Raw genomic sequence first — 56,266 nt, 5'->3', positions numbered from 1 at the left:
GGCGCCTGCACTGGTGGCGGCCCTGGCCGATGACTACTGGCAAGTGCGCCTGCGCGCGGCCCGTGCCCTGGGCCGGTTGAAGGTACCCGACGCGCAGGCGGCGTTGATCGAACTGCTGGGCCATAGCATCAGCAACCTACGCAAGGAGGCAGCGCTGGCACTGGGCGAATTGGGTGACCACGCCGCGGTGCAAGCCCTGCGCGACGCCGCCGAGGACCCAGACCCGGAAGTGCGCAAAGCGATCCGCATTGCCCTGCTGCAACTGCAACCATGAGTGGCCCACGGTCCATTGATAACCGCCGCGCGGCGCGACTGGTGGAAATCGACTGGCCGGGGCGGGGTATACAGCGGTTGAACTACCTGCAACTGCGTGCGGCCTGCCCATGCTCCACTTGCCGCGCCTCCCGCCTGCGCGGGGTCGAAGAAGTGACCCCTGTCGGGGTGGCTGTTGTGCAGGTAAACCTGCAAGGCTATGGGGTGCAATTGGTGTTCAGTGATGGGCATGACCGTGGGATTTACCCGTGGGCGTATTTGAAGGGCCTTGGCTGATCAACTGTGCCCGGCCCGTCCGCTTACCCGATTCGATTGGTCTCATTACGCCGGGTATAAATCAATAGCCCAAAAAATAACGCTAGGCTCTGTACGGAATGCACCTACGCATCGATGATGCTGCGGTGAAACAGGCATGGATGTAATAGTGGGGCTGCTCATTTACAATCAGTAAATTCGAATGCGGGCCCAGTGCCTCGCCTGCTTTCGTCTTCACTCGAAAAGATTTCGTACATAGCCTAATTAAGCCCCATCAAGCCTCAACCTCCCCCGGCGCCTCGCCAAAGACCGCCGCGTCAACCACCGAGCGTGGCAACCCTACGGACAGTGCACGAAGGAAATCATAGATGCGTGCATTGGTGATTTTTTGGCGTTTGAGCACGGCATATAAATTCGGACTGGAAAATAAATGGCTAGCATTAATAGCAATGAGGCCCTGATCTTCCGCCGGGCTATAGACGAAGTCTGGGATAACGGAAATTCCTATTCCCCGTTTCACGTAGGATTTGACCACATCGGTATTCGTACAATGGATAACTTGAGGAGAATCTTTGGATATACGTTCCAGGGTACCCACGACTTGAGAATTGGATGTAGCAGGCTCGTAGATGACCATTGGATAAAGTGTAAGTTGGTCAAGGGACGGGTGATCGTATTGCTCGATCTCATGGCCGACCGGTGCAATGATCAACCGGTCACACTTCCCATAGGGTATGAATACCAGGTCCACATGCTTGGTCACCAGGAAATTAAAAAGCCCAATATCGGCCTGCCCGGAAATAAGACTGTCGACTATTTCGTCGTTTCTTCCCTGAAGAATAGTAATTCTAACATTGGGAAATTCTTTAATGAAACGTTCAATAACGTCCGGGAGTAAATAGCGCGCCTGGCTGTGCGTGGTAATGACGCGTAGCACTTCGGATTTACTTTTGCTTTTTTCGGAAATATCGATGATTCGATCGACCTCAGCGACGATTGTTCGTGCGCTGGTAGCGATAAGCTCACCATGTTCGGTAAAACCTATAATCCGCCGATGCTTACGCTTTAGAACACGTATACCCAGCTCTTGTTCAAGCGACGCCAAATTCATGCTGACATTGGGCTGAGACGTACAGAGCGCCTTCGCGACGTGGGAAACATTGAAGTCATTTCGAGTGAGCTCTACCAGAAACTTCAATTGTTGAATATTCATGCTTTGTCCAGGTCAGCGAGCGCATCATTATATACCTTATGATGCAACGGCCGTCAAACCATCGGCAACTATAAAAACCATCAACAATGCTTATAGAATATCATCAATACGGATAGCAAAGTCCCCTTATCATAGATAATCACATCTTATATAACACCATACTGGTGCAAAAAAGTGCCAGCCGCACTTGAGCAGCGCACGGCGTGCGTTGTTTCCAAATATAAAGCGGGAAAATACATAACAGCGGTGGCACAGGGCTTGCTCTGTCGGCATTACTCTCAACAGCCGATGGCGTTCCAATGACCAGTCACATGCTATCCGACCGCGTTCAGCGCATTAAACCTTCGCCCAGCACCATTGCTGGCGACCGAGCAAAGGCCCTGAAACGGGAAGGAAAATCGATTGCCAACCTGGTGGTCGGCGAGCCCGATTTCGATACACCCGCCCATATTCGTGAAGCCGCCCATCGCGCCATCGACAATGGCGAAACCCGCTACACCGCCGGCCCTGGCACGCCCGAGTTGCGATCGGCCATTTCGGACAAGTTGCTGCGCGAGAACCACCTCGAATACCCCATCGACCAAATCACCGTCACCAACGGGGCAAAAAGCGCGGTGTTCCTGGCGTTCGGCGCAATTCTCAACCCCGAGGATGAAGTCATCATCCCTGCTCCGCACTGGGTGTCCTACCCCGACATGGCCCAGACTTTCGAAGGTGTGCCGGTGGTGGTGCCCTGCACAGAGGACTCGGGCTTCAAAATCACCGCGTCCCAGTTGGAAAAGGCGATCACCTCGCGTACGAAGTGTTTGGTCATCAATTCACCCTGCAACCCTTGTGGCGCAACCTACACCACGGACGATTATCGGGAATTGGCCAAAGTACTGCTGGGCCACCCTCGCGTGTTCATTCTGATGGACGATATCTATGAACACATCCGCTACGACGATGGCGATATAGCCCACCTGGCAGCCGTCGAACCGGCGTTGAAGGAGCGCGTGATCCTTATCAACGGCGTCTCCAAAACCTACGCCATGACGGGCTGGCGAATCGGGTATCTCGCGGGCTCAACAGCGCTGGTCAAGGCTGTCAACACGCTCAAATCGCAATCGGCTGGCACCAGTTGCTCCATTAGCCAAGCCGCCGCGCTGGCCGCGTATACCGGACCGCAAGGCTTCATTGCAGAAACACGCGCGATTTACAAAGCTCGCCGCGACGAAGTGGTCACGCTGATCAACGCGATACCGGGGCTGAACTGCAAGCCACCCGCCGGCGCGTTCTATGTCTATATCCGCTGCAGCGGCCTGATCGGTAAGCGCCGCCCAGACAATGGGCGCCTGATCGAAGACGACAACGACGTGGTCATGTACTTCCTCGAACAGGCCGGCGTCGCGCTCATGGCAGGCGTCGCCTATGGCTTGTCGCCGTACTTCCGCATGTCGATCGCCACCTCTATCGAAGTGTTGCGCGATGGCTGTGCACGCATTGCCAAAGCAGTCGAGCAACTGGCGGGCTGATCGAAGTGATAAATGACGTGAAACCTGCAACCTTCAGAGCCACCCTGTTGGCGATGCTGGGCATCACATTAGCACTGATGTTGTCCGCCCTGGACCAAACGGTGATCGGTAACGTGTTGCCTAGCGTCGTGGGCGACCTTGACGGTTTCTCGCTGTATTCATGGGCGGCGACCGGCTACATGCTGACGTCCATGGTGACCATCCCACTGTTCGGCAGGCTGGGCGATCTCTATGGGCGCAAGTACTTCGTACTCGTGGCCATCGTGATCTTCATCGCCTCATCCGTAGGTTGCGGGCTGGCCCAGGACATGCTGACGTTCGTCCTGGCACGGGCAGTGCAAGGCATCGGTGGTGGCATGCTGATCGGTAGCGGCTTGGCCTGCATTCCTGAGCTGTTCAGCGACACTGAGCAGCGACTGAAGTGGCAAGTGCTGCTGAACCTGGTGTTCACAGTGTCCAATGCGGTTGGGCCGGTGGCCGGCGGCTGGGTAGCAGAGCATTACGGTTGGCGCTATGTGTTCCACGTCAATGGGCCTCTAGGCGCGCTGGCCGCGCTCATGGTTTGGCGTTACCTGCCCTATTACAGCCCGCGCGACCGCCACGCATCTCACTCGCTAGACTGGATGGGTGCGTTACTCATGACCGTAGCCCTGGTGATGTTGCAGTTTACTGTGGAACAACTGGGCAAAGATCCGCTATGGGGCCTGTTGCTTAGCAGCGGGTGCGCGCTACTGTTCGTGTTGTTCGTCCGCACCGAGAACAAGGCACCGCAGCCATTCCTTGCGCCGGCCCTGTTTCGCGAACGTAACCTGCGGCTGTTGTTCATCCTCGCCACCCTGGCCGGTGCGGTGATGTTCGCCGTGCTGTTCTACCTGCCGCTGCTGTTCCAAGGAGGATACGGCTATACGCCGGCGTTCGCCGGGATGTTGATGCTCCCGTTCGCCGTCTCCAGCTCCCTCGGTTCGATCGCCAGCAGCCGGCTGCTGGTCAGAATGAAAGAACCCCAGATGCTACCAAGGGCGGGCTTTGTACTGCTGGCCACCAGCATTCCCCTGTTCGCCATCACAGACTCCAGAACGCCTGCGTGGGTGCTCATGGGGTTGGTGACTGCGTCTGGCGTGGGCATGGGTTTCATCCTGCTCAACTTGACCATCTTCACCCAAGCCGAGGCCCACAGAGAGCATTTGGGAATGGCAACCGCATTGCAGAAGTCGCTGCGGTTGGTCGGGGGGCTATTGGGAACTGCCGTTATCAGCAGCCTGGTTAACCCGCTCTATGTTCACTACCTGGCGCAGATCTTCGCCAACGCGGGAATGGCGGCCTACGCACCACAATATCGGGACCCGACCGTGCTTGTTTCGGGCCTGGCCGGGCCCGGTGCAGCGGCCGATCCCGTGTATTTGATGGGGCTCGCGCGACAGGCGCTGGAGCGCTCCATTGCCGCCGCCTTCATGCTCGTGTTCCTGATCAGCGCACTGTGCTGCTGGCTGGTATTCCAGTTATCACCGATCGACATCCGGAAAAGAACGGACGATGCGGCGGATGAAAAACAGCACGCAAGCGCCGAAAAAAAACTCAATACCTCGGAGGTTTAGAATGAAACCGCACCGGCAACCCCTGGTTTACCTGCTGATGACACTGCCAGGGGTTCTATTCCTGCTGGTCGCATTCATCGCCCCGGTGGTGGTGATGCTGTCGTCCAGTTTCTTGACGCAAACCTCGCAAGGCATCGATCTTCCAATCACGTTCAGCAACTATTGGCGGGTCATCGATACGCCTCTGTACGGCCACGTCATCTGGATCACACTGAGAATCTCGCTCTATACCACCTTGCTCGCGTTGTTCGTCGGCTTCCCCATAGCCATGGTGATCGCCCGCGGCGGACCTTTCTATTCGCGCCTGGCCATCATCATCGTCGTAGCGCCGCTGGTGGTCAGCGTGGTGATCCGGACCTACGGCTGGTCTTTGCTTCTGGCCAACAACAAAAGCGGCGTGCTTAATTGGACATTGGCCCACCTAGGGTTCGGGCCCATCGCCACACACCTCATGTATACCGAAACGGCAGTGGTGCTCGGCTCATTGCACGTCTTCTTGCCGATGATGGTGTTGCCGCTTTCGTCCGCCATTGCCCGGGTCAACCCCGCCGTTGAGGAAGCAGCCGGCACGCTCGGTGCCAATGGCTGGCGATTACTCTGGTACATCATGCTGCCGCTGTGCAAGCCCGGGATCCTCGCCGGTGCGAGCGTGGTGTTCTCCCTGACCGCAGCCTCCTTCGTGACCCCGGCCATCCTTGGCGGCAGTTACGCGCTGATGCTCGGCAATCTCGTCGAACAGCAAATCCTGGCGGTGTACGACTGGCCGTTCGGCTCGGCGCTAGCGGTGGTCATGGTGCTGCTGATCTACGGCGTGAACGGCTTGGCGGGCTGGGCTTTCGACAGCAAGCACCTGCCTCGGGCCAGCCGTGGCCTGGCACTGCGGCGCGCGCCTCGCCTCAGAGGGAGCTTATCGTGAACGAACGCATCTACGGGCCGATCAAGCAGATCCTCAACGGCATGGCGCTGTTGGCCATGCTGTTCGTCCTCGCACCGCTATTGATTTCATTGGCCATCTCGCTGTCGCCTGGACCGTTCGCAACATTTCCACCCACGGGCATCACCCTGGCCTGGTACGCAAAAATCCTGCACAGCCGCGACTTCCTGGCGTCCTTGGGCCTGAGCTTCGGTTTGGCGATGGTTTCTACCTTCATCGCATTGTTAGTCGGCGTACCCGCATCGCTCGCCATCGTCAGGGGCAGGGGATTGCCAGGAATGGCGCTGGTCGAGGCGCTGTTGCTCTCACCACTGTTGCTACCGGTGCTCATTACCGGACTGTCCCTGCTGCAATTCACTGCCTGGACCGGTATCAGCAACACCCTTGTGAACATGTCGATCGGATATGTCGTGGTCATCATCCCTTACATCATTCGCACGGTGGTGACCAGCCTGAAGTTGGTCAATTACAGCCTGGAAGAGGCCGCTAGAACACTCGGTGCCAGCGCACTGGTGGCGTTCATGAAAGTGACCCTTATCCAGATCGCCCCCGGCATCATGGCCGGCGCGCTGTTCGCCTTCATGATCTCGCTCGACAACCTGACAATATCAATATGGTTTACCAACGCTGAAATAAACCCCCTGCCTATATACATGATGAAAAGAATGGACAGTGTATTCGACCCCTCCATCGCAGCCATGTCCGGCGTGATGCTGTTGGTTGGAACATGCGTTGTTCTGCTGCTTGAAAGGCTAGTAGGCCTTCGCCGTTCAATGGGTATTTGAGGAGTCAGCCATGCGAGATCGAAACAGCAAGGGCTTCAGCCGCAGAAGCGTCCTGAAAGGGTTGGGCGTCGCCGGCTTGGCCGCTGCCGCGCCGACTGTATATGTCAAGAACGCTTGGGCGGAGGGCAAGTCCATCAGTGTCGGCACCTACAAGGGCACACAAGCGGAATATATTCGCCAACAGGTAATTCCTAAGTTCGAATCGGACTTCAAGTGCAAGGTGTCACAAGCGGAAGGATCCACGCTGAATCAGATTGCCCAGTTGCGCATCCAGAAAAGCAACCCGGTGTTCTCCGTCATGTTCCTCGACGACGTGGGCATTCCCATCGCCCGTGACGAGGGCCTGATCGCGCGTCTGGACCTGAGCAAGATCGGTAATAGCCAACGGGTCGCTAAACGCTTCGTAATGAAGGACAACTACGCCATCGCTTTCTGTGTCTCAAGCGCTGCGCCGTATTACAACACCGAAAGCGCCCAGCCGCTGACCAGTTATGCGCAGCTTTGGTCGGAAGATTTCCGCGGCGCCTTCATGATGTCTACCCCCAAGCAAACCCAGGGTGTGTTCCTGCCCGTGGTGGCCGCGGCATTGGTGACGGGGCTGCCGCTTACTGAGGCGCAGTACCAGATCAGCAAGGCCTGGGACAAGATGGCCGAACTCAAGCCCAACGTCCAAACCATCTACGAATCCAACGTTACCGCGGTGCTGCAGGTTTCACAGGGGCAGGCCAAGGTGGGCGGCCTGGAACTTTCGAAGGTGGTGCTCCCGTACACCACCCAGGGCGCGCCGGTGGATCTGTGCTACCCAAAGGAAGGAATTTTCGGCGTACCGGGTTGCATGACGCTGGTCAACAATTGCCCCAACCCGGACCTGGCGCTGGCGTTCATGGACCGCATGCTGGACCCGGAGATACAGAAGGGGCTGGCAGAGTCCGCCTACGCGGCACCGACCGTCAGCGGTATCGAACTCGATCCGGCGGTGGCCAAGTTATTGCCGTACCCGGAAGGTCGACTGGATGAAATGAAGCTCGTGCTCCTGGACTGGAACGTCATCAACAGCCAACGCTCGGACATCATCGAACGCACGAATCAGATTTTTGGAGTACGGGGGTGAAGTCAATCACAGCCAATCTGCAACTGCGCAACCTGACTAAAAATTACGGTGCCTCGCTGGCCCCGGCAGTCGACAGCGTCTCGCTGTCGATCGCCTCGGGCGAGTTGGTCTCTCTGCTCGGACCCAGCGGTTGTGGCAAGACCACTACGCTGCGAATGATCGCAGGTCTGGTACTGCAGGACAGCGGAGACATTACGATCAATGGCGAGTCGATCGCCAACAGGCCGGTACATGAACGGAATATCGGCATGGTTTTTCAAAACTATGCCCTGTTCCCGCACATGACCATCCATGACAACGTTGCCTTCGGCTTGCGCATGCGCAGCTTCAAGGCTGCCGAGCGTGATCGACGCGTCAGCGAAGCGCTGGAGATCGTGCAGTTGGGGAGCTTCGCCCAACGTACACCGGCGGAATTGTCCGGTGGGCAGCAGCAACGCGTAGCGCTGGCCCGCGCGCTGGTCATCGAGCCTTCGGTACTGTTGCTAGACGAACCGCTCGGTGCCCTGGATAAAAACCTGCGCGAAGACATGCAAGTGGAGTTGCGCCGGATACAGAAATCGTTGGGCATCACCACGGTAATCGTGACCCACGATCAGGAGGAAGCGCTCACCCTCTCTGACCGCGTCGTGGTCATGAAGGGAGGCAAATTGGAACAGGTCGGCACGCCACGGGACGTTTACTGCCGGCCCGAGTCGCGGTTCGTTGCGGAATTCATCGGTAGCTCAAACTTCCTTGAAGGAACGGTGCAAGCCCACGACAACAAGCACGCCGTGGTAGAGGCGGGTGCATTTGGCCTGTTGAAAGTCGATCGGCCATTGGCAGAGGGTGCACGTATATCGGTGGCATTGCGCCCAGAGGACATCGAACTGTTACCACTGGAAACAGCCTCTTCCTCAGAACCCTACAACTGCGTACGTTGCAGTATTTCTGAAGTGCTCTACAAAGGCTTTGTTTCCCACATTTATGCAAAGACTGCGGAAGGCCAACTTATCAAGGTCAGTGTACAAAATAAAGTGGGCCACTCCGAGATGACCAAGTATTCCCCGGGGCAAACGTATTTGGCGCATTGGCCTATAGAAAGCAATATCGTGCTGAAGTAACGCTATTCCATTAACTTATTCGCCTTAACGGCGAAGGACCTATTCGTCCTGAAATAAAGGTGATGACACATGAACGCCATAGCTGACGAAGCTATTTATTCGTTTGGAATCGACATCGGCGGAACCTTCACCGATGTGATTCTGCACCGCGGGAGCGACGGCCAAAGCATTTCCACCAAAGTGCTGACGACCCACCTGGACCCTCGTGAGGGGGCGATCATTGGCGTTCGGCAACTGCTGGAGCAGTGGCCGATCCCGCCCCGTCAAGTCGGCCGCGTGGTCCACGCCACCACGTTATTCACCAATGCCCTGATCGAACGCAAGGGTGTCCCCACCGCTCTGGTGACTACCGCCGGCTTCGCCGACTCACTGGAGATCGGAACGGAACGCAAGTTCGACCTGTACGACATCAACATCGAGAAGCCAGCGCCGCTGGTGCCGCGCGAGTTGCGCTTCGAGGTCGAAGAGCGCCTGAACGCCCGCGGCGAAGTGGTAACGGCGCTGTCGCAGGAAACACTGGCCGCTGTGGTGGCCAGGCTCGTTGAACAACGGATCGAATCGGTCGCCGTCGTCTTCCTGCATTCCTATCTCAACCCTGTCCACGAACGGCTCGCGGCGGAGTACATCCGCAAGCACGCGCCAGGCGTCCACGTCACCACGTCCTATGATGTAGCGCCGGAAATCCGCGAATATGAGCGTACCTCCACCACCACCGCCTGTGCCTTCGTCAAGCCGCTCGCGGAAGGCTATCTGCGGGGCCTGCAGAACAACTTGCGGGAGCTGAACATCGGCGCACCGATGTTCCTGATGCTGTCCAACGGTGGGCTGACCCACCTTGAAGAGGTGCTGAAGAACCCGATCCAGATGCTCGAATCCGGCCCGGCCGCGGGCGCTTTGTCCAGTGCCTTCTTCGGCAAGCTGGATGGCTACCCCGACTTGCTCGGTTTCGATATGGGCGGTACTACGGCCAAACTCTGCCTGGTCGAACAGGGCGCTCCGATGCTCGCCTACGCATTCGAGGCGGGCCGGACCAAGCGCTTCATGGAAGGCAGTGGCCTGCCTATCAAAATTTCTACGGTGGAGTTGATCGAGATCGGCGCCGGGGGCGGCAGCATTGCCCGCGCCAACTCCCTCGGCCTGCTCAACGTCGGCCCGGACAGCGCCGGTTCGGAACCCGGCCCGGTGTGCTACGGCCGCGGCGGTGACCAGCCCACGGTGACCGACGCAAACCTTCAGCTCGGTTACCTGAACCCCGACTTTTTCGCCGGTGGCTCGATGCAAATCGACGCGCCCCTGGCCGGCCATGCCATTGGCCGGCTCGCCGATCAGTTGGGCCTGAGCTTGGTGAAAGCCGCATCCGGAATCCATATTCTGGTGAGTGAAGCCATGGCCAGCGCTGCCCGGGTGCACATTGCCGAACACGGCCGTGACCCCCGGCATTACTCCCTGTTGCTCACCGGCGGCGGCGGCCCCGTGCACGGCTACTGCGTCGGCCGTAAGCTGGGCGTCAAGCGCCTGATCTGCCCGCCTTCTCCAGGCGTCGCCTCAGCCTGGGGCCTGCTGGTCGCCCCGGTGAAAATCGATCGAGTGCGTACCCTCCAAACCACGGTCCAAGATGGCGACCTTCAAGCCGTCGAGCAAAGCTTCTTGGAGCTGGAACAGGAGGCGCGTGGAGTGGTGCAGGAATCTGCAGTCCAGCACCAGAAAACCTTTGTTAAACGACTCGCTGAAGGCCGCTACAAGGGCCAAGGCTTTTCGCTGATCGTTCCGGTGCCCGATGCCGCCCTCGGCAACGAACAAGGACGCCAGGCGCTGATCGAGGCGTTCGAGAACGAATACCGGCGCAAATTCTCCCGTGCCCCTTCCAACCTGAAAATCGAACTGGTGGCGATTCGCCTGTCAGTGCACACCGAAGACCTGATCGAAGAAGGCCTGCAATTCCCCTCCCGGTCAGGTGCCCTGGCGGCTGTCAAACAGGTCCGCAAGGCCTGGTTCGAGGAAACGGGCGGTTACGTCGATACCACCGTCTACAACCGCGACCTGCTCGGCAGTGGCGACACCTTCAACGGCCCGGCCTTGGTCGAAGATGCCGGCTCGACATTAGTCGTCGGCCCTAACGCCACCTGCTCGGTCACTGCCCACGGCAGCATCATCATCGAACTCCACTGAGGTCCAGATCATGGCTCAAGCCGCTCTTACCGCCGAGAAGGCGTCGCAAGGTAATAATGTCCTCGACCCCGTGACCATCGAAATCATGTGGACGCGCGTGGTCTCCATCGTCGACGAAGCGGCGCGGGTGATCGCCCGCACCGCCTTCTCGACACTGTCCAACGATGCCAACGACTTCGCTTGCGTACTCACCGATGTACGCGGGCAGTCACTGGCGCAGAACACCTCCGGCATCCCGTCGTTCATCGCCACGCTGCCGGCAACCGTGCGCCATATGCTCGCCGAATTTCCCATCGGCGAGATGCAGCCGGGTGACGTATTCATTACCAATGACCCTTGGATGGGCACTGGGCACCTGCCCGATGTCTGCCTGGTCAAGCCGATCTTCCACAAGGGTGGGGTCGTAGCCTTCGCTGCAACCACCTCACACGTGCCGGACATCGGCGGCGTGGTTCGCTCCATCGCCCCGCGGGAAATCTACGAGGAAGGCCTGCGCATCCCGCCGACCCTGTTCGTGCGCAACGGCGAAGGTGATCCCATGCTGACCAAGCTGATCCGTGCCAACGTGCGCACCCCGGACCAAACGCTGGGTGATATCTGGGCGCAGGTGGCTGCGTTGGAAGTGATGGACAACCGCATGCTGACCCTGGTCCGCGACTATGATGTGGACAGCCTGGACGGTTTCGCCGACGAGATTTTCACCCGCTCCGAAAAGGCCATGCGCGATGCCATCCGGCGGGTGCCCAAGGGCGAGTTCACCTACCTCATGCACACCGATGGCCTGGAAGAGCATTTCGAGCTTCATGTAAAGCTGACCATCCGCGACGATGAGATTCTCGTCGACTACGCCGGAACCTCACCGCAGCAGCCCTGCGCAATCAACTGCCCGCTGACCTACACCTACGCGATGACGGCCTACGCCATCCGCTCGGCGTTGTTGCCAGAACTTCCGAATAACGAGGGGATGTTCCGCCCGATCAAGATTTCGGTTCCGGAAAAGTCGTTGCTGAACCCCATCTTCCCGGTTGCGGTCGGTGCCCGTGCGGCCACCGGCCACTATGTGCCGGCGCTGGTCTTCGGCGCTTTGTTCCAGGCCCTGCCGGAACGCGTGATCGCGGCGCCTGGTTCCCCGCAATGGTGCGTGACACTCACCGGCCACCAACATGGCGAGCGCTACGCGTGTGTGCTGTTCTTTGCCGGCGGCCTTGGCGCGCGGGCCTCCCTGGACGGCGTGAGCTGCCTGTCGTGGCCGAGCAATATCTCCATGATCCCCGTGGAAGTGGCCGAACGCGTCGCGCCGGTGCTGTTCAAGCACAAGCGTCTGCTGCCGGGCTCCGGTGGCAAGGGCCGGTACCGTGGAGGCCTCGGCCAGGAGGCGCTGATCGAGCTCTATGCAGAGGGCGGCGCCTCGGTATTTTTCATGACCGAACGCACCAAGATCCCCGCGCCAGGCTTGGCGGGCGGCGAGCCAGGGGCCCTTGGCGAACTGTTGATCAACGGGCAACCGGTCGATTCGCGGGCACCGCATTACGTGAAGCAAGGCACACAGCTGCTGATAAGAACGCCTGGCGGCGGCGGTTATGGCGAAGCGCAAGCGCGCAGCCATGAGGCGATCGAGAAGGATCGACGGGCCGGCTACATCTGATCACCGTATCCGTCAATGCCGCTCGAATGCAGGAGGGCCTTTAGTGGGCTAGCCCCTTCTGCCCTGTGAAGCGGTCTCGGCTTTACAACCCCGGGCGCCAGTGACGCCCCCATTCGACCCGTGCCAATTCGCCGTGGAAGGCCACGGTGCGGCGTCGTTTGGCCAGCAAAACCTTGGAGCAAACCAAATGAGAGTGAACCACCTGGCATTGGCCGTTGCGGCCAGCACCCTTGGCCTGTCAGTCAGCCAGCAGGCTTCAGCCGACTTTCTCAAGGACAGCAAGCTGACACTGGGATTGCGCAATTTCTATTTTCAGAACGACAACCACGAAGGTGGTTCAGACGAAAAAGACTGGGCGCAAGCGTTCCGGGTTGATTATCTGTCGGGTTTCACCGAAGGCACCCTTGGCTTCGGCCTCGACGTCACTGGCAACTTGGCGGTGAAGCTGGACGGGGGCCGCGGTAACCATCCGGACGGCAGCTCCGTTCTACCGAGTGATACCGACCACTCCGGTCAAGACAACTGGAGTACTGTGGGGGCTACTGCGAAGTTCGCGTTGGCCAAGACCGAACTTCGCATGGGGAACAGCCTTCAGCCCCGCCTGCCGGTCATCCTCACCAACGATGGCCGCTTGCTGACCCAGATGTATGAAGGCGGCATGGTCACCTCCAAGGATATCGACGGCCTGACGCTCACTGCCGGCCAGATCGAGCACACCATTACTCGCGCCTCCAGCAACTGGACCCCGTTGTCGGTCAATGGCGGTACTGAGGGCAGCAACCAATTCCGCTTCGCTGGCGGCGACTGGCAAGTCAACAAGGCGCTGAAGCTTCAGTACTATTACGCAAACCTAGAAGACTACTACAAACAGCAGTTCGCCGGCCTCGTACATGTGTTGTCGTTCGGCGGTAACCAGTCATTCAAAACCGACCTGCGCTACTTCAAGTCGGATTCGGACGGCAAGAACGGCGATCCCGGTTATCAATTCAACAACAACAACGGCTACGCCAAGCATGCCGGCGAAGTGGACAATGACACCTGGATTGCCATGTTCACCTACAGCCTGGGTAGCCACTCGCTGATGGCTGGCTACCAGCACGTGTCCGACGACGGCGCGCTGGTCTGGTTGAACCAGGGCAGCGTGACCAAAAATGGAGGCTCCACCGCGGCGGGAGATCGAGCCGAAGGCGAAGGCGGCGCCGACTTCTACTCGTTCACCAACGCCATGGTCGGCAACTTCGCCCGCGCCGGTGAAAAATCAAGCTTTGCCCAGTACAGCTACGACTTCACCAGCCTTGGCGTACCGGGCCTCAAGACCGCCATCTATTACATCCACGGCAGCGACATCAAGGACAACCCGAACTCTGCAAACGATGGTGTCGGCGGCGACCATGCCGAATGGGAACGTAGCGAACGCGTCGATTACACCGTCCAGAGCGGCGCGGCCAAGGGCCTGACCCTGACGCTGCGCCATGCCCGCTACAAAGGTGAGGGCAGCAGCTTCGCGGACCAAGATCAGTACCGCTTTATCGTCGCCTACCCTCTGTCAATTCTGTAGGGTTCTTCTTGCGGGGTCCAACCCAAACGTTGGCATCACCAACTGACGGAAGCATGAAATGCCCCCCTTACATGCTACGAGGGTTACGCTTTAGCAGGGTGTGTTATTTGGGGGGTTATTATCACGCGATGATGTCTACTCAGTGACGGCCCGGAAAGCCGTGTGACTAAATCAGCCGCACGCGACCTATGGGGAAAATAACCACACTGACCCGACCACGGCATATGTTTATATTTCGTGCCTGTGGAGAAATCGTAAATCAGTTTTTTAAAATTGCAAAAGAAACCCTTCTGGCCTTACAGCGAGAAGGGTTTCTTTTTAGTTTAAAGCGATCTGCCTGTAAGCATTTAACCGCCTAATGGCTGGGATCAGCTTTACACCTAGAGCTAATGTATCCTAGAACGGAATATCGTCATCAAAGCTGTCGAAGTCCGCCGCCGGCTGCGGGGCCGGTTGTTGTGGCTGCTGGCGTGGGGCGGCCTGCTGCGGGCGCTGCGCCTGTTGGCGGGGGGCCGGCGGGTTGCTGCCGTTGTCTTGGTTGTAGTTGTTGCCACCTGGCTGGCCACCTTGGGCTTGCTGGCCCTGCTGGCGGCTGCCCAGCAATTGCATGGTGCCTTGCATGTCTACGATGATTTCAGTGGTGTAGCGCTTGATGCCGTCTTTTTCCCACTCGCGGGTTTGCAGCTTGCCTTCCACGTAGATCTGCGAGCCTTTGCGCACATATTCGCCGGCGATTTCAGCCACGCGGCCGAATAGGGAGACGCGGTGCCATTCGGTGCGCTCTACCTTTTGCCCGCTTTGCTTGTCGGTCCATTGCTCGCTGGTGGCCAAGCTCAGGTTGGTGACCGCGTTGCCGTTGGGCAGGTAGCGCACTTCAGGATCCTGGCCGACCGTGCCGACCAATATGACTTTGTTAACCCCGCGGGCCATAGTGTTCTCCTAGGCGTCGCCCGAGTTCGAAGGCGGATTGACCAGCGCTTCGATCGCCGCGCGATCCACTGTTTGTGTATCGAATTTGATGTAGATGGCGGCTTCTTCGGCCACCACCACGGCGTCCGTCACCCCTGGCACGGCCAGTAGCCGGTCACCCAGGCCCGCGTCGCGCAGCGCGTGCTCAGGCAGCGGCATGCGCAGGCTGGTGACATAGGGTGGTTCGCGCATAGTACCAGCAATCGCCACCCAGAGGGCCAGCAAAACGGCACAACCTATGAACGTGCCACCCAGGCCCCCGTGCTGGTACATCCAGCCGCCGAGGATACCGCCCAGCGCCGCCCCCAGGAACTGGCTGGTGGAGTAAACGCCCATGGCGGTACCCTTACCGCCGGCCGGCGACACCTTGCTGACCAACGAGGGCAACGAAGCTTCCAGCAGGTTGAAGGCGGTAAAAAACACCACTGTGCCCACTACCAGTTCCACCAGCCCATAGCCAAACGCCCAAAAAAACAGCTCGGTAAGCATCAAAACCAGCACGGCGCCGACCAGCACGCGTTTCATCTGGCGCTTTTTCTCGCCGTAGATAATGAACGGCACCATGGCAAAAAATGAAACGAACAGCGCGGTGAGGTACACCCACCAGTGTTGTTCCTTGGGCAGCCCCGCGCGGTCTACCAGCGCCAGCGGCAGCGCCACGAAGCTCGACATCAAAATGGCGTGGAGGATGAAAATGCCGGCGTTCAACCGTAGCAACTCGCGATTGCGCAACGTCGGCGCCAGCGCCTGGCGGGCCACGCCCGACTCACGATGCACTAATAGCCCGCTCGAGCGCGGCACCACGAAGGCCACCAGGGCCAGGCCAACCAGCGCCAGCCCCGCGGTGGCTAGGAATAACCCGGGTAACCCAAACGCGCGCGTCAGCAACGGGCCGACCACCATCGCCACGGCGAAGGACAGGCCAATGCTCATGCCAATCATGGCCATGGCCTTGGTACGGTTCTGCTCCCGGGTGAGGTCTGACAGCAGCGCCATCACCGCGGCAGAGATCGCGCCGGCACCCTGCAAAACACGCCCGGCGATCACGCCCCAGATGGAATCTGCCTGGGCCGCCAGCAGGCTGCCCAGGGCGAATATCACCAGGCCTACGTAAATCACTGGGCGCCGGCCAATGCGGTCGGACAACATACCGAACGGGATCTGCAGCACCGCCTGGGTCAGGCCGTAAGCGCCGATGGCCAAGCCGATCAGCGCGGGGGTGGCGCCAGCCAGCTCCATACCGTAGGTGGCCAGCACCGGCAGCACCATGAACATGCCCAGCATGCGAAAGGCAAACACCAGCGCCAGGCTGCCGGCCGCGCGGGTTTCGCCGGCGCTCATGCGTTCGCGGTGAAGATCGTGCATGAAATAACCTCGTATGAACCGGCGGCGATTCTACCAGTCCCACCGAGAGTCGGCACAGGCGGCGACGCTTTGCCACATTAAGGGATTTTCACCTCAGCTAGGCCAACCCTATCCATATTCACCTGGCAGCTGTGGATTCAGCCGTGCAGAGCGCCGCCCCGGCCCTTTATACTGCTGGGTTTCCGCCCGCCGAGCGAGGCCGTTTTGGACAAGATCCTGATTCGTGGGGCCCGTACCCACAACCTGAAGAACATCGACCTGACCCTGCCGCGCGACAAGCTGATCGTTATTACCGGGCTTTCTGGCTCCGGTAAGTCGTCGCTGGCGTTCGATACGTTGTATGCCGAAGGCCAGCGCCGCTACGTAGAGTCGCTGTCGGCGTACGCCCGGCAGTTTTTGTCGATCATGGAAAAACCCGACGTAGACACCATCGAGGGCTTGTCACCGGCCATTTCCATCGAGCAAAAATCCACCTCGCATAACCCACGCTCCACCGTGGGTACCATTACCGAGATCTACGACTACCTGCGGCTTTTATATGCACGGGTGGGCACCCCGCGCTGCCCCGATCACGACATCCCCCTCGAAGCGCAAACCGTAAGCCAGATGGTCGACCTGGTGCTGGCGCAACCGGAAGGGCGCAAGCTGATGTTGCTGGCGCCGGTGATCCGCGAGCGCAAGGGCGAGCACCTGGCCGTATTCGAAGAGCTGCGCGCCCAGGGCTTCGTACGTGCTCGCATCGACGGGCGCCTGCACGAACTCGATGAGCTGCCCAAGCTCGACAAGCAAAAGAAACACAGCATCGACGTGGTGGTAGACCGTTTCAAGGTCCGCGCAGACCTACAACAGCGCTTGGCCGAGTCGTTCGAGACAGCGTTGAACCTTGCCGACGGCCTCGCCCTGGCAGCCCCGATGGACGATGAGCCCGGCGAAGAGATGATCTTCTCGGCGCGCTTCGCGTGCCCGATCTGCGGGCACTCGATCAGCGAGTTGGAGCCGAAGGTGTTTTCGTTCAACAACCCGGCCGGCGCTTGCCCCACCTGCGATGGGCTGGGCGTTAAGCAGTTCTTCGATGCCAAGCGACTGGTCAATGGCGAACTGACGCTGGCCGAAGGCGCCATCCGTGGCTGGGACCGGCGCAACGTGTATTACTTCCAGATGCTCGGCTCGCTGGCGTCGCATTTTGGTTTCGGCCTCGAGCTGCCGTTCAACGAGTTGGGCACCGAAGAGCAAAAGCTGTTGCTGTATGGCAGCGGTAAGCAGAACGTCGACTTCAAGTACCTCAATGACCGCGGCGACATCGTCAAGCGCTCGCACCCGTTCGAGGGGATTATTCCCAACCTGGAGCGGCGTTATCGGGAGACCGAGTCCGCCACGGTGCGCGAAGAGTTGGCAAAGTTCTTGAGCACCCAACCGTGCCCGGATTGCCGAGGCACGCGCTTGCGCCGTGAGTCGCGGCACGTGTGGGTGGGCGACAAGAACTTGCCCGCGGTGACCGGGCTGCCGATCGGCGAGGCCTGGGCATATTTTGGCGGGTTGAGCCTGACCGGCCGTAAGGGCGAGATTGCCGACAAGATCCTTAAAGAGATTCGCGAACGCCTGCAGTTTTTGGTCAACGTGGGCTTGGATTACCTTACCCTGGACCGCAGCGCCGACACCCTCTCCGGTGGTGAAGCACAGCGCATTCGTTTGGCCAGCCAGATAGGCGCCGGCTTGGTTGGGGTGATGTATATCCTCGACGAGCCGTCTATCGGCCTGCACCAACGTGATAACGATCGCCTGCTCGCCACCCTCAACCACCTGCGCGATATCGGTAACACGGTGATCGTGGTGGAGCACGACGAAGACGCGATCCGCATGGCCGACTACGTGGTGGACATCGGCCCTGGCGCCGGTGTTCATGGTGGCGCCATCGTGGCGCAGGGCACGCCTGCCGAGGTCATGGCCCACCCGGATTCGGAAACCGGCAAGTATCTCTCCGGCCGCAAAAAAATTGCAGTGCCGGGCAAACGTACCCCGCGTAATAAAAAACTCACGGTGAACATCAAGGGCGCTCGCGGTAACAACCTGCAAAAGGTCGACCTGGAGATCCCAGTAGGTTTGTTAACGTGCGTTACCGGTGTGTCGGGCTCGGGCAAATCGACCCTGATCAACAACACCCTGTTCCCATTGAGCTCTACCGCGCTCAATGGCGCCACCACCCTGGAAGCAGCCCCGTACGACAGCATCAGTGGCTTGCAGCATTTAGACAAAGTGGTGGACATCGATCAAAGCCCCATCGGCCGCACACCGCGTTCGAACCCGGCAACCTATACCGGGTTGTTCACCCCCATCCGCGAACTGTTCGCCGGCGTGCCGGAGTCCCGGGCCCGGGGGTACGGCCCCGGCCGGTTCTCGTTCAACGTGAAGGGCGGGCGTTGCGAGGCGTGCCAGGGCGACGGCCTGATCAAGGTTGAAATGCACTTCTTGCCCGACATCTACGTGCCATGCGACGTGTGCAAGAGCAAACGCTACAACCGCGAAACCCTGGAAGTGCGCTACAAGGGCAAAAGCATCGATGAGGTGCTGGAAATGACCATCGAAGAAGCACGCGGCTTTTTCGATGCAGTACCCGCCCTGGCGCGTAAGCTGCAAACCCTGATGGACGTGGGTTTGTCGTATATCAAACTGGGCCAATCGGCCACCACGCTCTCGGGCGGCGAGGCACAGCGGGTGAAGCTTTCCCGTGAGCTGTCCAAGCGCGACACTGGCAAAACCCTGTACATTCTGGATGAGCCGACCACGGGCCTGCACTTCGCGGATATCCAGCAGTTGCTCGATGTGTTGCACCGCCTACGCGACCACGGCAATACCGTGGTAGTGATCGAGCATAACCTGGACGTGATCAAAACCGCGGACTGGTTGGTCGACCTTGGCCCGGAAGGGGGCTCCAAGGGCGGGCAGATCATTGCCTGCGGCACACCCGAGCAAGTGGCCGATATGCCGCAATCCTATACCGGCAAATACCTGAAGCCGCTGCTGGAACGCGACAAGGCCTGAATGAAAAGCCGCCCCTGGGGGCGGCTTTAGCTTAGCTTCGTGCTTGCGACTGCAAGTAGTTTTCAAGGCCGATGGACTTGATCAGCCCCAACTGTTTCTCCAGCCAGTAGGTGTGATCTTCCTCGGTGTCGTTAAGCTGCACGCGCAGAATTTCACGGCTCACGTAATCGTTATGTAGCTCGCACAGGGCGATGCCTTTGCGCAGGGCGTCGCGCACCTTGTACTCCAGCCGCAGGTCGTTTTCGAGCATGGTCGGCACGCTATGGCCCACATCGAGGTCGTCCGGGCGCATACGCGGCGTACCTTCCAACAACAAGATGCGACGCATCAGGGCATCGGCGTGTTGCGCTTCTTCTTGCATCTCATGGTTGATGCGTTCGTAAAGCTGCGTGAAACCCCAGTCTTCATACATGCGCGAGTGAACAAAGTACTGGTCGCGCGCGGCCAGTTCGCCGGTCAGCAGCGTGTTGAGGTAATCAATGACGTCTGGATGACCTTGCATGGCGGCCAACACTCCCTGGAATTTGAAAGCGCTATTGTGAACCATCGCTTGGCCACGGTCACGGCCCCGCCATTCAAAAATGGCTGAAATTCGCCGAAACGCACGGCTAAATAGGCGAAAAACCGCCCAATTGCGGGCGGTTCTTCTTAGCGTTACGACTTAACCAAGCATTACACCCAAGGCAGCGGCGACGCCTTCGCCATAGGCCGGGTCTGCCTTGTAGAAGTGCTGCAATTGGCGCTGCACCACTTCACTGCTCACACCGGCCATGGCACCAGCGATGTTGTTAATCAGCAGCGCCTTCTGTGCATCGCTCATTAAGCGGAACAGCGCACCGGCATGGCTGTAGTAGTCGGTATCTTCGCGCTGGTTCCACCGGGCCGCGGCGCCGCTGAGTGGCAACGCCGGTTCTGCGTAGCGCGGCGCCTGCTTAGGCGTGTTGCTGTAGCTATTGGGCTCATAATTAGGCGCTGAACCGCCGTTACTGCCCAACGCCATCGCACCATCACGCTGGTACGTATGCACCGGGCTGCGCGGCGCATTCACCGGAAGTTGCTGGTGGTTGGTACCAATTCGGTAGCGATGCGCGTCGGCATAGGCGAACACACGGCCCTGAAGCATTTTATCGGGTGACAGGCCCACACCCGGTACCACATTGCTCGGGGCGAAGGCGGCCTGCTCCACCTCTGCAAAGTAATTGAGCGGATTACGGCTGAGTTCGAGCACACCCACTTCAACCAACGGGTACTCCTTTTGCGACCAGGTCTTGGTCACATCGAAGGGGTTCTCGTGGTGCGCCTGTGCCTGCGCCTCGCTCATGATCTGCACGCAGGCGCGCCATTTAGGGTATTCGCCCCGTTCGATTGCCGCGAACAGGTCGCGTTGGGCGTAATCCGGGTCCGTGCCGGCCAAACGTACGGCCTCTGCCGGCGCCAAGTTCCTGATGCCCTGCAGGCTCTTGAAGTGCCACTTAACCCAATGGCGCTCGCCGTCGGCGCTGATCAAGCTGAACGTATGGCTGCCGAAACCATGCATGAAGCGGTAGCCGTCTGGGATGCCGCGGTCGGAAAACAACACCGTGACCTGGTGAGTCGCCTCCGGCGAATGCGACCAGAAATCCCACATCATTTGCGCGCTTTTGAGGTTGCTGTGCGGGTGGCGTTTTTGCGTGTGGATGAAGTCTGGGAACTTCAATGGGTCGCGAATAAAGAACACAGGGGTGTTGTTGCCCACGATGTCCCAGTTGCCTTCTTCGGTGTAGAACTTTATCGCGAAGCCGCGAGGGTCCCGCTCAGTGTCTGCCGAGCCACGCTCCCCACCCACTGTAGAAAAGCGCAGCAATACCTGCGTCTGCTTGCCCACGTCACTGAAGAGTTTGGCGCAGCTGTACTGGGTGATGTCCCGGGTTACCGTGAATGTGCCATAAGCCGCGGAGCCCTTAGCGTGTACCCGCCGTTCGGGAATGTTCTCGCGGTTGAAATGCGCCAGCTTTTCAAGCAGGTGGAAATCGTCCAGCAGCAGCGGGCCGCGCGGGCCTGCGGAACGGGAGTTTTGGTTGTCCGCAACCGGGGCGCCACTGGCGCCGGTCAAAACGGTTTCTTCGCTCATGCACAGCTTCCTCTAACGGGTGAATTCAATCGGCTATGGGGCCAGTATATTCACCGCCTCGCTGAGGGCTAATGCATTAATTCAGTACAGCTAATAGAGAAAAGCTAATGTGATAGACAATAAAAAACCGGGCAGAAGCCCGGTTTTTTATTGAATGGCCGAGGCCTTATTCAGCGGTTACGACTTCGCCGCCGACCGGGCGGTCAACCAGCTCGACGTAAGCCATCGGAGCATTGTCGCCTGCACGGAAACCGCACTTGAGGATACGCAGGTAGCCGCCGTTACGGGTGGCGTAGCGCTTGCCCAAGTCTTTGAACAGCTTGCCGACCGCTTCTTTCGAACGGGTACGGTCGAAAGCCAGGCGGCGGTTGGCCACGGTGTCTTCCTTGGCCAGGGTGATCAGCGGCTCGGCAACCCGACGCAGTTCCTTGGCTTTCGGCAGGGTAGTTTTGATCAACTCGTGCTCGAACAGCGACACCGCCATGTTTTGAAACATGGCCTTGCGGTGCGCGCTGGTGCGGCTCAGGTGACGACCACTTTTACGATGACGCATGGTTAATTCCTTACCAAACTTCTACGTTCGGTGATTACGACGATCAGGCAGTGGCCTTATCGTCCTTCTTAAGACTTGCAGGCGGCCAGTTGTCGAGGCGCATGCCGAGGGAAAGACCGCGGGAGGCCAGAACGTCCTTGATTTCAGTCAGGGACTTCTTGCCCAAGTTCGGAGTCTTCAACAGTTCTACTTCGGTACGCTGAATCAGGTCGCCAATGTAGTAAATGTTTTCCGCCTTAAGGCAGTTCGCCGAACGAACAGTCAGTTCCAGATCGTCAACCGGGCGCAGAAGGATCGGATCGATCTCGTCTTCCTGCTCCACAACGACAGGTTCGCTGTCACCCTTGAGGTCGACGAATGCGGCCAGCTGCTGTTGCAGAATGGTCGCAGCACGGCGGATCGCCTCTTCCGGGTCCAGGGTACCGTTGGTTTCCAGGTCGATAACCAGCTTGTCCAGGTTGGTGCGCTGTTCGACACGGGCGTTTTCCACCACGTATGCGATGCGGCGAACCGGGCTGAACGAAGCATCCAGCTGCAAACGACCAATGCTACGGCTTTCGTCGTCGTCGCTCTGACGGGAGTCAGCCGGCTCGTAACCACGGCCCCGGGCAACGACGAGCTTCATATTCAAAGCGCCGTTGGTAGCCAGGTTCGCGATCACGTGCTCGGGATTGACGATCTCGACATCATGATCCAGCTGAATATCGGCAGCGGTAACCACCCCCGAACCTTTTTTCGACAAGGTCAGCGTAACTTCGTCACGACCGTGCAGCTTGATAGCCAGCCCTTTGACGTTCAACAGGATGTCAATGACATCTTCCTGAACACCTTCGATCGCGCTGTACTCGTGGAGTACGCCTTCGATCTCGGCTTCTACAACCGCACAGCCAGGCATGGAGGACAACAGGATGCGACGCAGCGCGTTGCCCAGGGTGTGGCCAAAGCCACGCTCGAGAGGCTCGAGTGTGATCTTGGCGCGCGTTGGGCTGACGACCTGCACATCAATGTGGCGGGGCGTCAGAAACTCATTTACCGAAATCTGCATGGATGCACCTACTTTCTAGCCCTTACTTGGAGTAGAGCTCGACGATCAGGTTTTCGTTGATGTCGGCGGACAGATCAGCGCGAGCCGGAACGTTCTTGAACACGCCGGATTTTTTCTCGCTGTCTACTTCAACCCACTCAACGCGGCCACGCTGGGCGCTCAGTTCAAGGGCTTGAACGATGCGCAGCTGGTTCCTCGACTTCTCGCGAACGGCCACTACGTCACCTGGACGAACTTGGTAAGACGGTACGTTTACGGTAACGCCATTGACGCTGATCGCTTTATGCGAAACCAGCTGGCGAGATTCGGCACGGGTAGCGCCAAAGCCCATACGGTAAACGACGTTGTCCAGACGGCCTTCGAGCAGTTGCAGCAGGTTCTCACCGGTTGCGCCTTTCTTGCTCGCAGCCAGCTTGTAGTAACCGCTGAACTGGCGTTCGAGAACACCATAGATGCGACGGACTTTTTGTTTCTCGCGCAATTGGGTGCCGTAGTCGGACTGACGGCCACGGCGTTGGCCGTGGATACCCGGTGCGGTTTCGATATTGCACTTCGATTCCAGAGCGCGAACGCCACTTTTCAGGAACAGGTCAGTGCCTTCACGACGAGACAGCTTGCATTTTGGACCAATGTAACGTGCCATTTCTTACTGCCTCCTGGATTACACGCGGCGCTTCTTCGGCGGACGGCACCCGTTGTGCGGGATGGGCGTCACGTCGGTGATGCTGGCGATTTTGTAGCCGCAGCCGTTCAAAGCACGAACAGCGGATTCACGGCCCGGGCCTGGACCCTTGACGTTCACGTCGAGGTTTTTCAGACCATATTCCAGGGCAGCCTGGCCAGCACGCTCAGCGGCCACTTGGGCAGCGAACGGGGTAGACTTACGCGAGCCGCGGAAACCCGAACCACCCGAGGTAGCCCAGGACAGAGCATTACCTTGGCGATCGGTAATGGTCACGATGGTGTTGTTGAAAGACGCATGGATGTGGGCGATGCCATCAACCACGGTCTTTTTGACTTTCTTACGAGGACGAGCAGCAGGTTTTGCCATGTCTATATTCCTGTCGATTCGCTGGTGCGATTACTTGCGGATCGGCTTGCGTGGGCCCTTACGGGTACGCGCGTTGGTCTTGGTACGCTGACCGCGAACCGGCAGACCGCGGCGATGACGCAGGCCACGGTAGCAACCTAGGTCCATCAAGCGCTTGATCTTCATATTGACGTCACGGCGCAGGTCACCTTCGGTGGTGATCTTCGCCACTTCGCTACGCAGCTGTTCGATTTGCTCGTCGCTCAGATCCTTGATCTTTGCGGCTGGGTTGACCCCAGAGACTTCACAGATTTTCTGTGCAGTCGTGCGACCAACACCGTAGATGTAGGTCAGCGAGATAACAGTATGCTTGTTATCTGGAATGTTTACGCCTGCAATACGGGCCATTCAGTGGGACTCCAATTGACAGCTACCTGCGCCCCGGAAGCCAAGAAATAGGGCGCGCGATAATATCGCTGTAATAACAAATAATCAACCCAGCAGCACACTAGCTGCTGGGTTTTTAGCACAGCTCACACTCAGCCTTGGCGCTGCTTGTGGCGTGGTTCCGCGCTGCAGATCACCCGCACGATGCCTTCACGGCGAATAATCTTGCAGTTGCGGCACAGCTTTTTCACCGATGCGCGAACTTTCATCACCAACTCCTCGAACCTTACGGGCCTCTCAGCGCAGCAAGCTGCTGCCGCCGTAGCCCTTCAGGTTGGCTTTCTTCATCAGGGATTCGTACTGGTGCGAAACGAGGTGGGATTGTACTTGGGCCATAAAGTCCATCACAACCACTACCACGATCAGCAACGAGGTCCCGCCAAGGTAGAACGGAACGTTTGCTGCAACCACCAGGAACTGGGGCACCAGGCACACGGCCGTCATGTAAAGAGCACCGAACATGGTCAAGCGGGTCAGAACGCCATCAATGTAGCGCGCCGACTGCTCACCAGGCCGGATACCCGGAATAAAGGCACCGGATTTCTTCAGGTTCTCCGCTACGTCTTTCGGGTTGAACATTAGCGCTGTATAGAAGAAGCAGAAGAAAATGATCCCCGCACTAAACAGCAAAATGTTCAACGGCTGACCAGGAGCGATCGACTGCGAGACATCCTGCAACCAGCCCATACCTTCGGACTGACCAAACCAGGCGCCCAACGAAGCCGGGAACAGCAAGATGCTGCTCGCGAAAATGGCGGGGATAACCCCGGCCATGTTCACTTTCAACGGCAAGTGGCTGCGCTGTTCAGCAAAGACCTTACGGCCCTGCTGGCGCTTGGCGTAGTGCACCGCAATGCGGCGCTGGCCACGCTCGATGAAAACCACGAAACCGATGATCGCTACTGCGACCAGGCCCACGGCGACCAAGGCGAAGATATTGATATCACCCTGGCGAGCAGACTCGAAAGACTGCCCGACCGCACGCGGCAAACCGGCGACGATGCCCGAGAAAATCAGCATCGAAATGCCGTTGCCGACACCACGCTCTGTGATCTGCTCGCCAAGCCACATCATGAACAACGCACCCGCCACGAAGGTGGAGACCGCCACGAAGTAGAACGCGAAGCCAGATGAGAACGCGACGCCCTGGTTGGCCAAGCCAATGGACATGCCAATAGCCTGGACCAGTGCCAGCACAACGGTGCCATAGCGGGTGTACTGGCTGATCTTGCGACGGCCAGCTTCCCCTTCCTTCTTCAACTGTTCCAACTGCGGACTGATCGCGGTCATGAGCTGCATGATGATCGACGCCGAAATGTACGGCATGATCCCCAATGCAAAAATGCTCATGCGCTCCAGCGCGCCGCCGGAAAACATGTTGAACAGGCTAAGAATGGTCCCCTCATTCTGTCGGAACAGATCCGCCAGGCGGTCTGGGTTGATGCCAGGAACTGGGATATGCGCGCCGATCCGATAGACGATAATCGCCAGGAACAGGAAACGCAGACGAGCCCAGAGTTCGGACAACCCGCCTTTGCCGAGCGCTGAGAGAGCACCTTGCTTAGCCATTTATTCCTCGAACTTGCCGCCAGCTGCTTCGATAGCCGCACGCGCACCTTTGGTGGCGCCGATACCCTTCAGAGTGACCGCACGCGTCACGTCACCAGACAGCACGACTTTAACGCGCCGAACGTTCTGGTTGATGACATTGGCCTCTTTCAGCGACTGAACCGAAACCACGTCACCCTGAACTTTGGCCAGTTCCGAAGTACGCACTTCGGCACGGTCCATCGCCTTGAGGGAAACGAAGCCGAATTTCGGCAAACGACGGTGCAGAGGCTGTTGACCACCCTCGAAGCCCGGAGCGATGGAGCCACCGGAACGGGAGGTTTGGCCCTTGTGGCCCCGGCCGCCGGTCTTACCCAGACCGCTGCCGATGCCACGACCAGGGCGATGCTTCTCGCGACGGGAACCCGGCGCTGGACTCAGATCATTGAGTTTCATCGATTAACCCTCGACGCGCAGCATGTAGTAAGCCTTATTGATCATCCCGCGGTTAGCCGGAGTATCTTCGACTTCCACGGTGTGACCGATACGGCGCAGCCCCAGGCCCTTAACGCACAGCTTGTGGTTGGGCAGGCGGCCAGCGGTGCTTTTGACCAGCGTAACTTTAACGGTAGCCATGATTACAGAATCTCCTCGATGCTCTTGCCACGCTTGGCGGCGATGGAATCAGGAGACTGCATGGCTTTCAGCCCGTTGAAAGTGGCGTGCACCACGTTCACTGGGTTGGTCGAGCCATAGCACTTGGCCAGAACGTTCTGCACGCCGGCCACTTCCAGCACGGCACGCATGGCGCCGCCGGCAATGATGCCGGTACCTTCGGAAGCAGGCTGCATGTACACCTTCGAGGCACCGTGGGTGGCCTTGGTGGCGTATTGCAGGGTGGTACCTTTAAGGTCTACCTGAATCATGTTGCGGCGCGCAGCTTCCATCGCCTTCTGGATAGCGGCAGGCACTTCGCGGGATTTGCCACGGCCGAAGCCGACGCGACCCTTGCCATCACCCACTACGGTCAGTGCGGTGAAGGTGAAGATACGGCCGCCCTTGACGGTCTTGGCTACGCGGTTAACCTGAACCAGCTTCTCAATGTAGCCTTCGTCGCGTTTTTGGTCGTTGTTAGCCATAACTTAGAACTCCAGCCCGCCTTCACGAGCAGCATCAGCCAGTGCTTTGACACGGCCGTGGTACTTGAAGCCGGAACGGTCGAAAGCGACTTGAGAAATACCGGCCGCCTTGGCGCGTTCGGCAACCAGTTTGCCCACCCTGGAGGCGGCATCGACGTTGCCAGTGGCACCATCACGCAGTTCTTTGTCCAAGGTCGAGGCGCTCGCCAGAACCTTGCTGCCGTCGGCCGAAATGACCTGGGCATAGATGTGCTGCGAAGAGCGATACACGCACAGACGCACGGCTTCGAGCTCGTGCATTTTCAGGCGTGCTTTGCGAGCGCGACGCAGACGAGTAACTTTTTTGTCGGTCATTTGCTAGGCCCTACTTCTTCTTGGCTTCTTTACGGCGGACGATTTCATCCGCGTAACGGACACCCTTACCTTTGTACGGCTCTGGACGACGGAAGTCGCGGATTTCCGCGGCGACTTGGCCCACGAGCTGCTTGTCGATACCTTTGATCAGGATATCGGTCTGGCTTGGAGTTTCAGCGACAACGCCTTCCGGCAGCTGATAGTCCACAGGGTGGGAGAAGCCCAGAGACAGGGACAGCACCTGGCCTTTGGCTTGAGCCTTATAACCAACGCCGACCAGCTGGAGCTTGCGCTCGAAGCCTTGGCTTACGCCCTGGACCATGTTGTTGACCAGTGCCCGGGTGGTACCGGCCATGGCGCGGGTCTGTTGGTCGCCATTGCGGGCTACGAAACGCAGTTCGCCGCTTTCTTCGGTGACTTCTACAGAGTTGTGAACGTTCAGTTCCAGAGTACCCTTGGCACCCTTGATCAAGAGCACCTGGCCGGCGAATTTGATTTCAACGCCAGCCGGTAGCTTGACGGGGTTCTTAGCGACGCGTGACATGCTGATCCCCCCTCTTAGAACACGGTGCAAAGCACTTCGCCACCGACACCGGCAGCGCGTGCAGCACGATCCGTCATCACACCTTTGTTGGTGGAGACGATGGAAACGCCAAGACCGCCACGAACTTTCGGCAGATCATCGACGGACTTGTAACGACGTAGGCCTGGGCGGCTGACGCGCTTGACCTCTTCGATGACCGGGCGGCCTTCGAAATATTTCAGTTCGAGGGACAGCGAGGGCTTCGCGTCGCCAGTGACCTGATAACCCGCGATGTAGCCTTCGTCTTTGAGAACTTTGGCAACAGCAACCTTCAGTTTGGACGAAGGCATGCTTACAACGGACTTTTCAGCCATCTGGGCATTACGGATGCGAGTTAGCATGTCCGCTAACGGGTCCTGCATACTCATGGGCTTGATGCTCCTGATACGAAAAAAACGGGCCTTTCGGCCGTATAGACCGCCTGAATGGTGCCCTTGAAAACCCCGGGCTCAGGCGAGCCGGTCATTCTAGAGGCACCTCGGAAACGAATCAAGCCCCAAAAGGGGCTTGATTGGCTTGTCGGCTAACCGGCGGTCGGAGACCACCGGCGCCAATCGGCGTATTACCAGCTGGCCTTGACCAAGCCTGGTACGTCACCGCGCATGGCCGCTTCACGCAGCTTGTTACGCGACAGGCCGAACTTACGGTAAACACCGTGCGGGCGACCGGTCAGGCGGCAGCGGTTACGCAGGCGCGAAGAGCTCGCGTCGCGCGGCTGCTTTTGCAGTGCGATGGTAGCGTTCCAGCGGTCTTCAGGAGTGGCCTCCTGGTTAACGATGGTTGCTTTCAGCGCAGCGCGCTTGGTTGCGAACTTGGCGACCGTCTTCTGGCGCTTCAGCTCGCGGTTTTTCATACTCTTCTTAGCCATTATCCGACTCCAATCAATTACGGAACGGGAACTTGAAAGCGCGCAGCAAGGCGCGGCCTTCGTCGTCCGAACGGGCAGTGGTGGTCAGGGTAATGTCCAGACCGCGAAGAGCATCGATCTTGTCGTAATCGATTTCCGGGAAGATGATCTGCTCTTTCACACCCATGCTGTAGTTACCGCGGCCATCGAAGGACTTGGCATTCAGGCCGCGAAAGTCGCGAACCCGAGGCAGGGAGATCGACAACAGGCGATCCAGGAACTCGTACATACGATCGCGACGCAGGGTAACCTTGACGCCAATCGGCCAGCCTTCGCGAACCTTGAAACCTGCGATGGACTTGCGAGCGAAGGTCACCACCGGCTTTTGGCCAGTGATTTTTTCCAGGTCAGCGACCGCGTGCTCGATGACCTTTTTATCACCGATCGCTTCGCCCAGGCCCATGTTCAGGGTGATCTTGGTAACGCGCGGAACTTCCATCACGTTTGCAAGCTTAAGTTCTTCCTTAAGCTTGGGAGCGATTTCCTTCCGGTAAATCTCTTTGAGTCGTGCCATGGTCATTTACCTAGCAGTGTTCAAGCATCAACCGCTTTTTGGGTCGACTTGAAGACACGAATTTTCTTGCCTTCTTCAACCTTGAAACCCACGCGGTCAGCCTTGTTGGTTTCGCTGTTGAAAATGGCAACGTTGGAAGCGTGCAGCGGCGCCTCTTTCTCGACGATACCGCCCTGAATGCCAGCCATTGGATTCGGCTTGGTATGGCGCTTGACCAGGTTCACACCGCCAACGACCAGGCGGTCGTCAGCCAGAACCTTCAGCACCTTACCGCGCTTGCCCTTGTCTTTGCCGGCGATCACGATGATCTCGTCGTCACGACGAATCTTTTGCATGTCGGATCTCCTTACAGCACTTCTGGGGCGAGCGAGACGATCTTCATGAACTTCTCAGAACGGAGTTCACGGGTCACTGGCCCAAAGATACGGGTGCCGATCGGCTCTTGCTTGTTGTTCAGCAGAACAGCAGCGTTGCCGTCGAAACGGATGATCGAACCGTCAGGGCGGCGAACGCCATGACGAGTACGAACTACCACCGCCGTCATGACCTGGCCTTTCTTGACCTTGCCACGAGGAATCGCTTCCTTAACGGTTACTTTGATGATGTCACCGATTCCGGCGTAACGGCGGTGGGAACCACCGAGCACCTTGATGCACATGACACGACGAGCGCCGCTGTTATCGGCCACATCGAGCATCGATTGAGTCTGAATCATAAAATATCTCCGACCCCTAGCCCTTAGACTTCAACAGCGCGCTCAACGACTTCAACCAACGCCCAGCACTTGGTTTTAGCCATCGGGCGAATTTCGCGGATGGTAACCTTGTCGCCAATGTGGCACTGGTTGGTCTCGTCGTGGGCGTGCAGCTTGGTCGAACGCTTGACGTATTTGCCGTAGATCGGGTGCTTGACGCGACGCTCGATCAGAACGGTGATGGTTTTGTCCATTTTGTCGCTGACCACACGGCCAGTCAGCGTACGGACGGTTTTTTCGGCTTCAGCCATGATCACTTACCTGCCTGCTGGTTGAGCACAGTTTTCACGCGAGCGATGTCACGCTTCACTTGCGAGAGCAGGTGAGACTGCCCCAACTGACCAGTTGCCTTCTGCATGCGCAGATTGAACTGATCGCGCAGCAAGCCGAGCAGTTGCTCGTTCAGTTGCTGTGCTGATTTTTCACGAAGTTCGTTCGCTTTCATCACATCACCGTCCGCTTAACAAAGGAGGTCGCCAATGGCAGCTTGGCAGCGGCCAGGGCAAATGCCTCGCGAGCCAGTTGCTCGGAAACACCCTCGATTTCGTACAGGACTTTGCCCGGTTGAATCTGGGCAACCCAGTATTCCACGTTACCCTTACCTTTACCCATCCGAACCTCGAGGGGCTTCTTGGTAACCGGTTTGTCCGGGAACACACGAATCCAGATCTTGCCGCCACGTTTTACGTGACGGGTCAGCGCACGACGCGCCGACTCGATTTGGCGGGCGGTGAGACGACCGCGAGATACAGCCTTCAGTGCGAATTCACCGAAGCTGACCTTGCTACCGCGCTGAGCCAAGCCACGGTTGTGGCCGGTCATTTGCTTGCGGAATTTTGTACGCTTTGGTTGCAACATTTGGCGTACCCCTTACTTGGCAGCTTTTTTACGAGGCGCGGGTGCTTGCGGTTTCAGTTCTTCCTGGCGGCCACCAATGACTTCGCCTTTGAAGATCCAAACCTTGACACCGATCACACCGTAAGTGGTGTGCGCTTCGTAGGTGGCATAGTCGATATCGGCACGCAGGGTGTGCAGCGGCACACGACCTTCGCGATACCATTCCGTACGTGCAATCTCAGCACCGCCGAGACGACCACTCACCTGGATCTTGATGCCCTTGGCACCAATACGCATGGCGTTCTGCACGGCGCGTTTCATGGCGCGACGGAACATGACGCGGCGTTCCAGCTGCTGAGCTACGCTCTGGGCAACCAGCATACCGTCGAGCTCCGGCTTGCGGATCTCTTCGATGTTGATGTGCACGGGCACACCCATTTGCTTGGTCAGGTCCTGGCGCAGTTTTTCAACATCTTCACCCTTCTTGCCGATCACGATGCCGGGACGAGCGGTGTGGATGGTGATGCGTGCGGTTTGAGCCGGGCGATGAATATCGATGCGGCTGACGGACGCGTTTTTTAATTTGTCTTGGAGGTACTCACGGGTGCGCAGGTCTGCAAGCAGATAGTCTGCGTAAGTCCGACCGCCTGCATACCAGACGGAAGTGTGCTCCTTGACGATTCCCAGGCGGATGCCAACGGGATGTACTTTCTGACCCATCTGATCGACTCCGTTACTTGTCCGCAACCTTGACAGTGATATGGCAAGACCGCTTGACGATGCGATCAGCGCGGCCCTTGGCACGCGGCATGATGCGCTTCAGCGAACGCCCTTCGTTAACGAAGACAGTCGACACCTTAAGGTCGTCGACGTCGGCGCCTTCGTTGTGCTCGGCGTTGGCAACGGCCGACTCAAGGACTTTCTTCACGATTTCAGCGGCTTTTTTGCTGCTGAAGGCCAACAGGTTGAGCGCTTCGCCCACCTTCTTCCCGCGGATCTGGTCGGCGACCAAGCGGGCTTTCTGGGCGGAGATTCGAGCGCCCGACAGCTTAGCGGCTACTTCCATTTCCTACCCCTTAGCGCTTGGCTTTCTTGTCTGCAGCATGCCCGCGGTACGTGCGGGTAGCGGCGAACTCGCCCAGTTTATGGCCAACCATGTCTTCACTTACCAGAACCGGAACGTGTTGACGGCCGTTATGCACGGCGATGGTCAGACCTACCATTTGCGGCAGAATCATCGAACGACGCGACCAGGTTTTAACCGGTTTGCGATCATTCTTTTCCGCCGCCACTTCGACCTTCTTCAACAGGTGAAGATCGATAAAAGGACCTTTCTTCAGAGAACGTGGCACTGTCGTATCCCTCTATTTACTTGCGACGACGGACGATCATTTTGTCGGTACGCTTGTTAGCACGGGTCTTTGCACCCTTGGTTGGGAAGCCCCACGGCGATACCGGATGACGACCACCAGACGTACGGCCTTCACCACCACCATGTGGGTGGTCAACCGGGTTCATGGCAACACCACGAACGGTTGGGCGAACGCCACGCCAGCGCTTGGCACCCGCTTTACCCAGCGAACGCAGGCTGTGCTCGGAATTCGAGACTTCACCCAGGGTCGCGCGGCATTCAGCCAGCACCTTGCGCATCTCGCCAGAGCGTAGACGCAGAGTCACGTAGACACCTTCACGAGCAACCAGCTGGGCCGAAGCACCCGCGGAACGAGCGATCTGGGCACCTTTGCCCGGCTTCAACTCGATAGCGTGAACGGTGGAACCGACTGGAATGTTACGCAGTTGCAGGGTATTACCGGCCTTGATAGGGGCCAACGCGCCCGCCACCAGTTGGTCGCCAGCGCTAACGCCTTTTGGCGCCAGGATGTAACGGCGCTCGCCGTCTGCGTACAGAACCAGTGCGATGAAAGCAGTACGGTTCGGGTCGTATTCGATACGCTCGACAGTGGCGGCGATGCCGTCCTTGTCGTTGCGACGGAAGTCGACCAGACGATAGTGCTGCTTATGGCCGCCACCTACGTGACGCGTGGTGATGCGACCATTGTTGTTACGACCACCAGACTTCGATTTCTTTTCGAGCAGGGGGGCGTGAGGAGCGCCTTTGTGCAGCTCCTTGTTGACGACCTTGACCACAAAACGGCGGCCAGCGGAAGTCGGCTTGCATTTAACGATTGCCATGATGCACCCCTTCCTTACTCAGCGTTGCTGCTGAAATCGAGATCTTGGCCCGGCTGAAGGGCGACAACGGCCTTCTTCCAGTCATTACGCTTACCCAGACCACGGGCGGTACGCTTGCTCTTACCCAGTACATTGAGGGTAGTGACGCCAGCGACTTTCACGTTGAACAGGGTTTCGACGGCCTTCTTGATTTCGAGCTTGGTAGCGTCAGTCGCGACCTTGAAGACGAACTGGCTTTTTTTCTCTGCCAGAACGGTAGCCTTCTCGGAAACGTGCGGGCCAAGCAGAACTTTGAATACGCGTTCCTGGTTCATCCCAGCAGCTCCTCGAATTTCTTCACGGCAGACACGGTGATCAACACCTTGTCGTAGGCGATCAGGCTGACCGGGTCGGAACCCTGAACGTCACGTACGTCGACGTGCGGCAGGTTGCGAGCGGCCAAGTACAGGTTCTGGTCGACGGCTTCGGAAACGATCAGCACGTCGGTCAGGCCCAGGCCAGTGAGCTTACCCAGCAGGTCTTTGGTTTTTGGCGCTTCGACGGCGAAGTCCTGAACCACGACCAGGCGCTCGGTACGCACCAGCTCAGCGAGGATGGAGCGCAGGGCTGCGCGGTACATCTTCTTGTTGAGCTTCTGCGAGTGATCCTGAGGGCGAGCAGCAAAGGTGGTACCACCGCCGCGCCACAGCGGGCTACGGATAGTACCGGCACGGGCACGGCCGGTGCCCTTCTGGCGCCAGGGGCGCTTGCCGCCACCGGCGACGTCAGAACGGGTCTTTTGCTGCTTGCTGCCCTGACGACCACCGGCCATGTAGGCTACGACTGCCTGGTGAACCAGGGTCTCGTTGAACTCGCCACCAAAAGTCCGCTCGGAAACTTCGATCGCTTGCGCGTCATTTACATTTAATTGCATGTCAGTTTCCCCTTAACCGCGAGCCTTAACAGCCGGACGCACAATCACGTCACCGCCAGTTGCGCCCGGAACGGCGCCCTTGACCAGCAGCAGATTGCGCTCAGCGTCAACGCGGACAATTTCCAAGGACTGAACGGTCACGCGCTCGGCGCCCATATGGCCGGACATTTTCTTGCCCTTGAATACACGACCAGGAGTCTGGCACTGGCCGATGGAGCCCGGGACGCGGTGGGAAACGGAGTTACCGTGGGTGTTGTCCTGACCGCGAAAGTTCCAACGCTTGATGGTACCGGCAAAGCCTTTACCTTTGGACTGGCCAGTAACATCGACCATTTGCCCTGCGGAGAACAGATCTGCCTTGATCAGGTCACCTGCCTGGTATTCGCCTTCTTCTACGCGAAATTCCAGAACATTACGGCCTGCAGCAACGTTGGCTTTTGCAAAGTGGCCCGCTTGAGCAGCGGTCACGCGCGAAGCACGACGCTCGCCAACAGTGACTTGCACTGCGCGATAGCCATCGGTTTCTTCGGATTTGAACTGGGTGACGCGATTCGGTTCGACTTCGATAACCGTAACCGGAATAGAGACACCATCTTCGGTGAAAATGCGGGTCATGCCGCACTTACGACCGACTACACCAATAGTCATGTTATTAACCTCATGAGTGTACGGGGCTTTCACCCGCTATGGCCGCCCATTTCAGAGCGTTACACGACCAAGCTGGGCTTAGCCGAGGCTGATCTGTACTTCCACGCCTGCCGCGAGGTCCAACTTCATCAGCGCATCGACGGTTTTGTCGGTGGGCTGAACGATGTCCAGAACGCGCTTGTGAGTGCGGATTTCGTACTGGTCGCGCGCGTCTTTGTTGACGTGCGGGGAAACCAGAACGGTGAACCGCTCCTTACGGGTAGGCAGCGGGATCGGACCACGCACCTGTGCCCCAGTACGTTTCGCGGTTTCCACGATTTCCTGGGTAGATTGATCGATCAGGCGATGGTCAAAAGCCTTCAACCTGATACGGATTTGCTGATTTTGCATTGGATTTCAGACTCCAGGCTCATTCCCAACGGGCGCACTATGCCCGTTAAAAGGAGGCGTGATTCTATAGATGCCCCTACCCAGTGTCAACCGGATAAAAAAAGCCCCCGCTGAGCGGGGGCTTTTTCAATCTATCGCGTGTTAAGCGATGATTTTGGCTACAACACCAGCACCTACGGTGCGACCGCCTTCACGAATGGCGAAGCGCAAGCCTTCTTCCATCGCGATGGTTTTGATCAGCGTAACAGTCATTTGAATGTTATCGCCTGGCATTACCATTTCAACGCCTTCCGGCAATTCGCAGTTACCGGTCACGTCCGTGGTACGGAAGTAGAACTGTGGGCGGTAGCCTTTGAAGAACGGCGTGTGGCGGCCGCCTTCTTCCTTGCTCAGCACATACACTTCAGCAGTGAAGGTGGTGTGCGGCTTGACCGAACCCGGCTTGGCCAGAACCTGGCCGCGCTCGACGTCATCACGCTTGGTACCACGCAGCAACACACCGCAGTTCTCGCCCGCACGCCCTTCGTCCAGCAGCTTGCGGAACATCTCAACACCGGTGCAGGTGGTTTTGGTGGTCGGGCGCAGGCCAACGATTTCCACTTCTTCCTGAATCTTAACCACGCCGCGCTCAACACGACCGGTCACCACAGTACCGCGACCGGAAATCGAGAACACGTCTTCGATCGGCATCAGGAACGGCTTGTCGATAGCCCGCACCGGCTCAGGAATGTAGGTGTCCAGGGTCTCGACCAAGGTCTTGACCGCGGTGGTACCCAAACCGTTTTCGTCTTGGCCATTCAGCGCCATCAGTGCCGAACCGATGATGATCGGCGTGTCGTCACCCGGGAAGTCGTAGGTGCTCAGCAGGTCGCGAACTTCCATTTCGACCAGTTCCAGCAGCTCGGCGTCATCCACCATGTCGGCCTTGTTCAGGAACACGACAATGTAAGGAACGCCTACCTGACGCGACAGCAGGATGTGCTCGCGAGTCTGCGGCATCGGGCCATCAGCGGCCGAGCACACCAGGATCGCGCCATCCATCTGCGCAGCACCAGTAATCATGTTCTTGACGTAGTCGGCGTGCCCCGGGCAGTCAACGTGCGCGTAGTGACGAACAGCAGAATCGTACTCTACGTGTGCAGTGTTGATGGTGATACCACGGGCTTTCTCTTCCGGGGCGCTGTCGATCTTATCGAAATCAACGCGAGCGGAACCGAAAACTTCGGAGCAAACGCGGGTCAGCGCAGCGGTCAGCGTTGTCTTGCCATGGTCAACGTGACCAATGGTGCCGACGTTGACGTGCGGTTTGTTACGTTCAAACTTTTCTTTAGCCACGACTGTGAACCTCTTGCCTAAAGGGCTGGTTAGCCTTGTTTCTTGCTCAGAGCTTCGACGACATTCGACGGAGCTTCGGAGTATTTGGAGAATTCCATGGAGTAGCTTGCGCGACCCTGAGACATGGAACGGACATCGGTCGCGTAACCGAACATCTCACCCAACGGTACTTCAGCGCGGATCACTTTGCCGGAAACGGTGTCTTCCATACCCTGGATCAGACCACGACGACGGTTCAGGTCACCCATTACGTCGCCCATGTAGTCTTCCGGGGTTACCACTTCGACTTTCATGATCGGCTCGAGCACCACGCCACCGCCCTTGGTGGCCAGTTGCTTGGTAGCCATCGATGCAGCGACCTTGAACGCCATTTCGTTGGAGTCGACATCATGGTATGAACCGTCGAATACCGTCGCCTTCAGGCCGATCAGCGGATAACCGGCCACAACGCCGTTTTTCATCTGCTCTTCGATACCCTTCTGGATCGCCGGAATGTATTCCTTCGGAATCACACCACCCACGACTTCGTTCACGAATTGCAGGCCTTCCTGCCCTTCATCAGCCGGAGCAAAACGAATCCAGCAATGGCCAAACTGGCCACGGCCGCCCGACTGGCGAACGAACTTACCTTCGATCTCGCAGTTCTTGGTGATTTTCTCACGATAAGAAACTTGCGGCTTACCGATATTGGCTTCGACGTTGAATTCGCGACGCATACGGTCAACGAGGATGTCCAGGTGCAGCTCACCCATACCAGAGATAATGGTTTGGCCGGTCTCTTCGTCGGTCTTCACGCGGAAGGATGGGTCTTCCTGAGCCAATTTGCCCAGTGCAATACCCATTTTTTCCTGGTCATCCTTGGTTTTCGGCTCTACGGCAACCGAGATAACCGGCTCCGGGAAGTCCATGCGAACCAGGATGATCGGCTTCTCAGTCGAGCACAGGGTGTCACCGGTGGTGACGTCCTTCATGCCGATCAGGGCCGCGATGTCACCAGCGCGAACTTCCTTGATCTCTTCACGGGCATTCGCATGCATCTGCACCATACGGCCCACGCGTTCTTTCTTGCCTTTGACCGAGTTGATCACGCCGTCACCAGACTTCAATACACCAGAGTAAACCCGGGCGAAAGTCAGGGTACCCACAAAGGGGTCGGTCGCAATCTTGAACGCCAAGGCCGAGAAGGGCTCTTCGTCGTCGGCATGGCGTTCCATTTCGATCGTTTCGTCATCCGGGTCTGAACCCTTGATGGCCGGAATGTCGATCGGCGCGGGCAGGTAATCGATGACAGCATCGAGCACCAGGGGTACGCCCTTGTTCTTGAACGACGAACCGCAAACCGCCAGGACGATTTCACCGGCAATGGTACGCTGGCGCAGAGCAGATTTGATTTCCTCGGTGGTGAGCTCCTCACCTTCGAGATACTTGTTCATCAGCTCTTCGGTCGCTTCGGCTGCGGCCTCGACCATGTTGCTGCGCCATTGTTCAGCCAGGCTTTTCAGATCATCAGGGATTTCTTCCTCGCGGAAGGACATGCCCTTGTCGTCATCATTCCAATAGATGGCTTTCATCTTGATCAGGTCGACCTGACCCTGGAAGTTATCTTCAGCGCCAATGGCGAGCTGGATCGGCACCGGCGTATGGCCCAGGCGCTTTTTGATCTGCTCGATCACACGCAGGAAGTTTGCCCCGGCACGGTCCATCTTGTTTACGTAAACAAGGCGCGGCACACCGTACTTGTTGGCTTGACGCCATACGGTTTCGGACTGGGGCTCGACACCGGACGTACCGCAGAACACTACGACAGCACCGTCAAGCACGCGCAGCGAGCGTTCTACTTCAATGGTGAAGTCAACGTGGCCGGGGGTATCGATGATGTTGAAGCGGTGCCTGTCGAACTGCTTCTCGGAACCTGCCCAAAATGCGGTGGTAGCCGCGGAGGTAATGGTGATACCCCGCTCTTGCTCTTGCACCATCCAGTCCATGGTCGCGGCGCCGTCATGCACCTCGCCCATTTTATGGTTTACGCCGGTGTAAAACAGTACGCGCTCGGTGGTGGTGGTTTTACCAGCATCCACGTGGGCCACGATACCGATGTTACGGTAGCGATTAATCGGAGTAGTACGAGCCATAAAGCCCTCGCAAAATTAATGACGCTGATATTAAAAGCGGTAGTGCGAGAAAGCCTTGTTGGCTTCTGCCATACGGTGAACGTCTTCACGCTTCTTAACCGCAGCACCCTTGCCTTCAGCGGCATCCATCAGCTCGCCGGCCAAACGCAGGGCCATGGACTTCTCACCGCGCTTGCGGGCGAAGTCCACCAGCCAGCGCATGGCCAAGGCGTTACGACGAGACGGGCGAACTTCGACCGGAACCTGGTAAGTAGCGCCGCCTACACGGCGGGACTTGACTTCGACCAGCGGAGCGATGGCGTCGAGAGCTTTCTCGAAGATCTCCAGGGGGTCGCTGTTCTTGCGTGCTTTGACAGTGTCCAGGGCACCGTAAACGATGCGCTCGGCCACGGCCTTCTTGCCGCTTTCCATCACGTGGTTCATGAATTTGGCGAGGATTTGCGACCCGTATTTCGGATCATCAAGGATCTCACGCTTGGCTGCTACACGACGTCTTGGCATTGATAAGCCCTCAAACGGTCTTCAGGTTAGCCCGGGACTGGCATGCTGCCGCCCGACCTTACTCTTATCGACTCACTATAAATATTGACTGCAAATTGCAGAAACCGACCACTACTTCGGACGCTTGGTACCGTATTTGGAACGGCCTTGCTGGCGACCCTTGACACCTGAGGTATCGAGGGAGCCACGAACGGTGTGGTAACGCACACCTGGCAAGTCTTTTACACGGCCGCCGCGAATCAGTACCACGCTGTGCTCTTGCAGGTTGTGGCCTTCCCCGCCGATGTACGAGGACACCTCGAAACCGTTGGTCAGGCGAACACGGCATACCTTACGCAGTGCCGAGTTAGGTTTTTTCGGCGTGGTGGTGTACACGCGGGTGCACACGCCACGACGTTGCGGGCAGTTCTGCAGCGCCGGCACGTCGGATTTCTCGACGATACGCTTGCGCGGCTGACGTACCAGCTGGTTGATCGTTGCCATCTACTAGCTCCACTGTTGTCTTTCGACATAAACAAAAGAGGCAGGACCATAGTCCCGCCAATTTAGGGGTACAAGAGTCTAAAGAGGATACTCCCCCGCGTCAAGGCGACAACGCCTGCTTCACCTACCGCTGGGGCAGAGGAAGCAGGCGCAGCGTCTCGGTCAGCTACCGCTGGAGTTCAGCGCTTCGGTCAGTGCCGCTTCGACCTCGCTCGCACTCACACGCAACGGCTTGTCTGCTTCACGGCGGCGCTTACGCTCGCTGTGATAGGCAAGGCCCGTACCAGCCGGGATCAGACGGCCCACCACCACGTTTTCCTTCAGCCCGCGCAGGTAGTCGCGCTTGCCGGTGACTGCCGCTTCGGTCAGCACGCGCGTGGTCTCCTGGAACGATGCGGCGGAGATGAACGACTCGGTCGACAGCGAAGCCTTGGTGATACCCAGCAGCACGCGGGAGAACTTGGCCGCGAACTTGTCCTCGCTGGCCAGGCGCTCGTTCTCGCCCAACACATGAGTCAGTTCGACCTGGTCGCCTTTGATGAAGCTGGAGTCGCCGGCTTCGGCCACTTCTACCTTGCGCAGCATCTGACGCAGGATGGTCTCGATGTGCTTGTCGTTGATCTTGACCCCCTGCAAGCGGTACACGTCTTGAATCTCATTGACGATGTACTTGGCCAACGCACTTACACCCAGCAAGCGCAGGATGTCGTGCGGGTCACTCGGGCCGTCGGAAATCACTTCCCCACGGTTCACTTGCTCGCCTTCGAACACGTTCAGGTGGCGCCACTTCGGAATCAATTCCTCGTAGGGATCGCTGCCGTCGGTAGGCGTGATCACCAAGCGGCGCTTGCCCTTGGTTTCCTTGCCGAATGCGATGGTGCCGCTGATTTCCGCCAGGATCGAAGCTTCTTTCGGCCGGCGCGCCTCGAACAAGTCGGCCACACGCGGCAGACCACCGGTGATGTCGCGGGTCTTGGAGGTTTCCTGCGGGATACGTGCAATCACGTCACCCACCCCGACCTGCGCACCGTCGGCAACGCCCACCAGCGCGTTGGCCGGCAGGAAGTATTGCGCCGGTACATCGGTACCCGGCAGCAACAGGTCTTTGCCATCGGCGCCTACCAGTTTCACCGCCGGGCGGATGTCCTTACCAGAGGCCGGGCGATCCTTCGCATCGAGCACTTCGATATTGGTCAAACCGGTCAATTCATCGGTCTGACGCTTGATGGTAATGCCTTCTTCCATGCCTACGAAGGTGACAGTACCTTTCATCTCGGTGACGATCGGGTGAGTGTGCGGGTCCCACTTGGCGACGATGGCGCCTGCTTCGACCTTGTCGCCTTCCTTCACCGACAATACCGCACCATAGGGCAGCTTGTAGCGCTCGCGCTCACGGCCGAATTCATCGGCCACGGCCAGTTCACCGGACCGCGATACCGCGACCAGGTTGCCGTCCAAGCGCTCGACGTGCTTGAGGTTGTGCAGGCGCACCATCCCGCCGTTCTTGACCTGTACGCTGTCCGCCGCAGAGGTACGGCTGGCCGCACCACCGATGTGGAAGGTACGCATGGTCAGCTGGGTACCCGGCTCACCGATCGACTGAGCGGCGATAACGCCCACGGCCTCACCGATGTTCACCTGGTGGCCACGGGCAAGATCGCGACCGTAGCACTTGGCGCAGATACCAAAACGGGTTTCGCAACTGATCGGCGAACGAACGATGACTTCATCGATGCTGTTCAGCTCGATGAACTCAACCCACTTCTCGTCGACCAATGTGCCCGCCGGCACGATGACTTCTTCGCTGCCAGGCTTGAACACGTCACGGGCAATGACTCGGCCCAATACGCGCTCGCCCAACGGCTCGACCACGTCACCACCTTCGATGTGCGGGGTCATGAGCAGGCCCTGCTCGGTACCGCAATCGACTTCCGTAACGACCAGGTCCTGCGCCACGTCGACCAGGCGGCGAGTGAGGTAACCGGAGTTCGCGGTTTTAAGTGCGGTATCGGCCAGGCCTTTACGGGCACCGTGAGTCGAGATGAAGTACTGCAGAACGCTCAGGCCTTCACGGAAGTTCGCCGTGATCGGCGTTTCGATGATGGAACCGTCCGGCTTGGCCATCAAGCCACGCATGCCCGCCAGTTGACGGATTTGGGCGGCGGAACCACGGGCCCCGGAGTCGGCCATCATGTACATCGAGTTGAACGATTCCTGGTCGACTTCCTTGCCTTCGCGGTCGATGACTTTCTCTTTCGAGAGGTTAGCCATCATCGCCTTGGACACTTCGTCGTTGGCCTTGGACCACAGGTCGATCACCTTGTTGTATTTCTCGCCCTGGGTGACCAGGCCGGAAGCGTACTGGCTTTCGATCTCTTTTACTTCGTCGGTGGCAACACCGATGATGCGGGCTTTTTCGTCCGGGATCACGAAATCGTTAACGCCGATCGACACACCGGAGATGGTCGAATAAGCGAAACCGGTGTACATCAACTGGTCGGCGAAAATCACGGTTTCCTTCAGACCCACCACGCGGTAGCACTGGTTGATCAGTTTCGAAATCGCTTTTTTCTTCATCGGCTGGTTGACGACGTCGAACGGCAGGCCAGCAGGCACGACTTGGAACAGCAGCGCACGGCCGACGGTGGTGTCGACAATGCGGGTGTTGGTCTGCGACGTGCCGTCACGCTCGTTCACCGTTTCGGTGATACGCACCTTGATCTTGGCATGCAGCGCAGCTTCGCCGGCACGGAATACCCGGTCGACTTCCTGCAGGTCGGCGAATACGCGCCCTTCACCCTTGACGTTGATCGCCTCGCGCGTCATGTAGTACAGGCCCAGCACCACGTCCTGGGAAGGCACGATGATCGGCTCGCCGTTGGCAGGCGAGAGGATGTTGTTGGTCGACATCATCAGCGCGCGCGCTTCGAGCTGCGCTTCGAGGGTCAGCGGCACGTGAACGGCCATCTGGTCACCGTCGAAGTCGGCGTTATAGGCGGCGCAGACCAATGGGTGCAACTGGATCGCCTTGCCTTCGATCAACACGGGCTCGAACGCCTGGATGCCGAGGCGGTGCAAGGTCGGTGCGCGGTTGAGCAGCACGGGGTGTTCGCGGATCACCTCAGCCAGCACGTCCCAAACTTCGGGCAGCTCACGCTCTACCATTTTCTTCGCGGCCTTGATGGTGGTGGCCAGGCCACGCACTTCAAGCTTGCCGAAGATGAATGGCTTGAACAGCTCCAGTGCCATTTTCTTGGGCAGGCCGCACTGATGCAGGCGCAGGGTTGGGCCCACGGTAATCACGGAGCGGCCGGAGTAGTCGACACGCTTGCCGAGCAGGTTCTGGCGGAAACGACCTTGCTTACCCTTGATCATGTCAGCCAAGGATTTGAGCGGGCGCTTGTTCGAACCGGTGATCGCACGGCCGCGGCGGCCGTTGTCGAGCAACGCATCCACCGCTTCTTGCAGCATGCGCTTTTCGTTACGCACGATGATGTCGGGCGCAGAAAGGTCGAGCAGGCGCTTAAGGCGGTTGTTACGGTTGATGACGCGGCGATAAAGGTCGTTTAGGTCCGACGTCGCGAAACGGCCGCCGTCCAGCGGCACCAATGGGCGCAGGTCTGGCGGCAGCACCGGCAGAACGGTCAGCACCATCCATTCGGGCAGGTTGCCGGACTCTTGAAACGCCTCCATCAGTTTCAGGCGCTTGGACAGCTTCTTGATCTTGGTTTCCGAGTTGGTCTGCGGAATTTCTTCACGCAGGCGGCCGATCTCGTGTTCCAGGTCAATAGCGTGCAGCAGCTCACGAACGGCCTCGGCACCCATGCGGGCGTCGAAATCGTCACCGAACTCCTCGAGGGCCTCGAAGTACTGTTCGTCGTTGAGCAACTGCCCCTTTTCCAGGGTAGTCATGCCCGGGTCGATGACCACGTAGCTCTCGAAATAGAGTACGCGCTCGATGTCACGCAGGGTCATGTCCATCAGCAGGCCGATACGCGACGGCAGCGACTTCAAAAACCAAATGTGCGCGACCGGCGAGGCCAGTTCGATATGCGCCATGCGCTCGCGGCGCACCTTGGCCAGTGCGACTTCTACGCCGCACTTCTCGCAGATCACACCACGGTGCTTGAGGCGCTTGTACTTCCCGCAGAGGCACTCGTAGTCCTTGACCGGGCCAAAGATCTTGGCGCAGAACAAGCCGTCACGCTCGGGTTTGAACGTACGGTAGTTGATGGTTTCTGGCTTCTTGACTTCACCGAACGACCACGAACGGATCATTTCAGGCGAGGCCAGACCAATACGGATGGCGTCGAACTCTTCGACTTGACCCTGGTTTTTCAGCAGATTCAACAGGTCTTTCAAGGCCTTTTCCTCCTGGCGGAGCAGGGAGCCGGCCGACAGGCCGCCTCCCCTTCACGTCACGTGTTATTCGGTTTCCAGATCGATGTCGATACCCAGGGAACGGATTTCCTTGATCAACACGTTGAAGGATTCGGGCATGCCCGGTTCCATGCGGTGATCGCCGTCCACGATGTTCTTGTACATCTTGGTCCGGCCGTTCACATCGTCCGACTTGACCGTGAGCATTTCCTGCAGGGTATACGCAGCACCGTACGCTTCCAGTGCCCACACTTCCATCTCACCGAAACGCTGGCCACCGAACTGCGCCTTACCACCCAGCGGTTGCTGGGTAACCAGGCTGTACGAACCAGTGGAACGGGCGTGCATCTTGTCGTCCACCAAGTGGTTCAGTTTCAGCATATACATGTAGCCGACTGTCACCGAGCGCTCAAACTGATTACCTGTCCGGCCGTCGAACAGCACCATCTGGCCGCTTTCGGGCATGTCTGCCAGTTTCAGCATGGCCTTGATCTCGTGTTCCCGGGCACCGTCGAAGACCGGCGTCGCCATCGGCACGCCTTTCTTGAGGTTGCTTGCCAGCTCGAGTACTTCAGCGTCAGTGAAGCTTTCGAGGTTTTCCTGGCGGCCACCGATCTCGTTGTAGATTTCGGTGAGGAACTGGCGCAGCTCAGCGACCTTGCGCTGCTCTTCGAGCATGCGGTTGATCTTGTCGCCCAAGCCCTTGGCGGCGAGGCCCAGGTGGGTTTCCAGGATCTGACCCACGTTCATACGCGACGGTACGCCGAGTGGGTTCAACACCACATCGACCGGAGTACCGTAGGCGTCGTGGGGCATGTCTTCGACCGGCATGATAACCGAGACCACACCCTTGTTACCGTGGCGCCCGGCCATCTTGTCACCCGGCTGGATGCGACGACGGATAGCTAGGTAAACCTTGACGATCTTCAGTACGCCCGGGGCCAGGTCATCGCCCTGTTGCAGCTTGCGCTTCTTGTCTTCGAACTTGTCGTCGAGCAGGCGGCGGCGGTCCACGATGTACTGCTGGGCTTTTTCCAGCTGCTCGTTGAGCGCGTCTTCGGCCATGCGTAGCTTGAACCACTGGCCGTGTTCCAAGCCATCGAGCACGTCGTTGGCCAGCTCGGTGCCTTTCTTGAGGCCCGCGCCACCTTCGACCACCTGGCCAACCAGGGCAGCACGCAGTCGCTCGAAGGTGGCACCTTCGACGATGCGGAACTCTTCGTTCAGGTCCTTGCGGATCTGGTCGAGCTGGCTCTTCTCGATAGACAAGGCGCGCGCGTCGCGCTCCACGCCGTCGCGGGTGAATACCTGCACGTCGATGACCGTACCCTTGGTGCCGGTTGGCACACGCAGGGAGGTGTCTTTCACGTCGCTGGCTTTTTCACCGAAGATCGCACGTAACAGTTTTTCTTCCGGCGTAAGCTGGGTTTCGCCTTTCGGCGTAACTTTGCCCACGAGGATGTCGCCGGCGCTGACTTCAGCACCTACGTACACGATACCGGCTTCGTCGAGCTTGTTCAGCGCGGCCTCACCCACGTTCGGGATGTCGGCGGTGATTTCCTCTGGGCCCAACTTGGTATCACGCGCCACACAGGTCAGTTCCTGAATGTGGATGGTGGTGAACCGGTCTTCCTGGACCACGCGCTCGGACAGGCAGATGGAGTCTTCAAAGTTGAAGCCGTTCCACGCCATGAATGCGATACGCATGTTCTGGCCCAGCGCCAACTCGCCCATGTCGGTGGACGGCCCGTCAGCCATGATATCGCTACGTTGTACCACATCACCCTTGTTCACCAGCGGGCGCTGGTTGATGCAGGTGTTCTGGTTGGAACGGGTGTACTTGGTCAGGTTGTAGATGTCTACGCCCGCTTCGCCGGTTTCGACTTCGTCATCGGCCACGCGAACGACGATGCGGCTGGCATCCACGGAGTCGATCACACCGCCACGGCGCGCCACGACGCACACGCCGGAGTCGCGCGCAACGTTACGCTCCATGCCGGTACCGACCAGCGGCTTGTCGGCACGCAGGGTGGGAACGGCTTGGCGCTGCATGTTCGAACCCATCAACGCGCGGTTGGCGTCATCGTGTTCGAGGAACGGAATCAGCGAGGCCGCCACCGACACAACCTGCTTGGGCGACACGTCCATCAGGGTGACGTCTTCCGGCGCCTTGACGGTGAATTCGTTCAGGTGGCGCACGGCGACCAGTTCGTCGACCAGTTGCTTCTTGTCGTTCATGGCTGCCGAAGCCTGCGCAATCACATGGTCGGCTTCTTCGATGGCGGACAGGAACACGATCTCATCGGTGACCACGCCTTCCTTCACCACTCGGTACGGGCTTTCGAGGAAACCGTACTGGTTGGTGCGGGCGTAGGCGGCCAGCGAGTTGATCAGGCCGATGTTCGGGCCTTCAGGGGTTTCGATCGGGCATACACGGCCGTAGTGCGTAGGGTGTACGTCACGCACTTCGAAGCCGGCACGCTCACGGGTCAAGCCGCCGGGGCCAAGCGCAGAGACGCGGCGTTTGTGAGTGATTTCCGACAGCGGGTTGTTCTGGTCCATGAACTGCGACAGTTGGCTGGAACCGAAGAACTCCTTGACCGCGGCAGCCACCGGCTTGGCGTTGATCAGGTCTTGTGGCATCAGGCCTTCGCTTTCGGCCATCGACAGGCGTTCCTTGACCGCGCGCTCGACGCGCACCAGGCCCACGCGGAACTGGTTCTCGGCCATTTCACCTACGCAGCGCACGCGGCGGTTACCCAGGTGGTCGATATCATCGACCACGCCCTTGCCATTGCGGATGTCGACCAGGGTACGCAGCACGGCGACGATGTCGTCTTTGCTCAATACGCCAGAGCCTTCGATCTCGGCACGGCCGATGCGGCGGTTGAACTTCATGCGGCCAACAGCCGACAGGTCATAACGCTCGGGGCTGAAGAAGAGGTTATTGAACAGCGTTTCGGCGGCATCCTTGGTCGGCGGTTCGCCCGGGCGCATCATGCGATAGATTTCGACCAACGCTTCGAGTTGGTTGGTGGTCGAATCGATCTTCAGCGTGTCGGAAATGAACGGGCCACAGTCGATGTCGTTGGTGTACAACGTTTCGATACGCACGACCTGGGCCTTGGCGATCTTGGCCAGGGCGTCGGTGGTCAGCTCGACGTTGCACTCGGTGATGATCTCACCGGTGGCAGGGTGCACGATGGCCTTGGCGGTCGTGCGGCCCAAGACGTAATCCAACGGCACTTCAAGCTCTTTCACCCCAGCTTTTTCGAGCTGGTTGATATGGCGCGCAGTGATGCGGCGGCCTTGCTCAACGATAAGCTTGCCGCTGCCGTCAGTGATGTCCATGGACGCCACTTCACCGCGCAGGCGCTGAGGCACCAGTTCCAGGCTCAAGGTTTCGCCTTTCACATGGAACACGTTGGTGGTGTAGAAGGTGTCGAGCACTTCCTCGGTGCTATAACCGAGCGCGCGCAGCAGCACGGACGCCGGCAGCTTGCGACGGCGGTCGATACGCACGAACACGCAGTCCTTGGGGTCGAACTCGAAGTCGAGCCAGGAACCACGGTACGGAATGATGCGGGCGGAATACAGTAGCTTGCCAGAGCTGTGGGTCTTGCCACGGTCGTGGTCGAAGAATACGCCCGGAGAGCGGTGCAGCTGGGAAACGATCACACGCTCGGTACCGTTAATGACGAAGGTACCGTTTTCGGTCATCAATGGGATTTCGCCCATATAGACCTCTTGCTCTTTGATGTCTTTGATCGCCTTGTTGGACGATTCCTTATCGAAAATGATCAGGCGCACCTTCACGCGCAGTGGAACCGCGAAGGTTACGCCGCGCAGCACGCACTCCTTGACGTCGAATGCGGGCTCGCCCAGGCGATAACCAACGTACTCCAGGGCGGCGTTGCCCGAGTAGCTGATGATCGGGAAAACAGATTTGAAGGCCGCATGCAGGCCGACGTCGCGGAACTGATCCTTGGACACTCCCGCCTGCAGGAATTCACGATACGAATCCAGCTGGATGGCCAGGAGGTACGGCACATCCATGACGTCCGGCAACTTGCTAAAGTCCTTGCGGATACGTTTTTTCTCAGTGTATGAGTAAGCCATCAGCGTTCCCCAGCTTGGTCACCTGCTTGTTTGGCCCCTCCCGGCGGGAGCAGCCAGAAAATCCTGCAAGCCCCTTGGCTTGCAACACCCGTTTTGGGTGGATACCGCTCGTCACAGCCCGCGATCGTATGCGGTGCTGTAACGGAAAAAGGCCGGTGGCGTAAGCCACCAGCCATCAGCCGTCTGCGTGATGCTCAGGCTGCAGTGCCAAGGTCGAAACTTACTTGACTTCGACTTGGGCGCCTGCGTCTTCCAGGGTCTTCTTGGCCGCTTCGGCCTCGTCCTTGGAGACGTTCTCTTTGATGGCTTTAGGCGCGCCGTCAACCAGGTCCTTGGCTTCTTTCAAGCCCAGACCGGTCAGTTCACGAACGGCCTTGATCACGTTCACTTTCTTCTCGCCAGTGGCGATCAGGGTGACGGTGAACTCGGTTTGCTCTTCAACCACGGCAGCAGCAGCAGGGCCAGCAGCAACAGCGGCGGCAGCGCTAACACCGAATTTTTCTTCCATCGCTTTGATCAGCTCAACGACTTGCATAACCGACATTTCGGCAACGGCGTTGATGATATCTTCTTGAGACAGAGCCATGACTCTAATTCCTGTATTGGGGGATAGCCTTCGCGGCCATCAAAATAAACAAATAAACTGAAAGGCTTGCTTGGCTTAAGCCGCGCTTGCTTCTTTCTGGTCGCGAATAGCCGCCAAGGTGCGAGCCAGCTTGCTGGTAGCGCCTTGAATCACGCTCATCAGCTGCGAAATGGCTTCGTCGCGAGTCGGCAGGGATGCCAGTACGTCGATCTGGTTAGCTGCGAGGAACTGGCCCTCGAACGATGCTGCCTTGATCTCGAACTTGTCCTGACCCTTCGCAAACTCCTTGAAGATACGGGCAGCAGCGCCCGGATGCTCATTGGAGAAGGCGATCAGGGTCGGGCCTTTGAACACGTCGTTGAGGTTACTGAACGCAGTATCTTCAACAGCGCGGCGCAGCAGGGTGTTACGTACTACACGTACGTAAACGCCAGCTGCACGGGCCTCTTTACGGAGTCCGGTCATTGCGCCAACCGTCACGCCACGGGCATCAGCCGCGACAGCAGACAGCGCGCTCTTGGCAGCCTCGTTGACTTCAGCGACGATGGCCTTCTTGTCTTCGAGTTTAATTGCCACGGGTTTACTCCTGGATTTTACCGTTTCACTCGGCCGGAGCCGGGTGTCGTTTTGGTGTCTGATTCGGTAACGAATCGGGAGCACCATCTGCGTAGGCTGTAGGTTTAAGGCTTTCGCCGCCTACGGTCTTGGACAGCCCCCGCCAGGCAGGGACCCCAATTGGGTGCGGTGCACGCCCCGAGGGCGCGCACCACGACATCAAGCGTCGAGCGAACCTTGGTCAATGACCAAACCTGGCCCCATGGTGGTGCTCAGGGTAACGCGCTTGACGTAGATACCTTTCGACGATGCCGGCTTGATACGCTTCAGATCAGCGATCAGGGCCTCGACGTTTTCCTTCAGCTTGCCAGCTTCGAAGCCGACTTTGCCGATGGAGGTGTGAATGATACCGTTCTTGTCAGTACGGTAGCGAACCTGGCCAGCCTTGGCGTTTTTCACAGCGCCGGCGACGTCAGGCGTAACGGTACCGACCTTCGGGTTCGGCATCAGGCCGCGCGGGCCCAATACTTGGCCCAACTGGCCGACTACGCGCATTGCATCCGGGGAAGCGATAACGACGTCATAGCTCAGGTCGCCGCCTTTCATTTCGGCAGCCAGGTCGTCCATGCCCACGCGGTCCGCGCCGGCGGCCAAGGCGGCTTCAGCAGCCGGGCCCTGGGTGAATACGGCCACACGAACGGTTTTTCCGGTGCCATGAGGCAGCACGGTGGCACTACGTACGACTTGATCAGACTTACGCGGGTCAACGCCCAGGTTCACGGCAACGTCGAACGACTCGGTGAACTTGACGTTGGACAGCTCAGCCAGCAGCGTCGCGGCGTCTTCGAAGTTGTACTGCTTGCCAGCTTCGACTTTGGCAGCAATCGCCTTTTGGCGTTTGGTCAGCTTAGCCATTACACACCCTCCACGTTCAGGCCCATGCTGCGGGCAGAGCCGGCGATGGTGCGCACGGCGGCATCCAGGCTGGCAGCGGTCAGATCAGCATCTTTGGTTTTGGCGATCTCTTCCAACTGAGCACGGGTAACCGTACCGACCTTAACGGTATTCGGGCGAGCCGAACCGCTGGCCAGGCCAGCAGCCTTCTTCAGCAATACCGATGCCGGGGTACTCTTGGTTTCGAACGTGAAGCTGCGGTCGCTGTATACCGTGATGATCACTGGAGTGGGCAGGCCTGCTTCCATACCTTGGGTACGAGCATTGAAGGCCTTGCAGAATTCCATGATGTTCACGCCATGTTGACCCAAAGCCGGGCCTACGGGCGGGCTAGGGTTGGCCTGGCCGGCCTTGACTTGCAGCTTGATATAAGCCTGAATCTTCTTAGCCATGAGCTACTCCACTATTGGGTACGAACGCCGCTGCGCGGCTCCCCAGTTGCTTTGGTTTATCCCAGTGACGACAAAACCCCGCAGCCAATGCCTGCGGGGTGCGGGATCTTAGTGCCGGGTCAGACTTTCTCGACCTGGCTGAATTCCAGCTCCACCGGGGTGGAACGGCCGAAAATGAGCACTGCCACCTGGATGCGGCTCTTTTCGTAGTTGACCTCTTCGACAGTGCCGTTGAAATCAGCAAACGGACCATCCGTTACGCGAACCACTTCACCCGGCTCGAAGAGCGTCTTCGGCTTGGGCTTATCGCTACCATCGGCGACCCGACGCAGGATAGCCTCGGCTTCCTTGTCTGTGATCGGCGCAGGCTTGTCGGCGGTACCGCCAATGAAGCCCATTACACGAGGCGTATCCTTGACCAAGTGCCAAGTACCCTCGTTCATCTCCATCTGCACCAGTACGTATCCGGGAAAGAACTTTCGTTCGCTCTTGCGCTTCTGGCCGTTACGCATCTCTACCACTTCTTCGGTAGGGACCAGAATCTCGCCAAACCCGTCTTCCATACCAGCCAGCTTTACACGCTCGATCAGCGAGCGCATAACATGCTTCTCGTAACCCGAGTAAGCATGCACGACGTACCAACGCTTAGCCACGGGACACCCTTAGCCTACAATCAAGGAAACCAGCCAGCCGAGCAGGGAATCGAGCCCCCACAGCAGCAAAGCCATAACCAGAACGACGGCCACCACTATCATGGTGGTCTGCGCAGTCTCTTGGCGCGTTGGCCAAACGACTTTACGTATCTCGGTACGCGCTTCCTTCGCCAGGACAAAAAACGACTTACCCTTTGCGGTTTGCAGCGCGATATAGGCAGCAACAGCAGCAATGACGATCAGACCCAGCACACGATACAGCAAAGGCGCGGCGGAGAAATACTGATTACCGACGACACCCACGACCACCAGCACCACAACGACCAACCATTTGAGCAGGTCGAAACGGGAATCTTGGGCTTCAGCCTTCGGTGTCATCTAGGGAAATCCTGTTAGAAGAAAGCCAGGTTCACCGAGAGTGAATCTGGCAGGCCAGGAGGGAATCGAACCCCCAACCTACGGTTTTGGAGACCGTCGCTCTGCCAATTGAGCTACTGACCTAGAACTGAATCAGGCCGACCATTATGCCGGCCTGATGGGGACATTACAAGCGCTTAGGCAATGATTTTGGCTACAACACCAGCACCTACGGTGCGACCGCCTTCACGAATGGCGAAGCGCAAGCCTTCTTCCATCGCGATGGTTTTGATCAGCGTAACAGTCATTTGAATGTTATCGCCTGGCATTACCATTTCAACGCCTTCCGGCAATTCGCAGTTACCGGTCACGTCCGTGGTACGGAAGTAGAACTGTGGGCGGTAGCCTTTGAAGAACGGCGTGTGGCGGCCGCCTTCTTCCTTGCTCAGCACATACACTTCAGCAGTGAAGGTGGTGTGCGGCTTGACCGAACCCGGCTTGGCCAGAACCTGGCCGCGCTCGACGTCATCACGCTTGGTACCACGCAGCAACACACCGCAGTTCTCGCCCGCACGCCCTTCGTCCAGCAGCTTGCGGAACATCTCAACACCGGTGCAGGTGGTTTTGGTGGTCGGGCGCAGGCCAACGATTTCCACTTCTTCCTGAATCTTAACCACGCCGCGCTCAACACGACCGGTCACCACAGTACCGCGACCGGAAATCGAGAACACGTCTTCGATCGGCATCAGGAACGGCTTGTCGATAGCCCGCACCGGCTCAGGAATGTAGGTGTCCAGGGTCTCGACCAAGGTCTTGACCGCGGTGGTACCCAAACCGTTTTCGTCTTGGCCATTCAGCGCCATCAGTGCCGAACCGATGATGATCGGCGTGTCGTCACCCGGGAAGTCGTAGGTGCTCAGCAGGTCGCGAACTTCCATTTCGACCAGTTCCAGCAGCTCGGCGTCATCCACCATGTCGGCCTTGTTCAGGAACACGACAATGTAAGGAACGCCTACCTGACGCGACAGCAGGATGTGCTCGCGAGTCTGCGGCATCGGGCCATCAGCGGCCGAGCACACCAGGATCGCGCCATCCATCTGCGCAGCACCAGTAATCATGTTCTTGACGTAGTCGGCGTGCCCCGGGCAGTCAACGTGCGCGTAGTGACGAACAGCAGAATCGTACTCTACGTGTGCAGTGTTGATGGTGATACCACGGGCTTTCTCTTCCGGGGCGCTGTCGATCTTATCGAAATCAACGCGAGCGGAACCGAAAACTTCGGAGCAAACGCGGGTCAGCGCAGCGGTCAGCGTTGTCTTGCCATGGTCAACGTGACCAATGGTGCCGACGTTGACGTGCGGCTTGTTCCGTTCGAACTTTTCCTTAGCCATTTACTCGATCTCCGGCGGAAGAATGTAGCGAATCACATCGTTCTATAAAACAAAGGCAGATATTTGCATATCTGCCTTTGCGAAAGTGGAGCTCTTGAGCGGACTTGAACCGCTGACCTCACCCTTACCAAGGGTGTGCTCTACCAACTGAGCTACAAGAGCAAAGCACCGTGCAACAACAGCAAACGTGGAGCGGGTAGCGGGAATCGAACCCGCATCATCAGCTTGGAAGGCTGAGGTTCTACCACTAAACTATACCCGCGGAGCTTGCAGCTCTCGCTAAAACTGGTGGAGGGGGAAGGATTCGAACCTTCGAAGTCGTAGACGTCAGATTTACAGTCTGATCCCTTTGGCCGCTCGGGAACCCCTCCGAACGTGGGCGGCATTCTAACCGATCCCAACTCGCTGTCAAGCTTTTTCTCATTAAAATCTTGAGGTTAGCCAATTCGACAGCACTTTGCAGTTCTATTTAACCCTGCGAAGCGGGCGCCATTCTATGCAAGTTATTCAGCCGTTGCAATGCCTTCGCATGGCATTATTTGATGTTTTAAGTCTTTGATATTTCTGGATAGCTCCGCCAGTGTTTGGTCACCCACCAATTCGCGGCTCTGCGGCGCCACCCGTAGCCAATGTACGGGCCCTTGAGGGCCGTGCAGTGCATACGGCTGGGCCTGCACCTGGGCGGCCGCCAAATGTTCCAGCAACGGCCCCAGGGCTTGGCGGTCGGCAAACCCACCCAGGTAAAGGCAATTCTCGCCCTGGGCAGGTGGTTTGCCCTGGCGCTCGCTGAGTAAGCGGATGTCTTGCCCAGCCGGCCGGGCGGATGCCAGCCCGTCGATCTCCTTGGGCGTTACGGGTGCTTCGAGTTGGCTCCAAACAAAGTAAAAGCCGTTGAGCACCAGCAGCAACACGAACAACCAGCGCATCGTCACCTCACGTTAAGGGGCAAGCAATCGCCAACCCTTGGAACACCAGGTCCGGGATGTATTTGGCCTGGGGTGCTACGCCTGCAACCAACAGGGCATCGCCACCGGTCAGGAACACGGTAAAGGCATCGCCCCACAGCAAGCGCGCCTGTTCCAACTGGGTTGCCACAAAGCCACGTAGCATCAACACGCACCCCCGCTCTACCGCCTGGACGGTAGCCGTGCCTGGGCGCAATGCATGTTTGGCTTGTTCGGCAGACACATCGTCGTAGCGAATTCTGCGGGTGTGGGTTCGCAACTGGCTGCGCATCAACGGCATGCCCGGGCAAATGTAGCCCCCGAGGTGGGCGCCATCCTGGGCCACGAAGTCAGAGGTCACCGCCGTGCCGAAGTCGATCACCACACAGGGGCCGCCCGCCTGGGCGTAGGCGCCCAATATCGCCACCCAGCGGTCCATGCCTAGCCGCTGGTAATCGTCATAGCCGTTGCGCACGCCCGCCTGTTCCATTGCGGGTTGCGCCACGTGCACGTCGATAGAGAAGGCGGCTTCGATCGCTTCGGTAAGCTTCCGGGTTTCTTCTTCGTTGCGAACGCTCACTACGCGGCATACTCGCAGATGAACGTCATGGGCCGCGCTTAACGTATGCAGCAGCTCATTGTTAGACTCGACCACACCGCCGCTGACAGCGAGCCCCTGCACCGTGATAACCCGCCATTTGACAAAACTGTTGCCGCAATCGAGCTCAAGAATCATCGCGCAACCTCAAGCTGAGTTCGCCACCGCTGAAAACCTGCTCTTCGCCCTCGACACTCAAGCGCAAGCCGCCGTGATCGTCGACACCCAGCACCTTGCCGGACGTTGCCCGGCTACCCGCCTGCAAAGTGACGTGCCGGCCTTGCCAGGCATGGTGCTGCTCCCATTGTTCGCGCAGCGCGGCAAAGCCATGGTCGCGGTGCAGTTGTAAGTAGTGCAGCAGGTGCTGGCTCAAGGCCAGCACTAACAGGTTCCGGTCCATCGGTTGGCCACTGCTCAATTGCATGGATGTCCACAACTGGTCCACAGCAGGGGCAGCTTTCATGTTCACATTGATGCCTACACCTAATACCACGTGGCAGATGTCTGCTGGGTCGCCGACCAGCTCCAGCAGTATCCCGGCGATTTTGCGATCGCCCACCAACACATCGTTGGGCCATTTCAAAACCACGTCAGGCACCCCGGCTTCCTTCAAACAGGCCAATACAGCGAGCCCGGCAACCAGGCTTAAGCCTTCGATACGCCGCATCCCGCCGTCTATGCGCAACGCAAGGCTGTAATAGAGGTTTTCCCCGAACGGGCTTACCCATTGGCGCCCGCGGCGCCCCCGCCCAGCAAGTTGGCACTCGGCAAGCACCAGGCATGGCAGGGGCGCCTGCTCGGCAATCAGCCGCAACGCCCGAGCATTGGTGGAGTCGATGGTGGCATGGAGGTCCAGGGTAATCCCCTGAGCGCCCAACGCCGGCTGCAACTGTTCAGCATCCAGTAGCGCGAGCGGAGCCGGCAAGCAGTACCCACGCCCCCGCACTTTGTGGACCTGCACCTGATAATCCGCTTCGAGTTGCTGCAACTGCTTCCACACAGCACTGCGGCTAACGCCGAGCACCTGCCCGAGCGCTTCCCCGGAATGGAACCGGCCGTCTGCCAATAATTTCAACAATGCCAGCATGGATGCCCCTGCCTGTGAACCAGGCCCGCATGATAGCCATGCAAGGCGCTGATGCATAGAAACGGACGCATGAAAGCGGTACCTCGCCTTGTGCCGCGTGGCCTTGCCTTGCAATGCGGGTTGAGCAAGGCCCCACAAGCCCGTAAAAGACAAAACCCCAACCGCGTGAGCGATTGGGGTTCTGTGGGTTTGAATCTTGACGATGACCTACTCTCACATGGGGAAACCCCACACTACCATCGGCGATGCGTCGTTTCACTGCTGAGTTCGGGATGGGATCAGGTGGTGCCAACGCTCTATGGTCGTCAA

61 protein-coding genes, 4 tRNA genes and 1 rRNA gene (1 of these 66 cut by a window edge) are annotated in these 56,266 nt (G+C 58.4%); 12 read left to right on the top strand and 54 right to left on the bottom strand.

Annotated features, from left to right (window positions below):
* Positions 1–274, top strand: the final stretch of a protein-coding gene (locus HAQ05_RS17545) for a HEAT repeat domain-containing protein (protein ID WP_190422869.1). It extends 683 nt beyond the left edge of the window; the window shows 274 of its 957 coding nt (coding positions 684–957); the start codon falls outside the window, past its left edge; the stop codon is at positions 272–274.
* Positions 271–549 carry a DUF971 domain-containing protein gene (locus HAQ05_RS17540; RefSeq protein ID WP_190422867.1) on the top strand — a complete coding sequence of 93 codons (279 nt, stop codon included), beginning with the start codon at positions 271–273 and terminating at the stop codon, positions 547–549. Before HAQ05_RS17545 ends, HAQ05_RS17540 begins: the two co-directional genes overlap by 4 nt.
* A 253-nt stretch (positions 550–802) precedes the next feature.
* On the opposite strand, the gene HAQ05_RS17535 is transcribed toward HAQ05_RS17540, so the two are convergent.
* Positions 803–1,741, bottom strand: a complete 939-nt coding sequence (locus HAQ05_RS17535) for a LysR substrate-binding domain-containing protein (RefSeq protein ID WP_190422865.1) — start codon at positions 1,739–1,741, stop codon at positions 803–805.
* A 299-nt stretch (positions 1,742–2,040) separates the two neighbouring features.
* On the opposite strand from HAQ05_RS17535, the gene HAQ05_RS17530 reads away from it, so the two are divergent.
* The 9 genes from HAQ05_RS17530 (at position 2,041) to HAQ05_RS17490 (ending at position 14,152) form a co-directional block, all read left to right on the top strand.
* A complete protein-coding gene (locus HAQ05_RS17530; protein ID WP_190422863.1) occupies positions 2,041–3,255 on the top strand; it encodes an aminotransferase class I/II-fold pyridoxal phosphate-dependent enzyme in 1,215 nt (404 codons plus the stop codon).
* Positions 3,256–3,272: 17 nt separating this feature from the next.
* Positions 3,273–4,850, top strand: coding sequence for an MFS transporter (locus HAQ05_RS17525; RefSeq protein WP_190422861.1), 1,578 nt, complete (start codon positions 3,273–3,275; stop codon positions 4,848–4,850).
* A gap of 1 nt (position 4,851) precedes the next feature.
* Complete coding sequence (locus HAQ05_RS17520; RefSeq protein WP_190422859.1) at positions 4,852–5,766, top strand: ABC transporter permease; 915 nt, start codon at positions 4,852–4,854, stop codon at positions 5,764–5,766.
* Positions 5,763–6,569, top strand: a complete 807-nt coding sequence (locus HAQ05_RS29165) for an ABC transporter permease subunit (RefSeq protein ID WP_202988093.1) — start codon at positions 5,763–5,765, stop codon at positions 6,567–6,569. Before HAQ05_RS17520 ends, HAQ05_RS29165 begins: the two co-directional genes overlap by 4 nt.
* A 10-nt stretch (positions 6,570–6,579) precedes the next feature.
* Complete coding sequence (locus HAQ05_RS17510) at positions 6,580–7,680, top strand: extracellular solute-binding protein (protein WP_190422970.1); 1,101 nt, start codon at positions 6,580–6,582, stop codon at positions 7,678–7,680.
* On the top strand, positions 7,677–8,780 hold the full coding sequence (locus HAQ05_RS17505; protein ID WP_202988092.1) for a polyamine ABC transporter ATP-binding protein: 1,104 nt from the start codon (positions 7,677–7,679) through the stop codon (positions 8,778–8,780). Before HAQ05_RS17510 ends, HAQ05_RS17505 begins: the two co-directional genes overlap by 4 nt.
* Positions 8,781–8,849: 69 nt before the next feature.
* Positions 8,850–10,949 carry a hydantoinase/oxoprolinase family protein gene (locus HAQ05_RS17500; protein ID WP_190422857.1) on the top strand — a complete coding sequence of 700 codons (2,100 nt, stop codon included), beginning with the start codon at positions 8,850–8,852 and terminating at the stop codon, positions 10,947–10,949.
* 10 nt (positions 10,950–10,959) lie between these two features.
* Positions 10,960–12,594, top strand: a complete 1,635-nt coding sequence (locus HAQ05_RS17495; RefSeq protein WP_190422855.1) for a hydantoinase B/oxoprolinase family protein — start codon at positions 10,960–10,962, stop codon at positions 12,592–12,594.
* 187 nt (positions 12,595–12,781) lie between these two features.
* Positions 12,782–14,152, top strand: coding sequence for an OprD family outer membrane porin (locus HAQ05_RS17490; RefSeq protein WP_190422853.1), 1,371 nt, complete (start codon positions 12,782–12,784; stop codon positions 14,150–14,152).
* 396 nt (positions 14,153–14,548) lie between these two features.
* Here HAQ05_RS17490 and ssb read toward each other — a convergent pair whose 3' ends face one another.
* On the bottom strand, positions 14,549–15,082 hold the full coding sequence (ssb, locus tag HAQ05_RS17485; RefSeq protein WP_190422851.1) for a single-stranded DNA-binding protein: 534 nt from the start codon (positions 15,080–15,082) through the stop codon (positions 14,549–14,551).
* Positions 15,083–15,091: 9 nt separating this feature from the next.
* Positions 15,092–16,486 (bottom strand): MFS transporter, encoded by a 1,395-nt coding sequence (locus tag HAQ05_RS17480; protein WP_190422849.1) that lies wholly within the window; start codon positions 16,484–16,486, stop codon positions 15,092–15,094.
* A 204-nt stretch (positions 16,487–16,690) separates the two neighbouring features.
* Here HAQ05_RS17480 and uvrA point away from each other — a divergent pair, with 204 nt between their 5' ends.
* Complete coding sequence (gene uvrA / locus HAQ05_RS17475) at positions 16,691–19,525, top strand: excinuclease ABC subunit UvrA (protein WP_190422847.1); 2,835 nt, start codon at positions 16,691–16,693, stop codon at positions 19,523–19,525.
* A 31-nt stretch (positions 19,526–19,556) separates the two neighbouring features.
* Here the strand turns inward: uvrA and bfr are convergent, their stop codons facing one another.
* From bfr to rrf, 51 genes are all read right to left on the bottom strand, one after another.
* Positions 19,557–20,027, bottom strand: a complete 471-nt coding sequence (gene bfr, locus HAQ05_RS17470) for a bacterioferritin (RefSeq protein WP_190422845.1) — start codon at positions 20,025–20,027, stop codon at positions 19,557–19,559.
* A 159-nt stretch (positions 20,028–20,186) separates the two neighbouring features.
* Positions 20,187–21,635, bottom strand: coding sequence for a catalase (locus tag HAQ05_RS17465; RefSeq protein ID WP_190422843.1), 1,449 nt, complete (start codon positions 21,633–21,635; stop codon positions 20,187–20,189).
* A 166-nt stretch (positions 21,636–21,801) separates the two neighbouring features.
* Complete coding sequence (rplQ, locus tag HAQ05_RS17460) at positions 21,802–22,188, bottom strand: 50S ribosomal protein L17 (RefSeq protein WP_190422841.1); 387 nt, start codon at positions 22,186–22,188, stop codon at positions 21,802–21,804.
* A gap of 43 nt (positions 22,189–22,231) precedes the next feature.
* A complete protein-coding gene (locus HAQ05_RS17455) occupies positions 22,232–23,233 on the bottom strand; it encodes a DNA-directed RNA polymerase subunit alpha (protein ID WP_190422839.1) in 1,002 nt (333 codons plus the stop codon).
* A 22-nt stretch (positions 23,234–23,255) separates the two neighbouring features.
* The gene (rpsD, locus tag HAQ05_RS17450) at positions 23,256–23,876 is read right to left on the bottom strand and encodes a 30S ribosomal protein S4 (protein ID WP_190422837.1); all 621 of its coding nucleotides are present in this window, start codon (positions 23,874–23,876) and stop codon (positions 23,256–23,258) included.
* An 18-nt stretch (positions 23,877–23,894) separates the two neighbouring features.
* Positions 23,895–24,284, bottom strand: a complete 390-nt coding sequence (rpsK, locus tag HAQ05_RS17445; protein WP_002555466.1) for a 30S ribosomal protein S11 — start codon at positions 24,282–24,284, stop codon at positions 23,895–23,897.
* A 30-nt stretch (positions 24,285–24,314) separates the two neighbouring features.
* Positions 24,315–24,671, bottom strand: coding sequence for a 30S ribosomal protein S13 (gene rpsM / locus HAQ05_RS17440; RefSeq protein ID WP_190422835.1), 357 nt, complete (start codon positions 24,669–24,671; stop codon positions 24,315–24,317).
* 131 nt (positions 24,672–24,802) lie between these two features.
* Positions 24,803–24,919 (bottom strand): 50S ribosomal protein L36, encoded by a 117-nt coding sequence (gene rpmJ / locus HAQ05_RS17435; RefSeq protein WP_011531897.1) that lies wholly within the window; start codon positions 24,917–24,919, stop codon positions 24,803–24,805.
* Positions 24,920–24,947: 28 nt separating this feature from the next.
* Positions 24,948–26,279 (bottom strand): preprotein translocase subunit SecY, encoded by a 1,332-nt coding sequence (gene secY, locus HAQ05_RS17430; protein ID WP_190422833.1) that lies wholly within the window; start codon positions 26,277–26,279, stop codon positions 24,948–24,950.
* On the bottom strand, positions 26,280–26,714 hold the full coding sequence (rplO, locus tag HAQ05_RS17425) for a 50S ribosomal protein L15 (RefSeq protein WP_190422831.1): 435 nt from the start codon (positions 26,712–26,714) through the stop codon (positions 26,280–26,282).
* Between the two features lie 3 nt (positions 26,715–26,717).
* The gene (gene rpmD / locus HAQ05_RS17420; RefSeq protein WP_190422829.1) at positions 26,718–26,894 is read right to left on the bottom strand and encodes a 50S ribosomal protein L30; all 177 of its coding nucleotides are present in this window, start codon (positions 26,892–26,894) and stop codon (positions 26,718–26,720) included.
* A 2-nt stretch (positions 26,895–26,896) separates the two neighbouring features.
* Positions 26,897–27,397: a 30S ribosomal protein S5 gene (gene rpsE, locus HAQ05_RS17415; RefSeq protein ID WP_190422827.1), complete on the bottom strand. Its 501-nt coding sequence runs from the start codon at positions 27,395–27,397 to the stop codon at positions 26,897–26,899.
* A 3-nt stretch (positions 27,398–27,400) separates the two neighbouring features.
* Positions 27,401–27,751 carry a 50S ribosomal protein L18 gene (gene rplR / locus HAQ05_RS17410; protein WP_190422824.1) on the bottom strand — a complete coding sequence of 117 codons (351 nt, stop codon included), beginning with the start codon at positions 27,749–27,751 and terminating at the stop codon, positions 27,401–27,403.
* Positions 27,752–27,761: 10 nt separating this feature from the next.
* Positions 27,762–28,295, bottom strand: a complete 534-nt coding sequence (gene rplF / locus HAQ05_RS17405; protein WP_190422822.1) for a 50S ribosomal protein L6 — start codon at positions 28,293–28,295, stop codon at positions 27,762–27,764.
* 14 nt (positions 28,296–28,309) lie between these two features.
* Entirely contained in the window at positions 28,310–28,702 is a 393-nt protein-coding gene (rpsH, locus tag HAQ05_RS17400; RefSeq protein WP_190422820.1) for a 30S ribosomal protein S8, read from the bottom strand.
* Between the two features lie 194 nt (positions 28,703–28,896).
* A complete protein-coding gene (rpsN, locus tag HAQ05_RS17395) occupies positions 28,897–29,202 on the bottom strand; it encodes a 30S ribosomal protein S14 (RefSeq protein ID WP_190422818.1) in 306 nt (101 codons plus the stop codon).
* Positions 29,203–29,215: 13 nt separating this feature from the next.
* Positions 29,216–29,755, bottom strand: coding sequence for a 50S ribosomal protein L5 (gene rplE, locus HAQ05_RS17390; protein ID WP_190422816.1), 540 nt, complete (start codon positions 29,753–29,755; stop codon positions 29,216–29,218).
* A gap of 20 nt (positions 29,756–29,775) precedes the next feature.
* Complete coding sequence (rplX, locus tag HAQ05_RS17385) at positions 29,776–30,090, bottom strand: 50S ribosomal protein L24 (protein ID WP_190422814.1); 315 nt, start codon at positions 30,088–30,090, stop codon at positions 29,776–29,778.
* An 11-nt stretch (positions 30,091–30,101) separates the two neighbouring features.
* Entirely contained in the window at positions 30,102–30,470 is a 369-nt protein-coding gene (gene rplN / locus HAQ05_RS17380) for a 50S ribosomal protein L14 (protein ID WP_003289207.1), read from the bottom strand.
* Between the two features lie 23 nt (positions 30,471–30,493).
* Positions 30,494–30,760 carry a 30S ribosomal protein S17 gene (gene rpsQ, locus HAQ05_RS17375; protein ID WP_190422811.1) on the bottom strand — a complete coding sequence of 89 codons (267 nt, stop codon included), beginning with the start codon at positions 30,758–30,760 and terminating at the stop codon, positions 30,494–30,496.
* Between the two features lie 2 nt (positions 30,761–30,762).
* A complete protein-coding gene (rpmC, locus tag HAQ05_RS17370) occupies positions 30,763–30,954 on the bottom strand; it encodes a 50S ribosomal protein L29 (RefSeq protein ID WP_002555481.1) in 192 nt (63 codons plus the stop codon).
* The gene (gene rplP / locus HAQ05_RS17365; protein WP_190422809.1) at positions 30,954–31,367 is read right to left on the bottom strand and encodes a 50S ribosomal protein L16; all 414 of its coding nucleotides are present in this window, start codon (positions 31,365–31,367) and stop codon (positions 30,954–30,956) included. Before rplP ends, rpmC begins: the two co-directional genes overlap by 1 nt.
* A gap of 12 nt (positions 31,368–31,379) precedes the next feature.
* Positions 31,380–32,066 carry a 30S ribosomal protein S3 gene (gene rpsC, locus HAQ05_RS17360; RefSeq protein WP_190422807.1) on the bottom strand — a complete coding sequence of 229 codons (687 nt, stop codon included), beginning with the start codon at positions 32,064–32,066 and terminating at the stop codon, positions 31,380–31,382.
* A 13-nt stretch (positions 32,067–32,079) separates the two neighbouring features.
* On the bottom strand, positions 32,080–32,412 hold the full coding sequence (gene rplV / locus HAQ05_RS17355) for a 50S ribosomal protein L22 (RefSeq protein ID WP_190422805.1): 333 nt from the start codon (positions 32,410–32,412) through the stop codon (positions 32,080–32,082).
* Positions 32,413–32,422: 10 nt separating this feature from the next.
* Positions 32,423–32,698: a 30S ribosomal protein S19 gene (gene rpsS / locus HAQ05_RS17350; protein ID WP_190422803.1), complete on the bottom strand. Its 276-nt coding sequence runs from the start codon at positions 32,696–32,698 to the stop codon at positions 32,423–32,425.
* A 16-nt stretch (positions 32,699–32,714) separates the two neighbouring features.
* Entirely contained in the window at positions 32,715–33,539 is an 825-nt protein-coding gene (rplB, locus tag HAQ05_RS17345; protein WP_190422801.1) for a 50S ribosomal protein L2, read from the bottom strand.
* 14 nt (positions 33,540–33,553) lie between these two features.
* Complete coding sequence (gene rplW / locus HAQ05_RS17340) at positions 33,554–33,853, bottom strand: 50S ribosomal protein L23 (RefSeq protein WP_190422799.1); 300 nt, start codon at positions 33,851–33,853, stop codon at positions 33,554–33,556.
* Complete coding sequence (rplD, locus tag HAQ05_RS17335) at positions 33,850–34,452, bottom strand: 50S ribosomal protein L4 (protein WP_190422796.1); 603 nt, start codon at positions 34,450–34,452, stop codon at positions 33,850–33,852. The genes rplW and rplD overlap by 4 nt, the downstream gene beginning before the upstream one ends.
* 12 nt (positions 34,453–34,464) lie before the next feature.
* Positions 34,465–35,100: a 50S ribosomal protein L3 gene (gene rplC / locus HAQ05_RS17330; RefSeq protein ID WP_190422794.1), complete on the bottom strand. Its 636-nt coding sequence runs from the start codon at positions 35,098–35,100 to the stop codon at positions 34,465–34,467.
* A gap of 78 nt (positions 35,101–35,178) precedes the next feature.
* A complete protein-coding gene (gene rpsJ / locus HAQ05_RS17325; RefSeq protein ID WP_003186070.1) occupies positions 35,179–35,490 on the bottom strand; it encodes a 30S ribosomal protein S10 in 312 nt (103 codons plus the stop codon).
* A gap of 141 nt (positions 35,491–35,631) precedes the next feature.
* The gene (gene tuf / locus HAQ05_RS17320) at positions 35,632–36,825 is read right to left on the bottom strand and encodes an elongation factor Tu (protein ID WP_190422772.1); all 1,194 of its coding nucleotides are present in this window, start codon (positions 36,823–36,825) and stop codon (positions 35,632–35,634) included.
* A gap of 29 nt (positions 36,826–36,854) precedes the next feature.
* Entirely contained in the window at positions 36,855–38,957 is a 2,103-nt protein-coding gene (gene fusA, locus HAQ05_RS17315; protein ID WP_190422792.1) for an elongation factor G, read from the bottom strand.
* 30 nt (positions 38,958–38,987) lie between these two features.
* Complete coding sequence (gene rpsG, locus HAQ05_RS17310; protein ID WP_190422790.1) at positions 38,988–39,458, bottom strand: 30S ribosomal protein S7; 471 nt, start codon at positions 39,456–39,458, stop codon at positions 38,988–38,990.
* Positions 39,459–39,569: 111 nt separating this feature from the next.
* On the bottom strand, positions 39,570–39,941 hold the full coding sequence (gene rpsL, locus HAQ05_RS17305; protein ID WP_190422788.1) for a 30S ribosomal protein S12: 372 nt from the start codon (positions 39,939–39,941) through the stop codon (positions 39,570–39,572).
* A 162-nt stretch (positions 39,942–40,103) separates the two neighbouring features.
* Complete coding sequence (gene rpoC, locus HAQ05_RS17300; protein ID WP_190422786.1) at positions 40,104–44,303, bottom strand: DNA-directed RNA polymerase subunit beta'; 4,200 nt, start codon at positions 44,301–44,303, stop codon at positions 40,104–40,106.
* A gap of 63 nt (positions 44,304–44,366) precedes the next feature.
* On the bottom strand, positions 44,367–48,440 hold the full coding sequence (gene rpoB / locus HAQ05_RS17295) for a DNA-directed RNA polymerase subunit beta (protein WP_190422784.1): 4,074 nt from the start codon (positions 48,438–48,440) through the stop codon (positions 44,367–44,369).
* Positions 48,441–48,660: 220 nt separating this feature from the next.
* The gene (gene rplL, locus HAQ05_RS17290; protein ID WP_190422782.1) at positions 48,661–49,026 is read right to left on the bottom strand and encodes a 50S ribosomal protein L7/L12; all 366 of its coding nucleotides are present in this window, start codon (positions 49,024–49,026) and stop codon (positions 48,661–48,663) included.
* Between the two features lie 75 nt (positions 49,027–49,101).
* Entirely contained in the window at positions 49,102–49,602 is a 501-nt protein-coding gene (rplJ, locus tag HAQ05_RS17285) for a 50S ribosomal protein L10 (protein ID WP_190422780.1), read from the bottom strand.
* A 198-nt stretch (positions 49,603–49,800) separates the two neighbouring features.
* Positions 49,801–50,496: a 50S ribosomal protein L1 gene (gene rplA, locus HAQ05_RS17280; RefSeq protein ID WP_190422778.1), complete on the bottom strand. Its 696-nt coding sequence runs from the start codon at positions 50,494–50,496 to the stop codon at positions 49,801–49,803.
* Positions 50,496–50,927 (bottom strand): 50S ribosomal protein L11, encoded by a 432-nt coding sequence (rplK, locus tag HAQ05_RS17275; RefSeq protein ID WP_190422776.1) that lies wholly within the window; start codon positions 50,925–50,927, stop codon positions 50,496–50,498. Before rplK ends, rplA begins: the two co-directional genes overlap by 1 nt.
* A gap of 119 nt (positions 50,928–51,046) precedes the next feature.
* The gene (nusG, locus tag HAQ05_RS17270) at positions 51,047–51,580 is read right to left on the bottom strand and encodes a transcription termination/antitermination protein NusG (RefSeq protein ID WP_108240418.1); all 534 of its coding nucleotides are present in this window, start codon (positions 51,578–51,580) and stop codon (positions 51,047–51,049) included.
* A gap of 9 nt (positions 51,581–51,589) precedes the next feature.
* Positions 51,590–51,958 carry a preprotein translocase subunit SecE gene (gene secE, locus HAQ05_RS17265; RefSeq protein ID WP_190422774.1) on the bottom strand — a complete coding sequence of 123 codons (369 nt, stop codon included), beginning with the start codon at positions 51,956–51,958 and terminating at the stop codon, positions 51,590–51,592.
* A gap of 47 nt (positions 51,959–52,005) precedes the next feature.
* A tRNA-Trp gene (locus tag HAQ05_RS17260) sits at positions 52,006–52,081 on the bottom strand.
* 53 nt (positions 52,082–52,134) lie between these two features.
* Positions 52,135–53,328, bottom strand: a complete 1,194-nt coding sequence (gene tuf, locus HAQ05_RS17255; protein ID WP_190422772.1) for an elongation factor Tu — start codon at positions 53,326–53,328, stop codon at positions 52,135–52,137.
* Between the two features lie 86 nt (positions 53,329–53,414).
* Positions 53,415–53,490, bottom strand: a tRNA-Thr gene (locus HAQ05_RS17250).
* Between the two features lie 26 nt (positions 53,491–53,516).
* Positions 53,517–53,590, bottom strand: a tRNA-Gly gene (locus HAQ05_RS17245).
* A 24-nt stretch (positions 53,591–53,614) separates the two neighbouring features.
* Positions 53,615–53,699, bottom strand: a tRNA-Tyr gene (locus HAQ05_RS17240).
* A gap of 132 nt (positions 53,700–53,831) precedes the next feature.
* A complete protein-coding gene (locus HAQ05_RS17235; RefSeq protein ID WP_190422769.1) occupies positions 53,832–54,254 on the bottom strand; it encodes a hypothetical protein in 423 nt (140 codons plus the stop codon).
* A 7-nt stretch (positions 54,255–54,261) separates the two neighbouring features.
* Positions 54,262–55,008 (bottom strand): pantothenate kinase, encoded by a 747-nt coding sequence (locus HAQ05_RS17230; RefSeq protein WP_190422767.1) that lies wholly within the window; start codon positions 55,006–55,008, stop codon positions 54,262–54,264.
* Positions 54,998–55,957 carry a bifunctional biotin--[acetyl-CoA-carboxylase] ligase/biotin operon repressor BirA gene (gene birA / locus HAQ05_RS17225; RefSeq protein ID WP_190422765.1) on the bottom strand — a complete coding sequence of 320 codons (960 nt, stop codon included), beginning with the start codon at positions 55,955–55,957 and terminating at the stop codon, positions 54,998–55,000. The genes HAQ05_RS17230 and birA overlap by 11 nt, the downstream gene beginning before the upstream one ends.
* A gap of 194 nt (positions 55,958–56,151) precedes the next feature.
* Positions 56,152–56,266: ribosomal RNA gene (gene rrf / locus HAQ05_RS17220) — 5S ribosomal RNA — on the bottom strand.

The organism is Pseudomonas typographi, from assembly GCF_014694385.1.
In the GTDB taxonomy this organism is placed as follows: domain Bacteria; phylum Pseudomonadota; class Gammaproteobacteria; order Pseudomonadales; family Pseudomonadaceae; genus Aquipseudomonas; species Aquipseudomonas typographi.
Note: the sequence above shows the minus strand (reverse complement) of the source record. Positions and strands in the feature narration are given on the sequence as shown.

Coding starts and splice junctions, on each gene's coding strand:
- HAQ05_RS17235 (WP_190422769.1), bottom strand. CDS start 54,254: ATGCGCTGGTTGTTCGTGTTGCTGCTGGTGCTCAACGGCTTTTACTTT.
- rplC (WP_190422794.1), bottom strand. CDS start 35,100: ATGACTATTGGTGTAGTCGGTCGTAAGTGCGGCATGACCCGCATTTTC.
- rpsM (WP_190422835.1), bottom strand. CDS start 24,671: ATGGCCCGTATTGCAGGCGTAAACATTCCAGATAACAAGCATACTGTT.
- rplP (WP_190422809.1), bottom strand. CDS start 31,367: ATGTTGCAACCAAAGCGTACAAAATTCCGCAAGCAAATGACCGGCCAC.
- rplA (WP_190422778.1), bottom strand. CDS start 50,496: ATGGCTAAGCTGACCAAACGCCAAAAGGCGATTGCTGCCAAAGTCGAA.
- HAQ05_RS17465 (WP_190422843.1), bottom strand. CDS start 21,635: ATGAGCGAAGAAACCGTTTTGACCGGCGCCAGTGGCGCCCCGGTTGCG.
- rplV (WP_190422805.1), bottom strand. CDS start 32,412: ATGGAAGTAGCCGCTAAGCTGTCGGGCGCTCGAATCTCCGCCCAGAAA.
- rpsQ (WP_190422811.1), bottom strand. CDS start 30,760: ATGGCTGAAGCCGAAAAAACCGTCCGTACGCTGACTGGCCGTGTGGTC.
- rplB (WP_190422801.1), bottom strand. CDS start 33,539: ATGGCAATCGTTAAATGCAAGCCGACTTCCGCTGGCCGCCGTTTTGTG.
- rpoB (WP_190422784.1), bottom strand. CDS start 48,440: ATGGCTTACTCATACACTGAGAAAAAACGTATCCGCAAGGACTTTAGC.
- rplD (WP_190422796.1), bottom strand. CDS start 34,452: ATGCAATTAAATGTAAATGACGCGCAAGCGATCGAAGTTTCCGAGCGG.
- rplE (WP_190422816.1), bottom strand. CDS start 29,755: ATGGCACGACTCAAAGAGATTTACCGGAAGGAAATCGCTCCCAAGCTT.
- rpsK (WP_002555466.1), bottom strand. CDS start 24,284: ATGGCAAAACCTGCTGCTCGTCCTCGTAAGAAAGTCAAAAAGACCGTG.
- rpsL (WP_190422788.1), bottom strand. CDS start 39,941: ATGGCAACGATCAACCAGCTGGTACGTCAGCCGCGCAAGCGTATCGTC.
- HAQ05_RS17480 (WP_190422849.1), bottom strand. CDS start 16,486: ATGCACGATCTTCACCGCGAACGCATGAGCGCCGGCGAAACCCGCGCG.
- HAQ05_RS17455 (WP_190422839.1), bottom strand. CDS start 23,233: ATGCAGATTTCGGTAAATGAGTTTCTGACGCCCCGCCACATTGATGTG.
- rpsH (WP_190422820.1), bottom strand. CDS start 28,702: ATGAGTATGCAGGACCCGTTAGCGGACATGCTAACTCGCATCCGTAAT.
- rpsE (WP_190422827.1), bottom strand. CDS start 27,397: ATGGCTAACAACGACCAAAAACGCGACGAAGGCTACATTGAGAAGCTG.
- secE (WP_190422774.1), bottom strand. CDS start 51,958: ATGACACCGAAGGCTGAAGCCCAAGATTCCCGTTTCGACCTGCTCAAA.
- rplW (WP_190422799.1), bottom strand. CDS start 33,853: ATGAACCAGGAACGCGTATTCAAAGTTCTGCTTGGCCCGCACGTTTCC.
- rplL (WP_190422782.1), bottom strand. CDS start 49,026: ATGGCTCTGTCTCAAGAAGATATCATCAACGCCGTTGCCGAAATGTCG.
- HAQ05_RS17540 (WP_190422867.1), top strand. CDS start 271: ATGAGTGGCCCACGGTCCATTGATAACCGCCGCGCGGCGCGACTGGTG.
- HAQ05_RS17535 (WP_190422865.1), bottom strand. CDS start 1,741: ATGAATATTCAACAATTGAAGTTTCTGGTAGAGCTCACTCGAAATGAC.
- HAQ05_RS17495 (WP_190422855.1), top strand. CDS start 10,960: ATGGCTCAAGCCGCTCTTACCGCCGAGAAGGCGTCGCAAGGTAATAAT.
- rplR (WP_190422824.1), bottom strand. CDS start 27,751: ATGACCGACAAAAAAGTTACTCGTCTGCGTCGCGCTCGCAAAGCACGC.
- HAQ05_RS17500 (WP_190422857.1), top strand. CDS start 8,850: ATGAACGCCATAGCTGACGAAGCTATTTATTCGTTTGGAATCGACATC.
- rpsC (WP_190422807.1), bottom strand. CDS start 32,066: ATGGGTCAGAAAGTACATCCCGTTGGCATCCGCCTGGGAATCGTCAAG.
- rplX (WP_190422814.1), bottom strand. CDS start 30,090: ATGCAAAAGATTCGTCGTGACGACGAGATCATCGTGATCGCCGGCAAA.
- fusA (WP_190422792.1), bottom strand. CDS start 38,957: ATGGCTCGTACTACTCCGATTAATCGCTACCGTAACATCGGTATCGTG.
- rplK (WP_190422776.1), bottom strand. CDS start 50,927: ATGGCTAAGAAGATTCAGGCTTATATCAAGCTGCAAGTCAAGGCCGGC.
- rpsN (WP_190422818.1), bottom strand. CDS start 29,202: ATGGCTAAGAAGAGTATGAAAAACCGCGAGCTGAAGCGCCAGAAGACG.
- ssb (WP_190422851.1), bottom strand. CDS start 15,082: ATGGCCCGCGGGGTTAACAAAGTCATATTGGTCGGCACGGTCGGCCAG.
- bfr (WP_190422845.1), bottom strand. CDS start 20,027: ATGCAAGGTCATCCAGACGTCATTGATTACCTCAACACGCTGCTGACC.
- HAQ05_RS17530 (WP_190422863.1), top strand. CDS start 2,041: ATGACCAGTCACATGCTATCCGACCGCGTTCAGCGCATTAAACCTTCG.
- rpmJ (WP_011531897.1), bottom strand. CDS start 24,919: ATGAAAGTTCGCGCATCGGTGAAAAAGCTGTGCCGCAACTGCAAGATT.
- rpsD (WP_190422837.1), bottom strand. CDS start 23,876: ATGGCACGTTACATTGGTCCAAAATGCAAGCTGTCTCGTCGTGAAGGC.
- HAQ05_RS17510 (WP_190422970.1), top strand. CDS start 6,580: ATGCGAGATCGAAACAGCAAGGGCTTCAGCCGCAGAAGCGTCCTGAAA.
- tuf (WP_190422772.1), bottom strand. CDS start 53,328: ATGGCTAAGGAAAAGTTCGAACGGAACAAGCCGCACGTCAACGTCGGC.
- rplF (WP_190422822.1), bottom strand. CDS start 28,295: ATGTCACGCGTCGCTAAGAACCCCGTCAAGCTACCGGCTGGCGTTGAA.
- HAQ05_RS17520 (WP_190422859.1), top strand. CDS start 4,852: ATGAAACCGCACCGGCAACCCCTGGTTTACCTGCTGATGACACTGCCA.
- rplN (WP_003289207.1), bottom strand. CDS start 30,470: ATGATTCAGACTCAATCGATGCTCGATGTGGCCGATAACAGCGGCGCT.
- birA (WP_190422765.1), bottom strand. CDS start 55,957: ATGCTGGCATTGTTGAAATTATTGGCAGACGGCCGGTTCCATTCCGGG.
- rpmD (WP_190422829.1), bottom strand. CDS start 26,894: ATGGCTACCGTTAAAGTTACGCTGGTCAAAAGCACCGCTGGCCGCCTG.
- HAQ05_RS17230 (WP_190422767.1), bottom strand. CDS start 55,008: ATGATTCTTGAGCTCGATTGCGGCAACAGTTTTGTCAAATGGCGGGTT.
- HAQ05_RS17490 (WP_190422853.1), top strand. CDS start 12,782: ATGAGAGTGAACCACCTGGCATTGGCCGTTGCGGCCAGCACCCTTGGC.
- rplO (WP_190422831.1), bottom strand. CDS start 26,714: ATGAAACTCAATGATCTGAGTCCAGCGCCGGGTTCCCGTCGCGAGAAG.
- rplQ (WP_190422841.1), bottom strand. CDS start 22,188: ATGCGTCATCGTAAAAGTGGTCGTCACCTGAGCCGCACCAGCGCGCAC.
- rpsG (WP_190422790.1), bottom strand. CDS start 39,458: ATGCCAAGACGTCGTGTAGCAGCCAAGCGTGAGATCCTTGATGATCCG.
- rpmC (WP_002555481.1), bottom strand. CDS start 30,954: ATGAAAGCGAACGAACTTCGTGAAAAATCAGCACAGCAACTGAACGAG.
- rpsJ (WP_003186070.1), bottom strand. CDS start 35,490: ATGCAAAATCAGCAAATCCGTATCAGGTTGAAGGCTTTTGACCATCGC.
- secY (WP_190422833.1), bottom strand. CDS start 26,279: ATGGCTAAGCAAGGTGCTCTCTCAGCGCTCGGCAAAGGCGGGTTGTCC.